Genomic DNA, 55,310 nt, shown 5'->3' on the forward strand with positions numbered 1-55,310 from the left:
CGCCGGCATGGCGGCCGGGGCGGGCAGCGCCGCCGCTGCCGCCTCCACGGCGTCCGAGCAACCGGCCTGGGCCGCGCGCATGAAGCGCGGCCAGACCATGAGCCACGGCGCGACCGCAGCCGCCCATGCCGTCCGCTCCGGCGATTCCGGCGGCGGCTCCATGAACGTCTCTCTCCAGCAGGACGACCGCAGATGAACCTCTTCAAACGACCGTCGGTGCGCTACGCGCGCACGCCCGAACCCGAAACGCCCTACCAGAAGGCGGCACAAGCATGGGACGAGCGGCTCGGCTCGGCGCGCGTGCAGGCGAAGAACTGGCGGCTGATGGCCTTCGGTTCGCTGCTGCTCGCCGGCGGCTTCGCCGCAGCACTTGTCTGGCAGTCGACGCGCGGGACCGTCGTGCCCTGGGTGGTGCAGATCGACCGCTTCGGCGAGGCGCAGGCCGTGGCCTCGGCCGTGGCCGACTATCGGCCGACCGATCCTCAGATCGCATGGCATCTCGGCCGTTTCATCGAGCAAGTCAGGAGCCTTCCGGCCGATCCGATCATCGTGCGGCAGAACTGGCTTCGCGCCTACGAATACACCACCGATCGCGGCGCCATCGCGCTGAACGATTACGCCCGCGCCAACGATCCGTTCACGCGCGTCGGCCGTCAGCAGGTTGCCGTGGAGATCTCGTCGGTCATCCGCGCCTCGCCGGACTCCTTCCGCATCGCCTGGACAGAGCGCCGCTACGAGAACGGCCAGCTCGCTGGAACCGAGCGTTGGACCGCGATCCTGACCACGGTGATCCAGCAGCCGCGCACCCCCGAACGCCTGCGGGCGAATCCGCTGGGGGTCTACGTCAACGCAATCAACTGGTCGAGGGAGATGGGATCATGAAGGGGGCCTACAGGAGAAGAAGTTCGCTGCCGCTGGTCGTGCTGGTGTCGGCGGCTGCGCTCGCCGGCTGTGCGAGGAAATACATCCCGCCCGAGATCAACTATGACGACGCAGCGCCCGCCGTTCTCACCGCTGATCCGGTCGGGCCTGTTCAGGTAGTCGAGCTGCCGAAGCCGCTGCCGCTTCCCGGCCAGCTCAAGCCGGTGGACGGCGCGGCCGCGAAGCCGGAGCCGGCCGATCCGCGCCAGCGCATCACGCAGGCGAACGAGGCGGCTCGCATGCAGCCCGTCCGAGACGGCTTCATCAACGCCGTTCAGGTCTATCCATACTCGGCGGGCGCGCTCTATCAGGTCTATGCCGCGCCCGGCCAGGTCACGGACATAGCCTTGCAGCCAGGCGAGCAACTCGTCGGCTCCGGCCCCGTCGCGGCCGGCGACACCGTGCGATGGATCATCGGGGACACCGAAAGCGGGGCCGGCGATCGCAGGCAGGTCCACATCCTCGTCAAGCCGACGCGGCCGGACCTCCAGACCAACCTCGTCATCAACACCGACCGCCGCACCTATCATATGGAGCTGCGCTCCACGCCCTCGACCTACATGGCCTCCGTGTCCTGGCAATATCCGCAGGACCAGCTCATCGCGCTGCGGCGGCAGAACGCGCGGGCGTCTGAGGCGCAGCCCGTCGCCTCCGGCGTCGACATCTCGAAGCTCAACTTCCGCTACCGCATCGAGGGCGACTCGGCGCCGTGGAAGCCGCTGCGCGCCTTCGACGACGGCTCCAAGGTCTATATCGAGTTCGCGACCGGCATCGCCCAGGGCGAGATGCCGCCGCTCTTCGTGATCGGCCCGTCCGGCAATTCCGAGCTGGTCAACTACCGCGCCCGCCAGAACTACTATGTCGTCGACCGGCTGTTCGCCGCCGCCGAACTGCGCCTGGGCGACAAGGACTCGCAGCGCCGCGTCCGCATCGTCCGCACGGACGGCAGGCCGGCCGCGCGGCGGCCCGCGATCTTCGCTGCGGGAGAAGCGCGATGACCGACGCTGCCAATCCGTCTCCCGGCGGCGATATTCGCGCCGAGCTGCGCCTGCGGCCGGAGCCGCCGCGCGTCACGCGGCTGTCCCGCAAGGTGCTGATCGGCCTCGGCGGCGTCAGCGCGATCGCGGTCATGGGCGCGTTGATCTGGGCGCTCGACTCGAATCGGCGCGGCGGCCAGCAGTCATCGGAACTCTACAGCACCGAGAACCGCTCGACGGCGGACGGCTTGCAGAGCCTGCCGCGCGACTATACCGGCCTGCCGCGTCCGGACGTGCCGGAGCTGGGGCCGGCGCTGCCCGGCGACCTCGGACGGCCGATCCGCCGCGCTCAGGAGCGCGGCCAGCCTGTCGCGCCGCCGACCATCCAGACTCCGCAGGCCGACCCCGAGGAGCAGCGCCGCCTCGCCGAGATCGAGGCCGCCCGCACCGCAAGGCTGTTCACCGACAGCCGCGGCGAGCGCATCACGGACGGCCTGGGCAGCGCGGCGAGGCCCGCGGCCGTCGATCCGCTGTCCGGCCTGACCATTCCGGCCGAGCCGCCGCCGCTCGATCCAGGCGCAGCCCAGAACATGCAGGACCGCAAGCTCGCCTTCGTCAATGCCGAGACCGACCGCCGCACCGTCAGCACCGACCGCGTGCAGGAGAAAGCCTCGCCCTATGTCGTGCAGGCCGGCGCCGTCATTCCGGCCGCCCTCATCACCGGCATCCGCTCCGACCTTCCGGGCCAGGTCACGGCGCAGATCACGGAACACGTCTATGACAGCCCGACAGGATCGCATCTGCTGATCCCGCAGGGCGCGCGCCTGATCGGCCAGTACGACAGCCAAGTCGCATTCGGCCAGCGCCGCGTGCTGCTGGTCTGGAACCGCATCGTCATGCCGGACGGCACGTCCATCGTACTGGAGCGCCTTCCCGGAACGGACCCGCAGGGATTCTCCGGCCTTGAGGATCAGGTGAACAATCATTGGGGCCAGCTCTTCCGCGCGGCCGCGCTCTCCACCCTTCTCGGCATCGGCACCCAGCTCGCGATCGACAATGAGAGCGAGATCGCCCGCGCCATCCGCGAGAGCGCCCAGGACAGCGCCTCCGACATCGGCCAGCAGATCGTGCGCCGCCAGCTCAACATCCAGCCGACGCTCACGGTGCGGCCGGGCTTGCCCGTCCGCGTGATCGTCCAGCGCGATCTTGTGATGCAGCCTTACGGCGCTGCGAGGGAGCCGTCATGACCAAGCTGAAGCTGTCCTCCATCCCCGACGACCGGCCGGTCAAGATGACCGTCGAGCTGCCGGCCGCCGTGCATCGCGATCTCGTCGCCTATGCCGAGATCCTCGCCAGGTCCAACGGCGAGAAGACGCCGCCCGATCCGGCCAAGCTGGTCGCGCCCATGCACCAGCGCTTCATGGCCACCGACAAGGTGTTCCGGAAGGCGCGCAATGATCCCGGCTTGACCGGCACGTCGCGGTAGGTCCGACCGATGCCGCAGGCCGAACAAGGCAATGACCCTCTGGCATGGACCGTGGCGATGCACTATATAGGTCGAAATTCGGGACCGGAATCGGTCCTAATTTCGGTGCCGTCAGTCGAGGACAAAGCCATGCAGCGCGTCGAAGCCGAGATTGCCGTGAGCGTCTCCGACCTTAAGAAGAATCCGAGCGCCATCGTCGACGGCGCGCGCGGCAACGCGATCGCGATCCTGAACCACAACCGGGTCATGGCCTATATGGTGCCGGCCGGCACCTATGAGGCGATGATGGACGCGCTCGACGACCAGGCGCTTGTCGAGATCGCGAAGGCGCGCGCTGGCGAGAAGGGCGTGCCGGTCAGCCTCGATGACCTATAGGCTGGAGTTCCTGCCGTCCGCGCGGAAGGAATGGGACAAGCTCGGCGCGACGCTGCGCCAGCAGTTCAAGAACAAGCTGGCCGAGCGTCTTGAACGCCCCCGCGTGCAGCCGGACGCGCTGCGCGGCCTGGCCGACCACTACAAGATCAAGCTGCGCTCGGCCGGCTACCGCCTCGTCTACCGCGTCGAGGAAGAAAGGATCACGGTGGTCGTGGTGGCGGTCGGCAAGCGCGAGCGCTCGGAAGTCTACGAAGCGGCGAGAAAGCGTTGACGGGCGACGCGCCCCAAGCCCGCCGGCCGCTTAGGCAGCCTCCTTCAACTCCTCCTCCGGCAGAACCAGCAGGGCGGCCACCTTCGCGTTGTGGAGCCAGCCGAGATCCGGTCCCTCGTCCCTGCCGTTGGCGCTGTCGATGATGACCTTCGAGATTCGCTCCTGCTGCTTGCGCAGATGGTCGCGCAGCAGGCTGTCGCGCGTGATGTAGCCCGCGTTCACGCCGGGCAGCGAGTGGTTCATCAGGAGATGGATGTCCAGCTCCGACACGCCGGCCGCCTGCGCCAGCGTGCGATAGCTCTGGCGAAGGTCGTTGCCCCACTTCGACAGAACGTCCCGCTCTTCCTTGTGCTCGATCAGGTGTCCGCTGTCGCTGTCGGCCGGGAACAGCCAGAACTCGGCCTGGTCGGGATAGAGGATGCGGCCAGCGCGCATCGCCCGCAGGATGCAGCGGATCATCGGCCGCGACAGGGGTATGTCGAACGCCTTCTTCACGCCGCCCTTCGGCTTCGGGATGTGCAGCAGCCGGCTGCGGAAGTCGATATGCTCGATCCGCACGTCGGCCGCGAGCCGCTCAGCAGCGTCATCAGGTGGAACTCGCGGCGGATCGGATTCGTGAGCGCCGTCAGCTCCGCGAACCACGATGCCATGTCGCCGGTGCCCATGCCGGTGTCGCGCCGCTGCTCGGTGTTCCAGTCGATCGCCGTCACCGGGTTGATCGGCGGAAGATCGAGATTGGTCTTCCGTGCATGGTTATAGACCGCCCGCAGGCTCCGCATCGCGCCATTGGCGATATAGGGGCCGTTCTCCCGGCTGATCTTGTCATGCCGCTCGGCGACGAGCTTCGGCTGCCGGCCGAGCCTGGCGAGCGGCTTGTCCAACCAATCCTCGAACAGCCGCTCCATGTGGTCGCGGTAGTTCTCGATCGTGCGCGCATCGCGGCCCTTGCGGACCATGTGCCCGTCCCGATACCGCTCCCAAGCCCTGCGCAGCGTCACGGCGCCCGGCTTGATCTTCTGGTCCTCTCCCGGCCGCTCGCCCCGCGCGATGGAGCCGATCTCCACCTTCGCCTTGCTGCGCGCCTCGCGCGTCGTCACGTCCCCGCACTCGCCGAGCTTCACCTGCGCGGCGAACTCCCGGACGCCATCGCGCCAGAACTCCCCCTGCGCCATGAAGGTCTTCTTCTTCTTTCCGACGAGCACGAAGAAGCCGGGAAGCTCGGTGTCGCGGACCTTGTATTGCTTGTCGGTGGCATAGGGCAGGCGTGCAATCGCCTTGTCGGTGAGAAGCTGCCGGTTGTCGGCCATTTCGGGCCTCCCAATTTTTAGTCTGGGTTTAGTCTGGGGAAGTGTCCGGCGGGAGTCATCACGGTGAAACTACGCCAAAGCACGACCATCTACGAAGAATAGTAGCAAAATCAATATCTTGTGTCAAGTCGAAAAGTGTGGTGACGTAGCGCGTCGGACATGCCAATATGGCAAAAAACATACTACGAATCTGGGGGTCAGAGGTTCGAATCCTTTCGGGCGCGCCATTCAACCGACTGAAATGCCTACGATATCAAAGCCCTTATCCATCCGATGAGATCCGCCCGTACCGTTGCTGTCACGGCAGGATTTCGGCCACGTTCACGGCACGGCGTTCCTTGACGGAGCGCAAGGCCGCTTCCGCAATTACGAGTGCGACAAGGCCGTCCCGGCCGGACGGCTGGGGCTGTGTTCCGTCGCGGATTGCGGCGATGAAGCCTGCGATCTCGGCGGCGTAGGCCTGCGTGTAGCGCGTCATGAAGAAATCGTGCAGTGGCGGCCGCGTGAAACCCCGCTCATCGGCGATCTCGATCGAGTTTTCAGCGGCGATCATGCCCTTCGTGCCCAGCGCCTCGATGCGCTGGTCGTAGCCGTAGGTGGCGCGCCTTGAATTGGAGATGACGCATTGACGGCCGCTCGCCGTCGTCAGGATGACGCTCGCGCTGTCGTAATCGCCGAGTTCGCCGATCGCCGGATCGACGAGGCAAGCGGCCGACGCGCTGACCCAGGCCGGCTCCTCGCCCAGAAGGAAGCGGGCCATGTCGAAATCGTGGATCGTCATGTCCTTGAAGATGCCGCCGGACGACAGAATGTAACTTGCGGGCGGGGCGCCGGGATCGCGCGAGGTGATCGTCACCATTTCGACCGCGCCGATCGCGCCTGCATCGATCTGCGCCCTCACCGCCTGGAAATGGGGATCGAAGCGGCGATTGAAGCCCACCATCAAGATGCCGCTCTCCGCTTCGACCACGGCAAGGCAGGCGCGCACGCGATCGACCGACAGGTCGACGGGCTTTTCGCAGAAGATGGCCTTGCCGGCGCGTGCGAAGCGCTCGATGAGATCGGCATGCGTGTCGGTGGGCGTGCAGATGACCACGGCATCGATATCGTCCGCCGCCAGGATTTCATCGACGGAACGAACCTCGGCACCCCAGAGCGCGGCGAGCGAATCCGCGGCCTGCGGCATGGCGTCGGCGACGGCCACCAGTCTCGCGTTCGGATCGCCGCTGACGGCCTTGGCGTGGACCTTGCCGATGCGCCCCGCGCCAAGCACGGCAAACCGAATGGACATGAAAATTCTCCTCAGACGAGATGGATGCGGGCGTCGCTGCGCGCCGCGTCGGCGATGGCATGGGTGACGCGCTCGAAGATGAGCGCTTCGTTGAAATCGGGTCCGGTGCGCGGTCCGCCTGCGATCTGCGCGAGGAAGGCGCCGGCCTCGATGGTCTTGAGATCGTTCATGCCGATCTGGTGGCCGGCGGCCGGCACGAATGCCCCGAACGGCGCGTGCTCCGGCCCCGTCAGGATCGTCGTGAAGCCCTGGAGTGCCTTGTCGCCGATATTCCGGTAGAGCATCAACTCGTTCATGCGTTCCTGATCGAAAACGATCATGCCCTTGGTGCCGTGGATTTCGAAGCCCAGCCTGTTCTTGCGACCCCAGGCGCTGCGGGAAATCGCCAGCGTGCCCGTCGCGCCGCTTGCAAAGCGCACGAGCGCGCTTGCCAGATCCTCGTTTTCGACCGCCGCTCGGCCGTCGGACTCAGTGAGCGGGCGCGTTTCGTGCACGGTCGCCATATCCGCGATCAGGCTGTCGATGGGTCCGGCAAGCCGGCAGACCATGCTGACCAGATGGCAACCCAGATCGCCGAGCGCACCGAGCCCGGCTTCGGCCATTGCCGCGCGCCACGTCCAGGGAAGGTCGGGATCGGCCTGATAATCCTCGTCGACCCATCCGCGCACATGCACGATGCGGCCGATCTCGCCGGCGTCGACGAGCCGTTTTGCATGGGTGAAGGCCGGATTGTGGATGTAATTGTAGCCGACCATGGTGCACACGCCGGCCTCTTGCGCCGCTCGCGCCATCTCCTCGGCCTGCGCAAGCGTCAGCGCCAGCGGCTTTTCGCAATGAACGTGCTTGCCCGCTGCGATCGCTGCCAGCGCCATTTCATGGTGCATCCGGTTCGGCGTGGTGATGCAGACGATATCGACCGCATCGTCGCGCACCAGAGCGCGCCAGTCGTCGGTGACGCGCGCAAAGCCGAACTGTTCGGCCATGCGGGCCGCCTTGTCCTGCGGTACGTCGCAGAGAAGTTCGAGGCGCACCGGCGGCAGCCCGCCAAGCACCGCATTTGCATTGCGATAGGCGAGCGCATGGCTCTTGCCCATGAACCCGGTCCCGATCAGGCCGATCCCCAGCGCGCGGGTCACGCCCGTCCTCCATCCATCTGCGCCATAGGCAACAGGCTCCTCCCGGCTTGCCAAGATCTCGACGGCGCGCCTCTCCGCGACTTGTCGAAATGGAATATTTGTTCCAAATATACATGTCCGCCCGACCGGCGGCTGTCAAGCGCATTGAGGACGACAGGCATGGATGCATCTTCCCCGCCGACCACGATCGAAGCCTTCCAGCTTCGCCTTAGCGAAGTCGCCGGCACGCTGCCCAAGCGCCTGCGGCAATGCGCGGATTTCGTGACGTCCAACCCGGAGCGCATTGCGGTCTCCACCGTCGCCGAATTGTCGTCGGCTGCCGGCGTGCCGCCATCGGCCTTCGTGCGGTTTTGCCAGATCATCGGCTTCAAGGGGTTTTCGGACATGCAGCGCCTGTTTCGCGACGCGCATGCGCCGCGCTGGCCGGACTATCCGACACGCATCAAGGCGCTGCACGAACAGGGACAGGACAGCCCATCCGCCCTCCTCGCCGAGTTCATCGAGGCAGGCCGGCACTCACTGGAAAACCTTGCCACGACGTTGGACAGCAAGGCTTTGGAGGCCGCCGTCGAGACGCTGGCCAAGGCTCGCACGATCCATCTCGTCGGCTTCCGGCGCGCATTTCCGGTCGCCTCCTACATGGCCTATGCGCTCGAGAAGATGGAGGTTCCGGCCATGTTGCACGGAGCGGTCGGCCATATCGATGCGCGCCATGCCCTTGCCACCGGCGACGCCATGGTCGCGATCACCTTCGCGCCCTACACGCCGGCGACCGTCGAACTGGCGACCTATGCCAGCGAACGCGGCATCCCCGTCGTCGCGATCACGGACACGCTGGCAAGCCCGCTGCGCCGTCTCGACGTCACCGCCCTCTCGGTCAGCGAGATCGATGTAGGCGCATTTCGTGCATTGTCGGCGACGCTTTCTCTGGCGACGGCCCTTGTCGTCGCGATCGGCGCGCGTCGGAGCTGATGGAAAAATCGACTTGCATTGACTCCGAAATGGATGGAATATTCCATTTACCGGCTTGACCATGGAGGTGTCTCGCGCGGCAGCACACATCTCAGGGAGAGAGAGAATGTCCAGGACAATGATTGCCGCGTTGGCGGTTGCAACGGGTCTCGGCACGATGTCGGTTCAGGCATTGGCTGCCGACGAACAGTTCGTTCTCATAAGCCACGCGCCCGATTCCGATAGCTGGTGGAACACGATCAAGAACGCCATTGCGGTCGCGGGCGAGCAGATGGAAGTGCGCGTCGACTACCGCAATCCGCCGACCGGCGATCTTGCCGACATGGCGCGCATCGTCCAGCAGGCGACCGCTGCCGGGCCCGATGGGATCATCGTCACCATCGCCGATTTCGACGTGCTGTCCGGCCCGATCAAGGATGCCGTCGATCAGGGCATTCCGGTCATCACCATCAATTCGGGCACGCAGGAACAGTCCACCGAACTCGGTGCCATGATGCATGTCGGCCAGCCGGAATTCGACGCCGGGCACGCCGCCGGACTGCGCGCCAAGGAAGCGGGCGCGACCTCGTTCCTGTGCGTCAATCACTACATCACCAACCCCGCCTCGGTCGAACGCTGCCAGGGTTTTGCTGATGCGCTGGGCGTCGAGCTGGGCAGCCAGATGATCGATTCCGGCCTCGATCCTTCCGAGGTTCAAAACAAGGTCGCCGCCTATCTGACCACCAATCCGGACACCTCCGCGATCCTGACGCTCGGGCCGAATTCCGCGCATCCGACGATCCGGGCGGTGCAGGATGCTGGTCTGGAGGGCGAGATCTTCTTCGCCACCTTCGATCTGTCAGCCGAGATTTCGCAGGCGATCAAGGACGACATCATCGACTTCGCGATCGACCAGCAACCCTTCCTGCAGGGCTATCTGCCGGTGGTTCTGCTGACGAATTATGCGCGCTACGGGGTGATGCCGGGCAACAACATCAATTCCGGCCCCGGCTTCATCACGAAAGACAATATCGAGCAGGTCGAGGCGTTGGCGGGCGAGTTCCGCTAGGCCGTCCCACCGATAGGGGCGGCCGATGCGCCGCCCCTTTTCTTCGCTGCACACCACCGGGGGACCCGCCATGACGGCCACCACCGACGAACGCGTCAAGTCCGTCTCGGGCTTCCGCCGCGCCATGATCCGCCCCGAACTCGGCGCTATCTGCGGCACGATCCTCGTCTTCGTCTTCTTCGTCCTCATCGCGGGCGATACGGGAATGTTCGCCGCGCAAGGCGTGATGAACTGGACGCTCGTCTCCGCGCAATTCGCCATCATCGCGGTCGGCGCGTGCCTCCTGATGATCGCGGGGGAGTTCGACCTTTCGGTCGGCTCCATGATCGGCTTTGCCGGAACCGTCATCGCCATCGTGTCGGTGCAATGGGGCTGGCCGGTTTGGATCGCGATCGTGTGTGCCTTCGCCGTCGCGCTTGCCATCGGCGCGCTGAATGGCTGGCTCGTCATTCGCACCGGGCTGCCGAGCTTCATCGTCACGCTCGCCTTTCTCTATATCCTTCGCGGGCTGACGATCTGGCTGTCGATCCTGACCACGCGCCAGACGATCATCGGAGGTGTCGGCGAAGCGGCACAGGGCGACTGGCTCGCCTGGCTTTTCGGCGGCAAGATTTTCGGCAGCCTGTTCGTCTGGCTGGCCGATGCGAACCTGATCGCCACCTATGATCGCGGCGCACGCAGCGGCCAGCCCATCATCGACGGCATCCCGATGCTGATCGTCTGGGCCATCGGGCTGATGATCTTTGCCCATGTGCTCCTGACCCGGACGCGCTTCGGCAACTGGATCTACGCGGCCGGCGGCGACGCGCAGGCCGCGCGCTATGTCGGCGTGCCCGTCGATCGGGTGAAAATCCTGATGTTCATGTTCACCGCTTTCTGCGCGACCGTCTTCGCGACCTGCCAGGTGATGGAGTTCGGATCGGCCGCCGCCGACCGTGGCCTGCTGAAGGAGTTCGAGGCGATCATCTGCGTCGTCATCGGCGGCGCGCTTTTGACCGGCGGCTATGGCTCGGTCGTCGGCGCGGCACTCGGCGCGCTCATCTTCGGCGTCGTCCAGCAGGGCCTGTTCTTTGCCGGGGCGGAAAGTTCGCTCTTCCGCGTCTTCCTCGGCACGATCCTGATCCTCGCCGTCATCATGAACACCTTCATCCGCCGCATGATCACGGGAGAACGGTGATGTCCCTGATCGAGATGCGTGACATCCAAAAGCATTTTGGCGCGGTGATCGCGCTGGGCGGTGTGTCCTTCGATGTGCAGGCTGGCGAATGCCACTGTCTGCTAGGTGACAATGGTGCCGGCAAGTCGACCTTCATCAAGACCATGTCGGGCGTGCACAAGCCGTCCGCCGGCACGATGCTGGTCGAGGGCAAGGAGGTCGTCTTCCAAAGCCCCCGCGACGCCATGGAAGCGGGCATCGCGACCGTGTACCAGGATCTGGCGATGATCCCGCTGATGTCGGTCACCCGCAATTTCTGGATGGGCCGGGAACCGGTCCGCAAATTCGGGCCGCTGAAGTTGATCGACTTCGAGACCGCGAACCGGGTCACGATGGAGGAAATGCGCCGGATGGGCATCAATCTGCGCGAGCCCGAACAGGCGGTGGGCACATTGTCGGGCGGTGAGCGCCAGACGGTCGCCATTGCGCGCGCGGTTCATTTCGGCGCCAAGGTCCTGATCCTCGACGAACCGACCTCCGCGCTCGGCGTGCGCCAGACTTCGAACGTGCTGGCGACGATCGACCGGGTGCGCAAGCAGGGCATCGGGGTCGTCTTCATCACCCACAATGTCCGCCACGCCATGGCGGTCGGCAATCGCTTCACCGTTCTCAATCGCGGCAAGACGCTCGGCACGGCCGCACGCGGCGAGATCAGCGCGGAGGATTTGCAGGACCTGATGGCAGGCGGGCAGGAAATGGCCGAACTTGAAGGCTCGCTCGGGGGAACCGTATGAGCCTCGACGTCATCACCATCGGGCGCTCATCGGTCGATCTTTACGGCGTGCAGGTCGGTGGGCGGCTGGAAGACATGCGCTCGCTGCGCAAATATATCGGAGGCTCACCCACCAACATGGCCTGCGGCACGGCACGGCTCGGGCTGAAATCGGCCGTCATCACGCGTGTCGGCAACGAGCATATGGGCCGCTTTATTCGCGAACAGCTCACCGCCGAAGGGGTCGATACGCGCGGCGTCGTCACCGACCCCGAGCGCCTCACCGCGCTCGTCATCCTCGGCATCCGCGACGAGGACAATTTTCCGCTGATCTTCTATCGCGAGAACTGCGCCGACATGGCCCTCGACGAAGGCGACATCGACCCGGCTTTCATCGCAGAGACGCGCGCGGTGGTCGCCACCGGAACGCACCTGTCCCATCCGCGCACCGAAGCCGCCGTCCTGATGGCGCTGCGCCTTGCCCGCGAAAACGGCGCGCGCACCGCTCTCGACATCGACTATCGGCCCAATCTGTGGGGGCTTGCAGGTCACGATGCCGGAGACAGCCGCTTCATCGCCTCGCAGGCGGTGACGGCCAAGCTTCAGTCGCATCTTCCTCTGTTCGACCTGATCGTCGGCACGGAGGAAGAGTTCCACATCGCCGGTGGCTCGACGGACACGATCGAAGCGCTCAGGGCCGTGCGCGCCGTCACCAGCGCGACGCTGATCACCAAGCGCGGGCCGATGGGCGCCGCCGCATTCACCGGCGCGATACCCGACACGCTCGACGAAGGCGAGGCCGGTCCCGCTTTCCGGATCGAAGTCTTCAACGTGCTGGGCGCCGGCGACGGCTTCATGTCCGGCCTCCTCAAGGGATGGCTCGACGACGCATCCTGGCCGGTCGCCCTCACCTATGCCAATGCCTGCGGCGCGCTCGCCGTCTCGCGCCATGGCTGCACGCCTGCCTATCCTTCGGCGCAGGAACTCGACTTCTTCCTCGAGCGCGGGATCGTGACCCCGGCGTTGCGCCACGACCGCGAGCTCGAGCAAATTCACTGGTCGACGAACCGGCGCGGCGATTGGCCGGACATGCGGGTCTTCGCCTTCGACCACCGCGCGCAACTGGAAGCGATGGACGGCGCCGACGCAAAGCGCATCGGCCAGTTCAAGCAATTGTGCCTGCAAGCGGCACTGCGGGTCGCCGACGGGCATCACGGCTACGGAATTCTCTGCGACGACCGACTTGGCCGCCATGCGCTTCATGCCGCCGCCGGCAGCGGTTTGTGGATCGGAAGGCCGGTCGAGCAACCCGGCTCGCGGCCGTTGCGGCTCGAACCCGAACTTGGCGCCGATTGGGGCGGGACGTTGGGCGAATGGCCCCGCGACCATGTCGTCAAGGCGTTGTGCTTCTGTCATCCCGACGACGACGACGCGATGTGGAGCGACCAACTCGGCACCATCGCCCGGCTGGCCGAATCCGCACGCCGCAACGATCTCGAATTCCTTCTGGAAGTCATCCCGTCGAGGGTCGGTCCGGTCGATGACATGACGACACCGCGCATCATCGAAAAGATCTACCAGAGCGCCATCTATCCCGACTGGTGGAAGCTCGAACCGATGACGAGTGAGCGGGCTTGGGCGAATGTGGTCACGGCCATCGAGGCGCACGATCCACACACGCGCGGCATCGTCGTTCTCGGTCTCGACGCGCCGCAGGCACAGCTTGCCGAAGCGTTCCGGCGCGCGGCCAGGTTCGATCTCGTCAAGGGCTTTGCCGTCGGCCGCAGCATCTTCGGAGACGCCGCGCGCGCGTGGTTCGCCGGCACGATGACGGATGCCGCCGCCGTCACCGACATGAGCGCGCGCTATCGCGCGCTTGCACAATCGTGGGACGACGCCCGCAACGCCAGGGACACTGCCGCATGACCACCATCCGACTGACCGCCGCGCAAGCCATGGTGCGCTACTGCACCAACCAGCTCAACGAGGGCGGCGTGCCGTTCCTGTCAGGCACATGGGCAATTTTCGGCCACGGCAATGTCGCCGGTCTCGGCGAGGCGCTGCATGGCGCGCGCGACACCTTCCCGACATGGCGCGGCCATAACGAGCAGAGCATGGCGCACGCGGCCATCGCCTATGCCAAGACGCTGAACCGTCGGCGGGCGATGATGGTGACGAGTTCCATCGGTCCCGGCGCGCTGAACATGGTGACGGCCGCTGCACTTGCTCATGTGAACCGGCTGCCGGTGCTGTTCGTGCCGGGCGATGTCTTCGCCAGTCGCGCACCCGACCCCGTCCTTCAGCAGATCGAGGATTTCGGCGACGGCACGGTCTCCGCCAATGACGCGTTCCGGCCGGTCAGCCGTTATTTCGACCGCATCTCGCGGCCCGAGCATCTGCTCACGGCCCTGCCCCGCGCTTTTCGCGTGATGACCGATCCGGCCGATTGCGGTCCGGTCACGCTGGCCTTTTGCCAGGACACGCAGGCCGAAGCGTTCGACTACCCCGAGAGCTTCTTTACGCCGCGCGTCTGGACCGTCCGCAGACCGCCGCCCGATCCGCGCGAACTTGACGCCGCCGTGGCTGCGATCAGCACCGCGCAGAAGCCGCTGATCATCGCCGGCGGCGGCGTTCACTATTCGCTGGCGACCGACGCCTTGCGCTTGTTTGCCGAGACCCATCGCATCCCCGTTGCCGAAACGCAGGCAGGCAAGTCCGCCCTGCCCTGGGATCATGCGCTCAATCTGGGCTCGCTCGGCGTCACCGGCAGTTCGGCTGCCAATGCGATTGCCGCCGACGCCGATCTCGTCATCGCGGTCGGCACCCGGCTGCAGGATTTCACCACCGGCTCGTGGGCGCTGTTCCGCAACCCGAAGTGCCGCCTCCTGACGATCAACGTCGCCCCCTATGATGCCGTCAAGCACACGGCGCTGACCGTCGTCGCCGATGCGCGCGTCGCTCTCGAAGCCCTCGGCACTGCCCTTGGCGACCACCACGCGCCGTCGCATGATGCCGGTCTGACTGCTGAGTGGACAGCGGCCGTCGATGCCGTCACGGCGATTGGCGACGAGACGCAGAACAGGCTTCCCTCCGACGCGCAGGTGATCGGCGCGGTGCAGCGCAGTGTCGATGACGACGCGATCCTCGTCTGCGCGGCGGGCGGGCTTCCGGGCGAATTGCACAAGCTTTGGCGTGCCCGCCGTCCCGGCGGCTACCATGTCGAATACGGCTTTTCGTGCATGGGCTACGAGATCGCCGGCGGGCTCGGCGTCAAGATGGCATGGCCGGACCGCGAAGTCGTCGTCATGGTCGGCGACGGCAGCTACATGATGATGAATTCCGAACTCGCCACCTCGGTCATGCTCGGCCAAAAGCTCATCATCGTGGTGCTCGACAATCGCGGCTATGGCTGCATCAACCGGCTGCAGGTCGCGTCGGGCGGGTCAAGCTTCAACAATCTGCTCGACACGGCCACACATGTCGTCCCATCCGCCATCGATTTCGCGGCGCACGCGGCCTCGATGGGCGCGATTGCCGAGAAGGTTGCCGATCTGGCGGGGCTCGAACAGGCGATGGCGCGCGCCCGCGCCTCCCCGCGCACCAGCGTGATCGTGATCGACACCGACCCGATGCAGACGACCGAGGCCGGCGGCGCCTGGTGGGACGTGGCGGTGCCACAGGTCTCGGAGCGTCGGCAGGTCCTCGACGCCCGCAAAGCCTATGACGACGCCCGAACACATCAGTGGATGGACTGACACGCATGATCCTCTATGGAACCAACCCGATCGCCTGGTCGAACGATGACGACCGTTCGCTCGGCGCCGCTATCTCGCTCGAAACATGCCTCAAGCAGGCGGCTGCGATCGGTTTCGACGGCATCGAGAAGGGGCACAAGATGCCCGATGAGGGCGACGCGCTGAAAGCGACGCTCGGCGCGCATGGCCTGCGCTTCGTCGGCGGCTGGTACTCCACCCATCTTCTGACACGCAGCGTGGAGGCCGAGATCGCCGCCGCCCGCGACCATCTCNAAAATCTTCATCGCGGCCGAAACATCGAATGCCATTCACGGCGCAAACGCCACACCCCTGGCCGAAAGTCCGGTCCTCGACGAGGACGACATGAAGCGTTTCGGCGAGAATATGGAGCAATTCGCCGCCTTTACCGCCAGCGAGGGCCTACCACTCGTCTATCACCACCATATGGGGACGGTCGTCGAGACCGGGCCGGAGATCGATGCCTTCATGAATGCGACGGGACCTGCGACCCGGCTCCTGCTCGACACGGGCCATGCCTATTTCGGCGGCGCCGATCCGGCGGACCTTGCGGTCCGATACATCCACCGCGTCGGCCACATTCACTGCAAGAATGTTCGGCCCGAGATCATGGAGAGAGTTCGCACCGAACGCCTCTCATTCCTCGACGGCGTGCGCGCGGGCGTCTTCACGGTTCCGGGCGATACGGAGAGCGGCGTCGATTTCACGCCGGTTCTGGAAACCGCAGCGCGCCACGATTATTCAGGCTGGCTGGTCATCGAGGCCGAGCAGGACCCGGACCAGCGCGATCCCGTCCATTATCAGTCGATGGGCCTCAAGGCGCTGCGGAAGATGGCGCGTGATGCCGGTCTCGACACGGCGGGAGGAGCGTGATGCCCAATCTCCTGCGAAAGCCAAGCGGCGATCACGGCCACGTCCATCGGCTCACGCCGCAGGATGCAGGTTGGTCCTATGTCGGCTTCGACCTGCACCGGCTGGAGGCGGGCGAGACCGTTCATGGCCTTCTGGAGGGACGAGAGGCGATCCTCGTCATCGTCGAGGGCAAGGCGCGGATCGAGGCCGCCGGCAAGGATTTCGGCGAGATGGGCGAGCGGCTGAGCGTCTTCGATAAGACGCCGCCGCATTGCCTCTACGTCCCTCCCGAAACGCCATGGACAGCCGTTGCGACCACGGCGCTCACCCTTGCCGTCTGTTCGGCGCCATCGAATGGCGGCAGGCCGGCACGGATCATCGGCCCGGCCGGCATCGACAAGGTCACGCGCGGCAAGGACGCCAATACGCGCTTCATCCACCCGATCGCGATGGAAGAGCGCGACGTGGCGGACAGGCTGCTCGTCACCGAAGTCTTCACGCCCGCCGGCAACTGGTCGTCCTATCCGCCGCATAGGCATGACGAGGACGATTTCCCACGCATGACCTATCTGGAGGAGACATACTATCACCGCCTAGACCCGCCACAGGGCTTCGGCTTCCAGCGCGTCTTCACCGAAGACCGCTCGCTGGACGAAACCATGACGGTGGAAGACGGCGATCTCGTTCTGGTGCCGAAGGGCCACCACCCCTGCGGCGCGCCGTACGGCTATGAGATGTACTATCTCAACGTCATGGCCGGGCCGTTGCGCAAATGGCGGTTCGAAAACCACCCCGACCATGACTGGATCGCGCAACGCGACACCCCGTCCACGTGACCGCGGCCGACAATCACTGGTCGGTCATTTGCCTATCCGCCTTCCGGAACGAGAACGACCGCACCGCCGGCCAGGCGCGATTCCAGTCGGCGGTGCGCGTCCGCGGCGTGGCTGAGCGGGAAGGTCTCGCAGTCGGGCGCCGACAGGATTCCTGCCTCGAGCGCGGTGAAGAGATCGACGGCCATGGCGTTGCGGCGGGCGGGATCGGCGAGATAGTGGAAGATGATCGGCCGCGTCAGCGAATTCGAGCGGGCGGCAAGCCGGCTCACCTCGAAGGGCGGAACCGGGCCGGAGGCCTGGCCGAAATTGACCAGGTGACCTAGCGGGCCGAGGACAGCGAGCGAACCATCGAATGTGTCCTTGCCGACTGAATCATAGGCGACGTCGACGCCTGCGCCTGCGGTCAGTTCCATGACGGCGGGAACGAAATCGGTGTCCCTATAGAGAACCGTGTGGTGGCATCCGGCGGCTTCAGCGATGCGTGCCTTCTCGTCGCCGCCGACCGTGCCGATGACCGTTGCGCCCAGGCGCGACGCCCACTGGCACAGGAGCCGTCCGACGCCTCCGGCAGCGGCATGGACGAGGATCGTCTCGCCGGCGCGTATGCGATGAACCTGCCGCAAGAGCATTTGCGCCGTCATGCCTTTCAGCAGAAGCGAAGCAGCCTGGCGATCGTCGAAGGCTGCGGGTATCGGGATGGCGAGGTCGGCCGGCAGGACACGCATCCCGGCATATGCCCCATAGGTGCCCGTGACGTATCCGACGCGATCTCCGACTGCGTGGCCGACGACGCCCGCCCCGACCTCTTCGATGACCCCGACGGCCTCGATGCCCGGGATGCCCGGCAAGGGCAGCGTCCGGTAGCTGCCATTGCGCACGTAGACGTCGTGAAAATTGACGCCGATCGCCGTCTGCCTGATGCGGATTTCACCTGGACCCGCATGCGGAACGTCGATCGTCTCGACCGCAAGCCTATCCGCATCGCCATGCGCACGCAGAACGATTGCCTGCGCCGTCATGAAAATGGCCGCCCGGAGCGGGCCATGAAAGTCGCCTCAAAGATAGCGCGGCAGCCAGGTGATGATGGCCGGAAAGGCCCAGAGGATCGCCATCCCGAACAGGAAGATGACCACGACCGGCCCGGATGCCGCAAAGACCTGCTTGAGGGACAGTTCATCGGATGCGCCTTTCAGTGCAAACAGCGTGTAGCCGAAAGGCGGCGTGACGCTGCCGATCGTCAGATTGATCAGGAACATCGTCCAGAACCATGTCGGATCGAAGCCGTAGGCCTTGACGATGGGAACATAGAGCGGGATCGCCAACAGCATGAATGCGATCTGATCGATAAACATGCACAGAACGAGCGGCAGCACCATCAGCAGCAGGAATATCTGCCAGGGCGGCAGGTCGAGGCCTGTGACGAGTGCGACCAGCCCGCCCGTTGCGCCCATGAACGCCAGAAGCTGGCTGAACAGCTTCGAAGAAGCCAGAATGATGAGGATCATCGCGCTCAGATTGGCCGTCGACAAAAGCGATTCGGTGATGACGCGCCACGAAAGCTGACGGTACATCGCTGCGGTGATGATCGCGCCGACGACCCCGGTCGCAGCCGCTTCCGTGGGGGTCGCGACGCCGAGCAGAATCAGGCCCAGAACCGAAAGGATGATGATCCCGAACGGCAGCATCTGGACGATCGCCATCAAAGCCTCGAGCAGCGTCGCGCGCGGCAGGTCCGGCTCGCTCAGCGGCGCCAGGTGGCGCCGCCGCGCGATCGAAACCGCCAGATAGAGCGAGATCAGCATGGCGAGCAGCAGGCCGGGACCGATGCCCGCGATCAGAAGGCCGGCTATCGACACGTCGAACACCAGCGAGCCGATGACGATGACGAAGAGGCTGGGCGGGATGATCGGCGCGAGACTGGCGCCGGCCATGATCACCATCGCCGAAAGCTTCGGGTCGTAGTTCCTGCGCAGCATGTCGGGCAGAACTGAGCGACCCAGCATCGCCGCCACGGCGACCGCCGATCCGGAAAGCGCGCCGAACAGCGTCGACAGTGCCACCACCAGAAAATAGAGGCGACCCGGCATCCGGCCGACCAGCCTGTCCACGCTGCGGAAAAGCACCTGCACGCTGCCGGAGCGAAACAGGATTTCGCCCAGGAGGATGAAAAGGGGGATCGTGATCAGGCTGTGAGCCGTCGCGGTCTCGAACACGCTGTTTGCAAACAGGCCGAAACCCGCCGGCCCCAGAAGATATAAGACGCCGACGAGGTTCACGACCATGAAGGCAACGAAGACCGGCACCCCCAAAGCCAGCAAGGCGAGCAGAGAGGCCAGGAAGACCGCCAGTGGAATTTCCCAGCCGCTCATCGGATGTCACCCGATGTCGGCACCGGCGCTGCCGGCCCGGCGAAAGCCTGGCGCAGGAACTGCAGCCCCGTCAGCGCGAACCCGGCCACGATGAACGCGGAAATCCACCATTTGGGCACGGTGAACGTGCCGACCGTATAGATGCCGTTGGCAAACTGGCGCAGCGTCTCCATGCCGGTGATCCATGCCGCCACGAGACAGGCAGCCGACGCCGCGATCGCGATCCCGGCATTGAGCACTCTGTTGGCCCCAACGGACAGGTACTCGCTCAGGATCGTGATCGCGACGTGGCCCTGCCTGCGCGCGAGCTCCGGGATCGCAAGGAAGATCGCCGCGCACAGGAAGAACCCCACCGAGTCGGATACCCACTCGGTGGGACGATTTGCAAAGTAGCGCAGCACGACATCGGAGCAGGTCGAGACCACGATGATGGCGAGCAATGCCGCCGCCGCGCAAAGCCCTGCCGTCGACACCATGTCCAGGCCGCGGCAAAGAACGCGGAGCCACGCCGGCGCGTCGCTTTGTAAGTGCCTGGTCGCGCCCGGTCGCACCTACTCCGCGAGCCCCGCCTTGGCGGCAAGCGCGCGCAGTTCCGCGACGGGTTCCGCCGCCTGCGCGGAAGCCGCCTCCCAGACGCTTTCGGCCCAGTACTTGTCCAGCGCCGCGCCCTCGGCTTCAGAAAAGTCCGCCTTTTCCATGCCAAGCTTCTGAAGTTCCGCCAGTTCGTCGGCGCCCAGCCGGTCGAACACAGTGACGGACTGCAATTCGATCGCCTTGGCTGCTGCGGTGATCGCGGTGCGCTGATCGTCGTCGAGGCTGGCCCAGGTCGCGCCGTTGAAGAAGATCAGTGCACCGACCTGTCCAAAGGCTGGTTCCGAATAGTAGTCCGCCACTTCGTTGAGCTTGAATTCGACGACGCCGGTCGTGGTCCAGATGGCGCCGTCGATGACCCCGCGCTGGAGGCTGGTGTAGACTTCGCCGCCGGGCATGTTGACCGGCGATCCGGACGAGCGACTGGTGCGAGGCGGTGCCGCGAATCTTCCTGCCGTCGAGCCCGGTTCGCCTTCGATCGGCGATTTGAGGAAGATACGGAAGCCGTCCGAGCCGATCGGGGGTGCACCGACGAGTTCAACCTGGAGATTGGTCCTATAGTGGTCCGCGATGAAGTCGAACACGCCCGCCTCGCGCCGGCCTGCCGGGTCCGCCGCGGTCGCGTCGATGCTCATACCCAGTGTCGTCGTGCCGGCGTGGTAGGAGGGATGCGTGAACAGAACGTCGAATACGCCCGCCTGCATCGGCTGGAACTGCTCGAAGGTAGCGACCGTGTCCGGCCCGCTGAGAACGAAGGTGATCTCGCCATTCGTGGCTTTTTCGACCTCCGCCATGAACGGCTTCAAGATGTGCTCCGTGAAGGCGTAATTGGTCGCCCAACCCGAGACGACCCGCAACTCGCGCGCGTCCGCGTTCGAGGATGCAACAGTCGCAAGCGATAGGCACGCAAAGGACCCGGCCGCACGGAGCAGCCTCGATACGTCTCGCATGATGGTCTCCCAAGGTTTCGGTCTTGCCAAAAACTGACGTTAGGTTAAGTTCAATATGGAACCATGTAAAGTCCAATTTTGAACCGTTTTCATTGTTAATTCGCACGAATTTCGGCAAGGAGCGCACAACCGATGACACCACCGAACGACCCGGCAGAAGGCGGCGCCGGATTCGCATGAAACGACGCTGCGCGAGAGGATGCTGCATGAGCACGTGATCACGACGGCGTGGCGGCTGAATTCGCTCGCGAACTTCTATTCGGTTCCCTTCTTCCGGGCTCTCGAGCAGGCCACCGGGGTCAGCCGGGCGCAGTACAACATCCTGCTGTGTCTGGCGCATTTCCCGGGCATCACCGCTCAGGACATCGTGGCGATCAGCAGCCGGCCGAAGAACAGCATCAGCGTGGCGGTGGGCCAGTTGGAGGAAAGCGGCCTGATCGTGCGCCGTCAGAGCCGGACCGACTCGCGGCTGATCGAACTCCACCTGACGGAATTCGGACGGGAGGCCTACGCGGAACTGACGCCGCTTCTGGAGCAGCGACAAAGCCGGATGCTCGACGTCCTCACGCCCTCGGAGCGCAACCGCCTCGACCAGCTCCTGCTGAAGGTCGGGCTCAACATTCCTGCCTGGGAAGAGCCCGAATTGCCGCCATCGCTGAAGCGGTTTCGCAGCAAGGGCGGTCGCCAGACAGCGAACTGACCACAGTCGCGCAGCAGCAATTTCCAGAAAAGGTCCGGGTCGATGAAACTCCTGAGCGCCACCCCAAGCCCCTATGCCAGAAAAGTTCGGATCGCTTTGATCGAGAAGGGCTTGCCCTTCGACCTCGTTACCGAGGTGCCTTGGGACGCCTCCACCTCGACGCCGCGCTACAATCCCCTGGAGAAATTGCCGGTGCTGATCCTGGATGACGGCACCAGCATCTATGAATCCAGCCTGATCCTGCAATATCTCGAACTGACGCATCCCCGACCGCGCCTTCTTCCGACCGGCGTCGGCGGCATCATTGCGGCACGGCGGGTCGAAGTTCTTTGCGACGGGATTTGCGACGCGATCATTCTCCTCTTCTGGGAACTCAAACGGCCGGAAGCCTTTAGAAGCCACCCTTGGCTCGCGCGCCAGCGTCGCAAGGTGGATGGCGGGCTGAACGAGGTCGCGCGTCTTGTTGGCACGCGCGAATGGGCCGTCGGGAACGCGTTCGGCCTCGCCGACATTGCGGCAGGAACGCTGCTGCGGTTTCTCGACATCCGTTTTCCGGAACTGGGCTGGCGCGAAAAGTACCCGCACCTTGTCGGCTACAGCGACCGGATGGAGACCCGCCCGTCCTTTCGCCAAACCACGCCGCGCGCCCAGCACTTTTCCGATCCCGTCGTCTGATCGAGCGAGCGCCGCGCCGTCTGCAAGCTCGATCCTGCCGGAATGCCGAGCGCCGCTTTTCATCGCCTACCCCATCTGCCCCGGCAGCCAGGTCACGATTTCGGGGAAACAGAAGATCAAAACGATCACGATGATTTCGAGGGGCAGGAACCACATGACGCCGGCGAAGGCGCGTTCGACGGGAATGCCCGAAACGCCCGAGACGACGAAGGCGTTAAGGCCGAAGGGCGGGGTGATCAGGCCGACCTCGACCATTTTCACGACCAGGATTCCGAACCAGAGTGGATTGTAGCCGAGGCCGATGACGACCGGGAATGCCAGCGGGACGCCGATGAGAAGCATTGAAATCGGATCGAGGAACATGCCCAGCGGCACGAAGGCGAGAAGCAGGAGCGCGACCACCATCCACGGCGCCACGTCGAAGGAAAGCATCCAGGCGGTGAAGTCCGCCGGTACGCCTGCCGAAACGAGGAAATAGGTGAAGACGGCCGAGCCGATCAGCAACATGAACGTCATCGATGTCAGCGAGACCGATTCCATGACCGATGCGGCGGTATCGGAAACGGCCTGCCTGACCCCGCCCGCTCGAAGGCTGTCGTGCAACATCATCGAAAGCGCGACAACCGCGCCGATCGCCCCTGCCTCTGTGGCGGTGACGATGCCCGAATAAATGCCGCCCATGACGACGCCGAACAGAAAGCCAACGCGCAGGATGCTCGACCAGGCATTGCTCGCGACGGCTTGCGGTGCCGGCACAGGCTCCGGCAGGACCGCCGCTGCGCCGAGCGATCGCGGAGCCTGGCCGTCGCGCGCGCCCCTTCCCGCCAGCCGCGGGTCGTAGAGGCAGGCGGCGACGACGCCGAGCGCATAGACGAGCGCGGTGAGAATGCCGGGAATGATGCCCGCGATCAGTAGCGGACCGATCGAGGTATTGGTGATGATCCCATAGAGGACGATTGCGATGGATGGCGGAATGAGAACGCCCAACGTGCCTGAAGCACCCACCACGCCGGCGGCCAACGTCGAGTTGTAGCCGTGACGCTGCATCTCGCGCATGGCCGTCGGACCCAGGGCGGCGATGGTCGCGACGCTCGATCCCGAGACGGCCGCGAAGAGCGCGCAGGATGCGACCGTCGCGATGGCGAGCCCTCCCGGGACGGCACGCAACCCACGACTGGCCAGATTGTAGGCGTCAAGGGCGAGGCGTCCGTTCTTGGCGAAGATGCCCATGGCGACGAAGAACGGAATGACGATCAGGACGTACCGCGCCGGCGATTCATAAGGAAGCCGCGCAAGCGTGCTGTCCGCAGGACCGGGGCCGTCGAAGAGACAGATGCCCGCCGTTCCGGCCGCAAGCAGCGCGAAGGCCACGGGAACCCGCGCGGCAAGAAGACCGAACAGCGTGGCGAGGGCGACGACCAATGCCGCAGTTGAGTCCACGATCACCGTCCTCCTGGTCGCTTCAAAATGTCCAGCAGCCCGATAGCGAGTTGGAGGACAAGCGCGCATAGTCCGAGCGCCACGGCAAAGCGCGCGGGCCAGACCGGGACCTCCGAAAGCCCGATGCGATACTCGCCCGTCGTCCATGATTCACCGGCAGCCTCGATGCTGGCGACCGTCATCCAGGCCAGCACGACGAGTGCGACGGCAACTCCGAGGCCACGCACGATGCGATCGATGCGGGCAGGCAAAGCTCGTGTGACGAGGTCGATCGACACATGCGCGTCGGCCTTCTGCGTCCAGGCAAGGCTCAGGAAGACGATCGCGACGAGGATGACTTCGGAATATTCGTAAACGCCGGGGATCGAATGACCGCCAAGATTGCGCCAAGCCACATCGGCCACGGTCAGCGCAATCAGCCCCATGATCAGTGCGCCCGCGACGAGCGCACCAATCTTCGAAAGCACGTCGATCATGCGTCTCACGTCGCGTCCTCCGTGCCAGTTTCGCCGATTGATGGCGTATTCAGTCGCTTCGCGCCGCGCATTTCGCGACGCCGAGCTCGTATTTCGAGTCCGCCTCGTATTTCGCGAGCGTCGCCGTGTAGTCGGCATAGAAAGCGTCCACGACTTCCGCCGCCACGCCCCGCTCGAGGACGGTCGCTCGCCAGGCATCCTTGATCGTGTCGCCCACCTCGGCCTTCCACGCTTCGACCTCGGTATCCGGCGCGAGCGTGACGGTCGCCTTGGCGTCGAGCAGCTTGGTGCAGGCCTCATCTTCATAGGCCATGAGCGCCGCAGGCTCGCGCTCGAACATGTATTCTTCGGCGACCTCGGTCATGATGTTCTGAAGATCCTCGGGAATCCCGTTCCAAAGCTCGAGACTGATGCCGACGCCGACCGAGGAATACATTCCGATGCCGGTGTAATAGAGGCTCGGTGCTACCTCATGCAGCTTGAAATACGGGATCGCATCGAAGACGAGGCTGCCGAAACCGTCGAGGGCTCCGCGCTGTATGGCCTCATATTGCTGGCCGGGATCGATCGAGACCGGCTGGACGCCGATCGTCTGGAAGGCTCTCGCGACATAGCCGAGCACGCGAAGGCGCTTGCCGTCGAGATCCTTCAGCGCCGTCACCGGCTCGCGCACCCCGGATACTGCCGGCGTGACCGGCACCATGAACATGAGCTTGATGCCCGCCGCCTCCAATTCCTTGCGCATGCTCTCGTTGTTCTTCGACAGATCGTAGAACGTCAGCATCATCGCATGGGGATCGTCGGTCACGAACGGAATGGAATCGACCGACCAGAGCGGCAGATCGGCGGGCCAATATCCGGGCGACATGTAGCCTCCGCCGACGCGACCGTCCCGCGTCGCCGGCAATGTCTCGAGCGCGCCCATCAGCGACCCGGCATAGAAGGTCTGGAACTTGACGCGATCTTCCGAGCGCTTGGCGACTTCGTCCGCCCACCACTGGATGGCCTCGACATGGGCCGGGCCGCGCGGCACGGGACTTGTCAGCCGGATGGTCACGCTCTCCTGCGAAACCGCAAGCGTGGGCATGCCGAGCAGGGTCGCGGCGGCGAGCGCCGAGGCTGCAAGGAAAAGGCGGGCAGTCGATCGGGAGTCATGAAATGCGGCCATCATTCTGTTCCCTTGGTTGTTGAGCCCTTCGGGCTTTTTTCTGGATCGGGCAGCGCCCCGCTGCCAGAATTCACGAACGCACAGTCTGCGAGATTTCGCCGGGAGGCAGCAGCCTGAATTCCTCCGACGCAAGCATCGCCGCCTCCGGGCCGGCGGGCGAATAGACGGCCAGGATTCTGACCGGCTCCCATCCAACGTTGAAGGTCGAATGGAAGGCACCCTTGGGTATGACGACGAGTTCGCCGGCGCCGATCAAGCGCGTGCGCGGCTTCCCCTCTTCATATTCGATCGTCATCTCCGCCTTGCCGGCGACCATGAATATCAGTTGCTCGGACGCTTCGTGCCGGTGCCGCGCATGGCCCTGCCCCGGCAGGAAATAGAGCGTCACGGCCGACATCGTCTCGCTCGTTCCGTTGTCCGGCGACGCGAGCAGTTTCAGCGTCGCCCATTCACACACGAGCGTTTCGACCTCCTCCGGATCGATGGCGACGGGTTCCTTTGCAATTTGCCTGAGTGCCTTGACCGTCACCTGCTCCCCCAACCTCCACTGCCGACGAATTCGAAAGGCAGCTTGCCAAAGCCATATTTTCGGTATATCGAATAAGTATTCTTGTAGCAGAAAATTTGCGCCTTTGCAATCTGTGCTTACGCAAAGGAAAGGATCGCGCCGATGGCTGACAAAGACCCCATGAAGGGCGCCGCAAGGGTCCTCGACCTGATGGAAGCTTTCGGCGGCCGGTGCATCCCCATGTCGCTGACCGAGATCGCGCAGGAGATCGCGGTTCCGATCTCGAGTTGCCACTCACTCGTGAAGACGTTGCATCAGCGCGGGTACATCTATCGTCTCGACAGCCCGAAGCGCTTTTATCCGACACGGCGCCTGACCGAACTGGCCGAGCGCATCGCACGCGGCGATCAGCCGCTTCGCCGGATCGTGGCCGTCGCGGAGGAATTGAGCGCTGCGACCGGCGAGACGGCGATCATCGGCAAGCTCCAGGACGACAGTGCACTTTATCTCGACGTGGTCGACGGTACGCACACTATCCGCTACGCCGCATCTCCCGGAGACCAGCGGCCGGCCCATACCAGCGCGATCGGCAAGGCTGTTCTGTCCTTGCTCGGGCGCAAGGAGTTCGAAGCGGCGCTTGACCGGATGACCCTCGTCGCCGTCACCCCCTCGACGATCACCGATCGCCCGAGCCTAGAGGCCGACATCGCGGAAGGCAGGGAGCGCGGCTATTTCCTGTCGCGCGGGGAAACGGTCGAAGATGTCATGGGCATTGCCGTGGCCGTGAAGTTCGGCGGAGAGGCCTACGCGATCGGGATCGCCGGTCCCCTCCTGCGCCTGGATGCGATGCGCGAGACCTACGTCCAGAGCCTCGACGACCTGCGTGACAAGCTCGCGGAAATCAACGCCACCATGTAGGCGATCCTCCAACTCGAGCGGACGATTGCCGACACGCAGAGAGAGACCCTAGCGGCCGACGGAGTTGTGGCCAGCAATATAGCCGAGCGCGATGGCCGTGAGCAGGCCGTTGCCCGAAAGGTATCCCGACACATCGGGTCCCGAAACGCCGCATGCCGCTCCGCCGCCGGCGAAGAGGTTGGGAAACGCCCGGCCCGAGTTGGACAGGACATGCGCCTCGCCATCGACCATCAGCCCGCCCTGCGTATGAAAAAGCGCGCCGGTGACCTTCACGGCATGAAGGGGCGCTTTGAGCGCCGGCGTTGCGGTGAAATCGCGACCGAATTCGTCCACGCCCTCCCCGGCCTGAAGCGCCGCCGTCGCGCGCAGCGTGTCGGAGAGCGCGCGCGGGTCGACGTCAATCTGCCGCGCAAGCTCGTCCAGGCTGTCAGCACGGCGGATCGCGCCGGCCTCCATCGCATCGCGATAGTCGGGAAAGGCCTGAGCAAATTCGTGGATTCGCTGGTCATACACGTTCCAGGCGAAGCGCGACGGCTGAGCGAGAACCTTGACCGCCTGCTCGGAATATCCCGCATGCTCGTTCGAGAACCGCTGTCCGGCAGCGTTCACCTGGATACCGCCTTCCATCATCAGCGCCCACGAAATCAGGATCTGGTGCGGATGGGCGAGCGAGCCGTGGCCCTGGTAGCCGGAAAGGTCGCGGATGTCCGCGCCCAGCGCCTGCCCCCACAGCACGGCATCGCCCTGGTTTCCGGCATGGCCGTAGTAGTGGGCGCCGTCGAGTTCGGGGATGTGCCGGGCGACGAGATCGGCATTGCCGCCATAGCCGTTGCAGGCGAGGATCAGCGACTTGCAGGCAAGGTGTTCTTCGCTGCCATCGGTGCGTGTAATCCGCACGCCGCGAATGCGTTCTTCGTCGGTGAACAATCCGGTGACATGCGCACCCGTCGCCACCATGACGCCGGCAGCCTCGGCCGCCGTCGCGAGCCTTTGAAGCAGCGCCGCGCCGGTCTTTTCAGGCACCGCGTGCATGCGATGGCAGGAATGGCCGGGATAGAGGAAATCGTCGAGCACGATCCATTCGAGACCGTGGCTGTCAGCCAGCCATTCGAGCGCGGGGCCGATCGCCTCCGACACGCTCGCGACGAGGCCGGGATCGGCCCGGTTCTTCGTCTTCGCCTGAATGTCGGCGGCAAAGCGCGCGGGCGTGTCGTCCTCGGTGCCGATCGCGCGCTGGAAACGCGTCGCCGACGCGGGAATGAAGCCGGACGACATCGACGTCGAGCCCGTCGGCTTAACGTCTCGTTCCAGCACCAGCACGTCCGCGCCCGCCTCGACCGCGCGCAGGGCGGCAACGAGCCCGCACGCGCCCGCGCCGATGATCGCGACGTCGACCTCGGCGTCGGCCTGCATCGCAGATGCGGGCAGGACGGCGCTCATGCGCCCTCGACCATCGCGATCGCCTCTGCGACGGTGATCGCCTTCGTCACGGTCGACAGGTCACGGATCGCGTTGTCGTGCGTTTCTTGCGAGAATGCGCCGCAGCCATCGGACAGGACGAAGGTGCGGAAGTCGCGCACATGCGCGTCACGCACGGTGGAGGCGACGCCGCCATTGGTGACGATCCCGCAGACGAACAGCGTTTCGATGCCCGCCTTCTTCAGCACGAATTCCATGCGCGACTGAAAGAAGGCCGAATAGGCGACCTTCTCGACCACGAAATCGGCCGGCTGGAGCCTGTCGACGAGTTGATGTCCCCAGGCGCCCGGCTGAAAGTCGCCCTTCTTCAGGAACGGGCGCAATTCCTTCAGATGCGGCGAGATCATCGGCTCGCCGCCGCGCCCCGGCACCAGCGTGAACTGCGTGGAGAGGATGAAGCCGCCCTTCGCGCGCAACGCATCGGCAAACGGCTTCAGTCGCGCGGGCAGTTCGGCGATCATTTCCGCCGACTGGCCGGCTCGGCCATAGGCGCCCTCGGGATCGAGAAAATCGTTCTGCAGATCGACGATCAGCAGCGCGGTCTTCGTGGCGTCGATCGGTCCCGCCGCCATTATGTTTGCGCCCGCGAAATGACGACGTTACCGAAGCCGTCCACGACGCCCTCGAGGCCCGGGTCGACGAAGATCGTCGTGTCGGCCTGCTCCAGGATCGCAGGGCCGGCAATCTTGGCGCCGACCGGCAGAGCGAGCCGGTCATAGAGCGGCGTGTCGTGCCAGGCGCCTTCGGCATAGACCTTGCGGCTGCCGGTCCGGCACTGTTCTGCCGTTTTGTCGGTGACCGGCGCAAAGGCACCCATGTCGAAGGCAGGACGGCGCCCGACGACCGCGACGCGGTAGTTCATGACGCGCATCGGGATGCCGGCGAGCAGACGACCGAAGGCCGATCGGTAAGCCGCCTCGAACGCATCGCGGATCGCATCGACCGTCAGATCGCCCGCGGGCATGGCGAGCGGGACGGAAACGGTGTGCGTCTGGCCGAGATAGAGCATGTCGAGTTCGAAGATGCGGTCGACGCGCTCGAAGGAGACGCCGGCTGCCTTCAAAAGTTCGGCGGTTTCGTCGCTGACCTTCTTCATCTCCGCGCCGAGCGATGCGGCGTCCAGCCCGTCGAGCAGGCGATTGACGGTCTGAACGCGGTCATGGCGCATATCCGCGACGACGCAGCCGAGCGCAGATGTGACACCCGGAAAGCGCGGTACGAGCGCTGACTTCAAGCCCACTTCCTTGATCAGTGCGCCGGTGTGCAGCGCCCCGCCGCCGCCGAACGGCATGGCGGCGAAGTCGGCGGGATCATGTCCGCGCTCGATCGAGACGAGCCGGATCGCGCCCGCCATCTTGGCATTGGCGATCTTGAGAATCGCCTCGGCCGCTTCCTCGACGGAGAGGCCGAGCGGGCCTGCGACATGGGTCTCGATCGCACGCCGTGCGGCATCCACGTCGAGCCGCGCCAGCTTGCCGCCGATCGGGCGGTCGGCATTGATGCGGCCGAGCACGACATTGGCGTCGGTGACCGTCGGGCGGTCGTTGCCGAGCCCGTAGCAGACGGGACCCGGATCGGAGCCCGCCGATTCCGGGCCGACCTGCAGGATGCCGCCATTGTCGATGCCGGCGATCGAACCGCCGCCGGCACCGATGGTAGAAATCTCGATCATCGGCGTGCGGACGACGAGGCCGAAATCGATCGCGGTCTGCGCGGCAAGCGCGCTCTCGCCGTCCGCGACCAGCGAAACGTCGAAGGACGTGCCGCCCATGTCGCAGGTGATCACGTTCGGAAAGCCTGCGGCTTTTGCAATCGCCTGAGCGGCCATGACACCCGCCGCCGGGCCCGACAATGCCGTGCGGACAGGAAAGCGCTTGGCGGTGTCGATCGCCATCACGCCGCCATTCGACTGGACGATCAGGATGTCACCGGCAAAGCCACGCTCTTTCAGCGTCTTTTCCAGACGGTCGAGATAGGACGAGACGACCGGCTGGAGATAGGCATTGAGCGCCGCGGTCGACAGCCGCTCGAATTCGCGGATTTCCGGCACGATCTCGGTTGCCGCCGTCACATAGCCGTTCGGCCAGATTGCGCGCACGGCCTCGACGGCTTGCCGCTCATTGGCGTCGTTCGCATAGCCATTGACGAAGAAGACGCAGACCGCATCGCAGCCTGCCGCCTTCAGCATCTCGGCCTGCGCGCGAACCTCGTCGTCGTTGACGGCCTCGCGCACCGTGCCGTCGGCGAGCACGCGCTCGCTCACTTCGAGGCGATGCTCGCGGCTGATGACCGGCGTGTACTGCCCCCACAGGCCCCAGGTCGAAGGCCGGTCGCGCCGGCGCATCTCGAGCACGTCGCGAAAGCCGCGCGTGGTGATGATGCCGGTCTTCGCGCCCTTGCGCTCCAGAAGCGCGTTGGTGCCGACCGTGGTACCATGGACGACGGTCGCGATCTCGGAGAAATCGGCGACGATGCGGCCGATCCCTTCGGCGAAACCCTTCGACTGGTCGCCGCGCGTCGACGGGATCTTGGTCGTCTGGACGGTATGGTCGATCTGGTCGTAGACGAAGATGTCGGTAAAGGTCCCGCCGACATCGACGCCGATCACATAGCGTTTCTCGCTCATGCCGCGGCATCCTTCTTCAAGCCATGGCCGTAGTCACGTTCGGCGGCATCGGCCGAGACATATCCAAGTGCGATGTCGCGCTCGATCCGGGCCGGGTCGCGCTCGGAAGCCGGGCCGTACCCTCCGCCGCCGGGCGTCTCCAGCCGTACCTTCTGGCCGCGCTTCAGTTTAATGCCGACCATCTTGGACGCCATGGGCGGGTGGTGGTCGCCGTCGGCCTGCCCATAGGAAAAGCTGTTCAGAACGGAATCGCCGCCACCCGCAACACCCTTCGGCGCAAAGCGCCCGCGCTCGCCGAACAGGAAGACATCGGCGCTCTCTTCCAGAAGTTCGAGTTCGTAAACCGCGCCGAGACCACCGCGGCTCTTCCCCGCCCCGCCTGAATCCAGCCGCAGCGCCCATTGCGTGAACATCACCGGATAGGCGGCTTCGAGGATTTCGAGCGGCGGGATGGTCGCGGTCGAGATCGGCGCGTTGCCGTGGTTCAGCCCATCGCCTTCCGGATGGCCGCCATGGCCGCCGCCGAAGAAGGAGAACATCACCCAGCGCTTTTTATCGGCGCCGCGATAGCCGGCGAGCGACAACGCATTGATCGTGCCATAGGCGCAGCCGTTGGAGCGTTCCGGCGCGATCTTCGCGATCGCCTGGAAGACCACGTCGATGAGACGCAGGATCGTCTCCGTGTAGCCGCCGACGGGCTTGGGTGCGACGACGGACAACAGACTGTCCTCGGGGATGACGAAATCGACGGGCTCCAGCACGCCGGCATTGGCCGGCACGTCGCCGAAGACATGTTTCAGCGCGACGTAGCAGGCAGCGATCGTCGTTGCGCGCGAGATGTTGACCGGCCCGGCGCAGGCGAGCGACGAGCGGGAGAAATCCATCACCATGCGGCCATTCTCGATGGTCAGATCGAGCGCGATCGTCAGCGGCTCGTCGACGATGCCGTCATTGTCGAGATAGTCCTCGGCCGACACCGAGCCCTGCGGCAGCTTGTCGATCTCGGCGCGCATCAGTTTTGCCGCGCGGGCCTTCAATTCGCCGAGCGCGCCCGACACCGTCTCGTCGCCATAGTCGGAGAGGAGTTCGGTCATCCGCTTGACGCCGAGGTCGAGCGCGTTGATCTGGCCGTTCAGATCGCCGAAGAGCGAGTTCGGCAGGCGGGAGTTGGACGACAGGATGTCGATCACGTCCTGACGCAATTCACCCCGATCGAAGAGCTTGACCGGCGGAATGAGCATGCCTTCCTGGAAGCTTTCGGTCGCGACCGGATTGTAATTGCCCGGCACATTGCCCCCGACATCATGCCAGTGACCGACCGAAGCGAGGTAGCAGAAGACCTCGCCATTGCGGAACAGCGGACGCACGAGACGGAAGTCCGACAAATGCGTACCGCCAGCATAGGGATCGTTGAATATCCACACGTCGCCGTCCTGCGGGCCGCCGCTCTTGGCCGCCTTCTCGATGACGGCCTTCACCGCAAACGCCATGACGCCGACGAAGATCGGCAGGCCGGACTTGCCCTGCACCAGCGTGTCGCCGGTCTTCGCATCGTAGATGCCGTGCGAGGCGTCATGCGCCTCGGCGATGATCGGGTTGAACGCGGAGCGAAACAGGGTCGCGTCCATCTCGTCGGCGATCTGCTCCAACCGGCCCTTCAGGATTGCCAGGAGGACGGGATCAATCATGGGTGAACCTCTTTTCGTCATAGGCATTGCCGGCTTCGAGCAGGTCGTCGGTGCCGACGACATCGTTGATGCCGGCAAAATCGTACATCTGGTCGCGGAACGGCGCGTTGGAGCCCGATTTGAGCAGGCTGTCGAAATAGGCGCGGCTGATCTTCGCCACCGCGCGCGTCAGGCCGCCGGGGAAGATGACCAGCGAGAAGCCGAGCGCCTCGAGATCCGTCGCCGTCATCGGCGGCGTCTTGCCGCCTTCGACCATGTTCGCCATCAACGGCACGCGCTCGCCAAGGCTCGCGACGATCTGCTTCATCTCGTCAAGCGAGCGCGGCGCCTCGACGAACACCATGTCCGCGCCGGCCTCGGCATAGGCAGCGGCCCGGTCGAGAGCAGCCTCGAACCCTTCGACGCCGATGGCATCGGTACGGGCGACGACGACGAAGTCATCGGCCGCGCGAGCGTCGGTCGCGGCCTTGATCTTGCCCATCATCTCGCCGGTGGAGATCAGCGACTTGCCGTTCAAATGCCCGCAACGCTTGGGCATCGTCTGGTCTTCGAGCTGGATTGCCGCAGCGCCCATGCGCTCGAACATGCGCACCGTGCGCTGCACGTTGAGCGCATTACCGAAGCCGGTGTCGCCATCGACGATCAGCGGCAGTGCGACGCGATCGCAGATGACGGCGACCGCATCCGCGACCTCGCTCATCGAGACGAGGCCGATATCGGGACGGCCAAAGCGGGTATAAGCAAGCGATGCGCCGGACAGGTAGATCGCTTCCGCGCCGGCCTGCTCTGCGATCAGCGCCGAAAGGCCGTCATAGACACCGGGTGCGACGATTATGCCTTCGTCGCCGAGGCGCGCTTTCAGGCGCTTCATTGTTGTTCTCCTCGGTTCATGCGCTCGCGCGCGAAGCGTTTTTCGAGATGCGGCACCAATCCGCCATCGGCGATCATCTCGATCAGAAAATCAGGCAAAGGCTCCAGCTCGATCGTCCCGCTTAAGGTCGTTAGCCGGCTGTTGCGAACGTCCAGTTCTACGTCGTCGCCAGCCTCTATGCCGCCGATCTGATCGCCGCCGACGAAAACCGGCAGGCCGAGATTGATCGCATTGCGCTGGAAGATGCCGGCAAAGGATCGCGCGACGATGCCGGCGACGCCCAGATGCTTGAGCGCCTGCGCGGCCTGCTCGCGCGACGAGCCCATACCGAAATTTTTGCCTGCAACGATGACGTCGCCCGGCTTCACCGACGATGCGAAGTCGGGATCGACGGCTTCGAGGCAGTGCTGCGCCAGCACCTCGATTCCGCCGCCCATATATTGGCCGGGGGCGAGCGCGTCGGTGTCGATGTCGTTGCAGAAGACGAAGGCCCGGTTCATGCCGCGTCCCCGAATTCGCGCGGGTCCGCGATGCGCCCAGTGATGGCGGAGGCTGCGACCGTGTATGGCGAGCCGAGATAGACCATCGAGGACTTCGCGCCCATGCGGCCCTTGAAGTTGCGCGCAGTGGTGGAGATGCAGGTTACGTCCTCGCCGAGCCGCGCCGAGCCATAGCCGGCGCAGATGCCGCAGGCGTTCGGCAGCACCCTGGCGCCGGCATCCTCCAGCACCTTCATGATGCCGTCTCGCTCCGCGCGCTCCTGGTCGCGCTTTGACGAGGGCGCGACGAGGAGTTCGACGCCTTTGGCCAATGTGTGGCCGCGGATGATGTCGGCGGCGGCTTTCAGGTCGACATATTTCGCGCCGGTGCACGCGCCAATATAGGCGACGTCGATGCCGGTCGGCTCGTAGTCGGAAATGCCTGCGGAATTCGCTGGCGAATGCGGCGCGGCGACCTGCGGTTCCAGTGCCGAGGCGTCGAAGCGATGCGTTTCGGCAACCGTCGCGCCTTCGTCGCTCTGCCAGTCTGCCGCCTCCGGCAAATCGGTCGCGCCATGCTCGGCAAGCCAGCGCGTCGTCGTCTCGTCGGGCGCGATCAGGCCGGCCTGGGCGCCGAGTTCGGCCGCCATGTTCGACATGGTCATGCGCTCCTGCATCTCCAGCACGCGGACCGTTTCGCCGGCATATTCGATCGCCTGGTAACGCCCGCCATCCATGCCGAGCTTGCCGCACATGGCGAGGATCATGTCCTTGGCCATCAGGCGCGGGCCGAGCGTGCCGGACCATTCGATCCGGATCGTCTCCGGCACTTTCAGCCAGATTTCGCCGGTCGCGAGCACGCCCGCCATCTCGGTCGCGCCGACGCCGAACATGTAGGCACCAAAGGCGCCGCCAGTGGGCGAATGGCTGTCGCCGCCGACGACCAGCATTCCCGGCTTCAAATGTCCCCGCTCCGGCAGGACGACATGACAGATGCCCTCGCCGTCATAAAAGGAAACGCCCTTTTCCTGCGCCCATGCCCGCGTCAGGGCGAGGATGGCCGCGCCCTCCTCCGTGTCGCCGGGCACGTAGTGATCGGAGATCAGCACGACCTTCTTCGTGTCGAACAGCCCGACACCGAGCCGCTTCAGGATCGGCTCGACCCGGCGCGGCCCACCCGAATCGTGGATCATCGCGAGGTCGACCTTCGTCGTCACGACCTCGCCCGGCGTAACGCTCGCACGTCCGGCGGCGCGGGCGATGATCTTTTCGGCAAGGGTCGTCGGGCGGGACATGGTCATATCCCCAGATAGGAGCGCTGGAGGTTCGGATCATCCATCAGCGTCGCGGCAGGGCCGGAGAGACTGATCGCGCCGTTTTCCAGCACGTAGCCGGTGGTCGCGATTTCCAGCGACTGCGCGACGTTCTGCTCGACGAGCAGGATCGTCAGCCCTTCCTCGTTCAGCCGGCGGATGAGATTGAACATCTCCTCGACCAGAAGCGGCGAAAGGCCGAGCGACGGTTCGTCGAGAATCAGCAGTTCCGGCTCGGCCATCATACCCCGCCCGATCGCCAGCATCTGCTGTTCGCCGCCCGACAGCGTACCCGCCTTCTGCTCGAACCGCTCCTTCAGGCGCGGGAAGATGGCGACGATCTTATCGATATTGGCATCGCGATTGCCCCGCGCACGGCGATAGGAGCCGAGGATCAGGTTTTCCTTCACCGTCATGTTCGGGAAGATCAGCCGGCCTTCGGGCACTAGGCTCATGCCGGCGTCGACGACGCTCGCCGCTCCGATGCCGGTGATGTCGCTGCCCTTGAAGGCGACCTTGCCCGCCCATGGCCGGATGAGGCCGGACAGCACCGCGTTGAACGTCGTCTTGCCGACGCCGTTCGAGCCGAGCAGCGCGACGATGTCGCCGCGCCGGATGGTGAGATCGACGCCGCGCAGGACCTCGACGGCGCCATAACCGGCGCGCAGGCCGGAGACTTCGAGAATGGGCTCGCCGCTCATGCCGGCACCTCCGCCGCCTGCCGCTTCAGCCGTGCGGCCATCCCCGGCCCCAGATACGCTTCGACGACGGTCTGGTTGGCCGCGACCGCGCGCGGCTCTCCCTCGGCGATCAAGCGGCCCTGGTTGAGCACGAAGGTGTACTCCGACAAGCTCATGACGGCCTGCATGACATGCTCGATCAGAAGGATCGTCACCCCCGAATCCCGCACGGCGCGGATGACCGGAATGACGTCGCGGATTTCACTCGGGTTCAGCCCGGCCAGCACCTCGTCGAAGAGGACAAGCTTGGGATCGGTCGCGAGCGCCCGAGCGACTTCGAGTCGTTTGCGGCCGGCGACCGTCAGATCGGCAGCATCCTGGTCGAGCCGGTCGCCGAGGCCCACTTTCTCGGCCACCTCCCGCGCCCGGTCGAGCGCGTCGCGGCGCGAGGTATGGCGCAGATGCGCGCCGACGGCGATGTTTTCGCGCACCGTCTGGCCGGCGAAGGGCTGCACAATCTGGAAGGTGCGCACCATTCCTGCGCGGGCGATGTCACTCGGCTTGACGCCCAGAATGTCGCTTCCGGCGAGCGTCACCGTTCCGCTGTCCGGCTTGTGGAAGCCGGTGACGAGCGCGAAGAACGTCGTCTTGCCCGCGCCGTTCGGCCCGATCAAGGAGACGAGACTGCCTTCGGCGATCTTCATCGACACGTTGTCGACCGCCTTCAGCCCGCCGAAGGATTTGGAGATGCCATTGACCTCAAGCATTGGCCGGCCTCCGCTTCGAAAATGCCCGCTTTGCAACGGAGAAGATGCTGATCAGGCCGCGCGGCAGGAACATGACGATCACGATCAGGAGCACGCCGTAGATCGCCAGCGCGACGCCCGGCACGTCGCCGATATTGTGGCGCGTGACTTCGGACAGCGTGTGGATGACGGCGGCGCCGATCAGCGGGCCGAACAATGTGCCCATGCCGCCGATGATCGGCACCAGAAGCGATTCGATCGAGATCGCCGAGCCGTAAGCGATCAGCGGGTCAAGATAGAGGTAGAACTGGGCGTAGAAGACGCCAGCAAGCCCGGAGAAAAAGCCGGAGAGCGCAACTGCGCCCATCTTGGTCTTGAACACGTCGACGCCCAATGCGCGAGCCGCATCCTCATTGTCGCGCACGGCCATCAGCCAGGCGCCGAAGCGCGAGCGGCCGAGCCACCAGACAGTGAGGAAGCAGGCGAGGCAGAGCGTCCAGATCAGCCAGAAATAACCGCGATTGTCGGCGAACTGCATGTTGGCGATGTCGCGCTCGAGCGGGATCAGGATGCCGACGCCACCGCCGGTAAAGCCGACCGAGTTCGACAGGATGCGCAGCACTTCTGCGAAGGCGAGCGTCACCAGCGCGAAATAGGAGCCGCGCAGGCCGTAGCGGAACGAGGCGAAGCCGACGAAGAGCGCGACGCCCATGGCGAGAAGCCCGCCGGCGACCATGCCCAGCCACGGATTGATGCCGAACTGGATTTGAAGCACCGCCACCGTATAGGCGCCGGTGCCGAAGAAGGCCGCATGGCCGAAGGAGAACTGGCCGCCATAGCCGCCGAGAATGTTCCACGCCTGGCCGAGCAGCGCGATGTAGAGGATCGCGATCACCGTGTTCAGCGTCGAGGGCGAGACGATCCAGAATGGACAGGTGGCGATCAGGCCGAAAATGACGAGAAGAGCGACGAGTTGCTTGGTGTTGATCATCCGCCCGCCTCAGACCTTGTGACCCAGAAGTCCCGTCGGGCGGAACATCAGGATCAGGATGAAGATGGCGAAGATGCCGAACTGGCCGAGGCTGTCCCCCAGGAACAACCCGCCCATGGCTTCCACCACGCCGATCACCAGCCCGCCGATCATGGCGCCGACGAAGGAGCCCATGCCGCCGAGGACGACCGTGGTGAAGGCGATCAGCACGAAGCCGTAGCCGACCTGCGGATTGACGTAGTAGCTCGGCATCAAGAGGCAGGCCGCAACGCCAAGGCAGGCGACGCCGATGCCGAAGCTCATGGCGAAGACGTGGTCGACATTGATGCCGACGAGCCGCGCGCCCTTGCGTTCCTTGGCGAGCGCGCGGATGGCGCGACCGAGATCGGTCTTCGACATGAAGGCCCAAAGCAGCGCGGCCGTCACCAGCGCGCCGAAAAAGGCGACGACCTTGGCGACGGGAACGAATGCACCGGCAAACTCGACCACCTCGAAGGAATAGGGCGTCTCGATGGTTCGCGTGTCGGAGCGGAAGAAATAGAGCGCCATGTTCTCGATGATGATCGAGAGGCCCAGCGTGACGAGCAGGATATTCTCGTCGCGGCCATGGCTGGCCCGGCCGATGATGCCGCGTTGGAGCGCGTAGCCGATCGCGAACATGGCCGGCGGCACGATCAGAAGCGCCACATAGGGATCGATGCCGAACAGGCGGTTCAGGAAGAAGACGCCGTAAAGCGCCATCATCAGCATCGCGCCATGGGCGAAGTTGATGATGTGCAGGACACCGTAGATCAGCGTCAGGCCGAGCGCGACGAGCGCGTAGAGCGCGCCCGTCGTCAGCCCGTTGATCAGCGATGGTATCAGGATGACCGGATCGATCATGTCACAACCTGTGATGCGGCGCGGAGCCATGCCCCGCGCCCGTTTCGTTCAGGCGGAAGGTCAGGCCGGGACCGGGAAGATCACCTCGGCGGAGGCGAATTCTTCCGGCAGGACCACCTGGATCTCGCCGCCCTGAACCTGCGTATTGACCGCCTGCGCCCCAGTGTTCTGGCCGTTCTCGATCTTGGTCGGCCCGTAGGGCATGCCGTGATTGTCCCAGGTCGAGGAGTTGAGCGCCTCGATGATGGCCTCGTTCTCGGTCGATCCCGCGCGTTCGATCGCATCGGCGAGGAAGGCGACGGCGTTGTAGGCAAGGAAGATCTCGTAAGTGTAGAACAGGCCCTTCTCCTCGGCGGCGGCGCGACGCTGCACCGCGACTTCGGAATTCGGGTCGTACCAGTGGTTGCAGTCCATGATGTTCTCGGCCGCTTCCGGGAATTCCTGGACGAATTGCAGATTCGAGGCCGCGCCACCGAGCACCGAGTAGATGCCCTTGGCCGCGATGCGCTGCTGGCGCAGCGTGCGGGCGAGGAGCACGTATTCGTTGTAGTAGTTGGCGGGAATGATGAGGTCCGGCTGCAGCGAGCGGAGCTGAAGCGCGATGTTGGTGAAGTCGCGCGTCGGATTGGCGTGGCGGATGACCTCCAGAACTTCGATGCCGATATTCGGCAGCTCCTTGGCAAGGAGTTCGGCCGTGCCGGTGCCGAACAGCGACTCCTCGTGGATGATGACGGCCGTCTTGGCCTCGCCGCTGGCGTTGATCGCCTTCAGGGCTTCCACGGCAGAATTCGCCACGGAGCCGAAGCCGGGCGCGAAGCGGAACGTGTTTTCGAGATTGCGTTCCATGATGTTGTCGGCAACGCCGACATCGACGATGTGGGGCGTCATCGTCTTGGCCGCTTCCTGCGAGGTCGCGAGCGAGATTGCCGACGAATAGCCCGCGATGATGCCGGTCGCGCCGGCCTCGATCAGGCGAGCAGTCTCGGACGCTCCGAGTTCCGGACGGCCCTGGCTGTCGGCGAGCATCGCTTCGAGCTTGGCGCCGTTCATCGACTGGATGCCGCCGGCGGCGTTGATATCGGCGATAGCCATCTCCGCGCCGACACGGCACTGCGTGCCGGAAAACGAGACGAAGCCGGTCACCGGGTGAACCAGGCCGAGACGGATCGCGTCGGGCTCCTGCGCACGCAGGACAGCCGGAAAGCCCGTCACGAGGGCTGCGGTTCCGGCTCCGGCCAGAAACTGCCGGCGTTTGATGGGCGTATGGATAAGCGTCTTCATGTCAGTTCCTCTCTTTTCTTATGATTGGATCACTTGTCGTTCGAACGGCCGGACGGGTCCTGGCCGAGCGACTGCCACTGCATTCCCTCGCGGCGGCGGACGCGCTTCAAGTTCATCTCGAACTGGTACTTGTCGGGCCGGTAGAGCACGCGGATGAACTCGACCGGCCGGTCGTCGACATCGCGAACGATGCGCCTGACATCGATGAGCGGCGAGCCGGCATGGATCGACAGCGCGCGGGCGATCTCCGGTTCGGCCAGCGTCGCCGAGACGCTCTGACGCGCATCGGCTACCTTGACGCCGTGGCGCTCCATCAGCGTCAGGAGCGGAAAGCTTCCCATCTCGTCACGATCGAAGGACCGCCCGATGTCCTCCGGGACGTAGGTCACCAGATGCGACATCGGTTCGCCGTCCAGCGAACGCACGCGCACCGTCCGCTGGACGATCGTGCCCTGCTTGACAAGCAAGGCCTCAGCCACTTCGGCCAGGGCCGGGACGTAGTCGAACTCGAGCACTTCGACATCGGTCGCCACGCCCATCAGCGAGATGTTTTCCAGCCAGCCCTCGACCGAAGTCTTGATCGTCGGCGCGGGCGGCGTATCGGAAACGCGCGTCCCGCGACCACGCTCGCGCACCGCAAGCCCGGCATCGGCAAGCTCGTTCAGCGCACGTTTGGCCGTGATGCGCGATACGGCGAAACGCTCGGCCAGTTCCTGTTCGCCCGGCAGAGCCGCGCCAGGACGCAGTTCGCCCGAAAATATTTGGTTGCGCAGGATGATCAGGATCTGGTGGTAGAGCGGCACGCGCGACGTCGGGTCGATCAGCGCTCGGCGCGGCACGGCCGTGCCCGACGACTGCGACTTCTGCTCCCGACCCATATCGCCCATGAATTCGCCCATGCCCTCTCCCGCTCGACCGAGCTACGCGCCGGCATTGCCGCTGCGTCATTGACTAATGATATAACAATATACCATTATAGCAAGCAACTAAATTTGCCGAAACGGAGCCCGACCATGCCGATCATTCGCGGAACGCTGATCCGGGGCTATGCGGCCGACGTCCGCAGGCGCCTTGCCGAGCGGCTGACGGATGCCGTCGCGGCGACGCTCCAAGCACCGCTGGACGCAATCACCGTGGTGTTCGAGGAAGTCGATGCGGACAGCTATATGCGCGGGCGCGCGCCACGATCGCCCGGCGCCGCCTTGCGTCCGGCGAGCGAGATCGTGCTCGACTTTCTGCGCCTGATGGAAGCGCGCGACCTCGACGGGGCGCGCAGGCATTTGAGCCCGGACTTCGAGATGGTGTTTCCCGGCCCGACTAACGGTACGCGGATGACCCGACTGGAGGACCTGGTCGCCTTTTCCGCGCCGCGCTACCGCTTTGTGCGCAAGACGGTCGACAGCGTGAACGAAAGCCATGCTGGCACCACGACCACGGTCTTCGTTTCTGGCACGCTTCACGGCGAACAGCCGGACGGGACGCCGTTCGCGAACGTCCGGTTCATTGACCGGTTCGAGGTGGAAGACGGAAAGATCCGGCGGCAGGAGGTCTGGAACGACCTAGCGACGGCGCTTCGACCGGCCTCTGACTAGCGCTGGCCCAGAGCGGCTAATCGGCTGGCGCAGCGACGCAATTGCCCGCAAATCGGTGGGCCGGCGCCAATGATGGCGAGAATGAGGCTTGCACTCCCACGTACGAGCGGAAACATTGCGGCCCTGGGAACATCCGGGAGCGTCTCAGCCAATGAGGAGAGAACCATGAGCCTTTCATTCAACGGGCTGGCGAAAGCCGCAGCCATCCTTTCGATCGCGGGCGGCCTTGCCACGCTTCCGGCCACTGCGCAGGACATCCAGTTCTTCCGCATCGCGACCGGCGGCACGGCCGGCACTTATTTTCCGATCGGCGGCCTGTTGTCCAACGCCATCTCCAACCCGCCAGGCTCCCGCGCCTGCGAGGAAGGCGGAAGCTGCGGCGCGCCCGGCGTGATCGCGACTGCGCTCGCCTCCAACGGCTCGGTCGCCAACATCAACGGCATTGCCAGCGGCCAGATCGAATCCGGCTTCTCGCAGTCCGACGTCGCCTACTGGGCGCACACGGGCACCGGCGTCTTCGAGGGCAAGGGCGCACTCGAAAACGTGCGCGCCATCGCCAATCTTTATCCCGAAAGCATCCATCTGGTCGCACGCGCGGATGCCGGCATCGCCTCGGTCGCCGATCTTGCCGGCAAGAAGGTTTCGCTCGACGAGCCGGGTTCGGGAACGCTCGTCGATGCCCGCATCATCCTCGAGGCCTACGGCCTTTCCGAAGACGATGTCGAGGCCGAGTTCCTCAAGCCGAACCAGGCTGCGGACCTCATGCGCGACAACAACATGGACGCCTTCTTCTTCGTCGGCGGCTTCCCGGCCGGTGCGATCACCGAACTGGCAACCAGTCAGGACATCGTCCTCGTTCCGATCGAGGGACCTGAAGCAGACGCGCTGCTCGAGGAATACGGCTTCTTCGCCGAGCATACCATCCCCGGCGGCACCTATGAGGGCGTGCCGGACGACGTCCAGAGCATCAGCGTCGGCGCCCAGTGGGTGACCAGCGCGGAGCAGCCCGACGATCTCATCTACGAGATCACCAAGGCGCTTTGGAACGACAATTCGCGCGCCCTGCTCGACAATGGGCACGCCAAGGGCGCGTCGATCGTGAAGGAAACCGCGCTCGAAGGCGTCGGCATCCCGCTCCACGCCGGCGCCGAGCGCTTCTACAAGGAAGCCGGCCTGCTTCAGGAATAGCCGGCGCGCCATCGTTGCCGACGACCGCAATGCCCTGCCATTCGCCGAGCTTCGGCGAATGGCATCTTCTTTTCCATGAACCGACGAAACGACGCCGATGACCCAGTCCGCAAGCCAGACCGACCAGCCCGACCTTGCGGAACTGGAGGAGAAGTTCGACCCGGAGGTGCGGTTCCGCCCGCTGGGCCCGGCAGTCGGCTGGCTGGTGGCCGGCCTCCTCTTCACCCTTTCGGTTTTCCACTACTACACGGCCGGCTTTGGCCTCTTGCGCGAGGTCACGCATCGCGGCGTCCACATGGCGTTCGTGATCGGGCTGATCTTTCTCGTCTTCGCAGCGACCCCGACCGGCCAGAAGTCGCTCTACCGATCGTCATTGCTGCGACCAGGAGGCATTCCGCTCATCGACTGGGCATTCGCGCTCGCCGGTGCGGTATCCGTCATGTACGTGCCCTGGATTTTCAACGATCTTGCCTTTCGCGTCGGCAATCCCCTGCCGATCGACGTCGTAATGGGCACCATCCTGATTGTCGTCCTGCTCGAGGCGACACGCCGCTCGATGGGCTGGCCGCTGCCCGTCATCGCCTGCCTTTTCATGGCCTATGCGCTGTTCGGGCGCAGCGCGCCCGGCATTCTGGTCCATCCGGGCACGAGCTGGTCCGGGCTGGTGAACCACCTCTATCTGACCAGCCAGGGCATCTTCGGCCTGCCGGTCGGCGTCGTCGCCACCTATGTCTTCCATTTCGTGCTGTTCGGCGTGCTCGCGACGCGGATGGGCCTCGGTAAGCTGTTCATCGATCTCGCATCAGCCGTCGCCGGGCGCTTTTCAGGCGGGCCGGCCAAGGTTTCCGTCCTGTCGTCCGCACTTCTCGGTTCGATCTCTGGCTCCTCGATCGCCAATACGGTGACGACGGGATCGCTGACGATCCCGGCGATGATCCGCGTCGGCTATCCGCGCCACTTCGCTGCCGCCGTCGAGGCCGCGGCCAGCACCGGCGGCCAGATCACGCCGCCCGTCATGGGCGCCGCGGCGTTCCTGATGGTCGAGTTCCTCGGCATTCCCTATACCGACATTCTCATCGCCGCCCTCGTGCCCGCCTTCATGCACTTCTTCGGTGTGTTGATGCAGGTCCATTTCGAGGCCAAGCGGCTCGGCCTGCGCGGCCTGACTGCCGACGAACTGCCCCGCGTGTGGCAGGTGCTGCGGCACGATTGGCCGACGGTGATCCCGCTCTTCGTCCTGATCGGCGTTCTGATGAACGGCTATACGCCCTATCTCGCCGCCTTCTGGGGCATCACAGCGTGCATGGTCATCGGCATCGCGAACCCGAAGAACCGCATCACCATTCGCGACATCTTCGACAGCTTCGTCCTCGGCGCGAAATTCGCGCTCGCGGTCGGCGCCGCGGCCGCGACGGTCGGCATGGTGATCGGCGTCGTCACGTTGACGGGCGTCAGCTTCAAGGTGTCCTTCATCGTCACCTCGACGGCGGCGACCTGGGCCAGCGCCCTCCAGCCCTTCATCCCGTTCGAACTGCTCCAGCCGCAGACACTGACGCTCATCATCACGCTCGTTCTGACGGGCGTCGTGTGCGTTCTCATGGGCTGCGGCATCCCGACGACAGCCAACTACCTGATCATGGTGACCGTCGCCGCGCCGATCCTGGGCATGCTCGGCGTCGAGCCGCTCGTGGCGCATTTCTTCGTCTTCTACTACGGCGTCCTTGCCGACATCACGCCTCCCGTCGCGCTTGCCGCCTACGCCGCCGCGGGCATCGCCAACGCCAACCCGTTCCGGGCCGGCAACACGGCCTTCAGGCTCAGCATCGGCAAGGTGCTCATTCCGTTCGTCTTCGTCTTCTCGCCGTCCCTGCTGATCGTCGTCGAAGGCTTTTCGCTCGACGCATTCCTTTTGGCCTTCACGGGCGCAGCACTGGGCATCACCGCCCTGTCGGCGGCGTTTTCGGGCTATCTGATCCAGCCGCTGCGCGCCTTCGAGAGGCCGCTGCTCGCGGTCGCGGCGATCCTGATGGTCGCGCCCGAACTGACGACGACGCTGATCGGAGCGGCCGTTCTCTTCGCCATCGCGCTGATGCAGATCGTCCAGATGCGCATGGCGAAAGCCAGCGCGGGAGCGCGCTGAACGAGGCCGTTCAGCCTTCGCGGACGGCCTCGACGAAACGACGGACGCCATCGCGCCAATGCGGCAGTTCATGCTCGAACGTCGCGTTGAAGCGACGGTTATCGAGACGCGAATTTGCCGGCCGCTTCGCGGGGGTCGGATATTGCGCGGTGGCGATCGGCTCGACCGCGGCACAGGCTCCGCCCGCTTCCCGCGACCGCGCGAACACCTCCTCGGCAAAGCCTGCCCAACTCGTGCAGCCGCCATTCGTCATGTGGAAGACGCCGTGCCAGTCGGCTTGCAAGGGCCGCTCGGCGACAGCACCGCAGACTGCGAGAATGCCGGCCGCGATGTCGGGCGCGTAGCTCGGCGCCCCCCACTGGTCGGCGACGACGCGCACCACATCCCGATCCCCGGCCAGACGCAGCATTGTCCGGGCGAAATTGTTGCCCCAGGGGGCATAGACCCAGGACGTGCGCAGGATCACATGCCGGTCGTTGGCGCGTGCGACCGCGGCCTCTCCGGCCAGCTTCGAGCCGCCGTAGACGCCGACCGGACCGGTCGCGTCCGTCTCGACATAGGGCGCGCTCCCTTCGCCGGAAAAGACATAATCCGTCGAGAGATGGATGATCGCCAGTCCCGCCTCAGCCGCCTCCTTCGCAACGTTGCCCGCTCCATCGCGGTTCACCGCGAAGGCGATATCCGGCTCGCTCTCGGCCTTGTCGACCGCAGTATAGGCGGCAGGGTTGATGACGATGTCGGGGCGATGGCGCGCGATCGCGGCGCGGACCGAGGCGGCATCGGTGACGTCGAGTTCGGGCCGGCCGGCGCAGACGATTTCGACTTCGCCCGACGCAGCCCGGGCAAGCGCCTTCGCGATCTGCCCATCCTTGCCCGTCACGAGAAGCCGCAGCGCCATGTCAGGCGACCCTGCCGAGCCTTTCCCCGGCATAGGAGCGCTCCCGGATCGGCTGCCACCATGACCTGTTGTCCAGATACCAGTCGATGGTCCTCGCGATGCCGGTCTCGAACGATTCCTGCGCCCGCCATCCGAGTTCGCGCTCGATCTTGGAGGGGTCGATGGCATAGCGGCGGTCGTGGCCCGGGCGATCGGCGACGAACCGGATCAGGTCGCGATAGCTCCTCGCACCGCCCCGCGGCCGGCGCTGGTCGAGAAGATCGCAGATCGTCTCGACGACCTGAAGATTGGTGCGCTCCGCACGTCCGCCGACATTGTAGCTTTCGCCCGGCCGGCCTTTCGTCGCCACGAGTTCCAGCGCGCGCGCATGGTCTTCGACATAAAGCCAGTCGCGCACGTTGCTGCCCTGCCCGTAAACGGGAATTTCGCACTCGTGCAGCGCGTTCAAAATGACGAGCGGTATGAGCTTTTCGGGAAAGTGGCAGGGGCCGTAATTGTTGGAGCAGTTCGAAAGGACGACCGGAAGACCATAGGTCGCATGCCAGGCGCGGACCAGATGATCGGACGCGGCCTTGGAGGCCGAATAGGGCGATGACGGATCGTAGGGCGTGTCTTCCGTGAAGACGCCGCTGTCGAACGGCAGGTCGCCGAAAACCTCGTCGGTGGAGACGTGATGGAAGCGGAACGCATCGCGCCGCTCGCCGGGCAGTTCGCGCCAAAAAGCCAAGGCCGCATTCAACACCTTGAACGTGCCGACGATGTTGGTCTGGATGAAGTCACCCGGCCCGTCGATCGAGCGGTCGACATGGCTTTCGGCAGCCAGGTGCATGACATGCGTGATCTCTTCGGCCCTCAGGATTTCGAGCACCGCAGCATCGTTGCAAATGTCCGCCTGGTGAAAGCGATAGTGCAGCGACGACGCTGCCGCGCCGAGCGAGGCGAGATTGCCGGCATAGGTCAGCTTGTCCAGATTGACGATCCTGACACCCTGCCGTCCGGCCAGGTGGCGGATGACGGCAGAGCCGATGAAGCCCGCACCGCCCGTGACGAGAATGTTCATGCCGTCCCCTCCTGCTCGCGTTCGCGAAGACCGGGCGTCGCTGCCCGGCCGAAAAGCTCGGCAGCCTTGAACGAAGGCGCGGCCTCGTCCTTGGCGGAAAGCTGGAGATCGGCCGCATCGACCGGCCACGCGATCCCGATCTGCGGATCGTCGAAACGAATGCTCCGGTCGCAGGCCGGGACATAGAGGTCCGTGACCTTGTAGACGACCTCCGTGTCCGGCTCGAGCGTGACGAAGCCGTGAGCGAAGCCGCGCGGGATGAGGATCTGGTTCCATCTGGCGGCCGAAACCTCGAGGCCCACCCAGCGGCCGAAGGTCGGCGATGCTGCGCGGATATCGACCGCCACGTCGAAGATGGCGCCCCTGACGACGCGCACCAGCTTGTCCTGCGCATGGGGCGGCAACTGATAGTGCAGCCCGCGCAAAACACCCCTGGCGGCAGAATAGGAATGATTGTCCTGGACGAAGACGAGATCGATCCCCGCTTCCTGCAGGTGCCGCGAATTGTAGGTTTCAGAAAAGAAGCCGCGCGCATCGCCGAACTTGCGCGGCACGATCTCCAGCACTTCGGGAATGGCGAGCGGGCGCACCTCAAGCACGGACGATATCCTTCAGTCGCCGCAGATAGGCCGCGTATTCGGTCTTGCCGAGCGCATCGGCCCGCTTCATGAGTTGCTCGTCGGTCAGGTAGCCGAGCCCGAAGCCGATCTCCTCGGGACACATCACCTTGATGCCCTGTCGCTTCTCGATCGTCCGCACGAAGGCGGTGGCTTCGTGCAGGCTGTCATGCGTTCCGGTGTCGAGCCACGCATAGCCGCGGCCGAGCCGCGCGACGTTGAGGTCGCCGCGTGCAAGATAGGCGTTGTTGACGTCGGTGATTTCCAGTTCGCCGCGCGCCGATGGCTTGATGCCGGCCGCGATGTCGAGCACGTCGTTGTCGTAGAAATAGAGCCCGGTCACGGCCCAGTTCGACTTCGGGACGGCGGGCTTTTCCTCGATCGTCTCGGCCATCCCGGATTGGGGATCGAACGAGACGACGCCGTAACGCTCCGGATCGTCCACCCAATAGGCGAAGACCGTCGCACCTGACGGCCTCGCCCGCGCGTCGCGGCAAAGCTCCGAAAGCCCCGCGCCGTGGAAGATGTTGTCACCGAGCACGAGGGCGACGGAGTCGGTACCGACGAAATCCCGCCCGATGATGAAGGCCTCGGCAAGGCCGTTGGGGCTTGGCTGTTCCGCATAGGAGATGTCGACGCCGAACATCGATCCGTCGCCCAGCAACATCTCGAACGCCGGCCTGTCCCGCGGCGTGCTGATGATGAGAATTTCACGAATTCCCGCAAGCATCAGAACGCCGATGGGATAGTATATCATCGGCTTGTCGTAGACCGGCAAAAGCTGTTTCGACACGGAAATGGTCAGCGGAAACAGCCGCGTGCCGGTGCCACCCGCGAGGACGATACCCTTCAAGACCCCACCCCGAACCCTAGTATTCATTGATCGAATTACATCAATAATACTTCAGGATTGAGGCCGCAATTATAGATATATATAGACCGAATTACCTATATAAGATCAGATCGAGGCCGGCGGGGGTCAACCGAGCACTTCGCCCACCGCCTCCGCGGTCTTCTGCACGATCTCGTCGGCTTCCGCGCGCGTCAGGCAAAGCGGCGGGGCGAAGCCGAGGATATCGCCCTGCGGCATCGCCCGGGCGATGACCCCGCGCTTGAGGAGAGCGGCCGCGACCGACGGCCCGATCTTTCTCGCCGGATCGAAGAACGAGCGCTTGTCGCGATCCTCGACGAACTCGACCGCGCAAAGCATCCCCTCGCCGCGAACGTCACCGACATGGGCGTGGTCGCCCACCGCCTTGCGCATTTCGGCGTTCAGATACGCCCCCGTCTCGCCGGCATTCTTCACCAGCCCGAGGCTGTCGATCAGCTTCAAGTTGGCAACACCCGCCGCCGCCCCGATCGGATGCGCCGAATAGGTCCAGCCATGACCGATCGGTCCGTTCTCATCCGTCCCGCGCGCCAGCACTTCCCAGACCTTCTGCGAGATGATCGAGCCCGAAAGCGGCGCATAGGCCGAGGTCAATCCCTTGGCGATCGTGATCATGTCGGCCTCGATGCCGTAATGGTCCGAGCCGAACATGGTGCCGAGGCGACCGAAACCGGTCACGACCTCGTCGGCGATCAGCAGGATGTCGTGCTTGCGCAGCACCGCCTGGATCGCCTCCCAGTAGCCCGCCGGCGGCGGCACAATGCCGCCCGTGCCCAGCACCGGCTCGCCGATGAAGGCGGCGATCGTGTCGGCGCCTTCGCGGGCGATCAGCTTTTCCAGTTCGCCTGCGCAATGCGCGACGAAATCGGCCTCGCTCATCGCCGCATCGGGCCGGCGGAAATAGTAGGGCGCCTCGGTGTGAAGGATGCGCTCCAGCGGCAGGTCGAACTTGTCGTGGAAGAGCTTCAGCCCGGTCAGCGAGCCCGTCACGAGCCCCGAGCCGTGATAGCCGCGCCAGCGCGAGATGATCTTCTTCTTTTCAGGCCGGCCAAGAATGTTGTTGTAGTACCAGACGAGCTTGACGTTGGTCTCGTTCGCATCCGAGCCGCCAAGCCCGAAATAGACTTTCGACATGTTCTTGGGCGCCCGCTCCAGCACCATCTGCGCCAGCGTGATCGACGCTTCCGTGCCGTGGCCGACATAGGCGTGATAGTAGGCGAGCTCCTTCGCCTGGGCAGCGATCGCCTCGGCGATCTCAGGCCGCCCATAGCCGACATTGACGCAATAGAGCCCGGCGAAGGCGTCGAGCAGGCGGTTGCCGTCGCGATCCTCGATATGGACGCCCTTGCCCCCGGTCACGATCCGGTTCGGCGTCTCGCCCCGCTCGTGCTGGGCGAGATGGGTCGACGGGTGGAAGAAATGCGCACGGTCCCACTGGTCGAGCATGTCGTTCTTCAGCATCGCTTGGGCTCCTTGAGTTGAGGTCGCTCCGGTTATGGATCAGCGGCGGGGGATAAGAAAACCCTTGTGCCAATGATCCGTCACCGATGGTCGCAACTGCCGCTTTTCATCGCGGCTGCGGTTCGGATAGCGTGCAGCGTCACTTCCTCCTTGCGAGACCTGCGATGCCAGCGATCGACCTGCCCTTCTCCCGCCCCGAATATGACCGCCGCCTCGCCAAGGTGCGAAAGGCGATGGCCGACAAGGAGATCGACGTCCTTTTCGTCGAGGACCCGTCCAACATGTCGTGGATCACCGGCTATGATGGCTGGTCCTTCTACGTCCACCAGGGCGTGATCGTCTTCCATGATCGCGACCCGATCTGGTGGGGCCGTGCGCAGGACGGCAATGGTGCGCTGCGCACCGTCTGGATGTCGCCCGACGATGTGCAGCCCTATGGCGAGCAATATGTGCAGTCGACCGTGCGCCATCCGATGCAGGATCTGGCAGAGATTCTTACGCGGCACGGCTATGCCGGCAAACGCATCGGCCTAGAACTCGAAAATTACTATTTCTCCGCCAAGGCGTATCTGACGCTCGAAAAGGCGCTCCCCAACGCGACCTTCGTCGACGCCACGGCGCTGGTGAACTGGCAGCGCACCGTCAAGTCCGACGAGGAAATCGTCTTCATGCGCCGTGCCGCGCGCATCGCCGAGGTGGTCGTCGACGGCATCGCCGAGCGCATGGAGCCGGGGCTGAAGAAGAACGAGCTCGTCGCCGAAATCTATCGCGATGCGATCCGCGGCGCGGACGGCCACTGGGGAGACTACGCCGCCATCGTGCCGCTTCTCCCCTCGGGCACCGACGCCGCAGCGCCGCATCTTTCCTGGGACGGGCGCGAGTTCAAACGCGGCGAGGCGACGTTCTTCGAGATCGCCGGGTGCTATCGCCGCTACCACACCCCGTTCTGCCGCACCGTCTTCCTCGGCAAGCCGCCGCAATATCTCGTCGACGCGGAAAAGGCGCTCGTCGAAGGGCTGGAGGCCGGCCTCGAGGCCGCGCGGCCCGGCAATCGCGCCTGCGACGTCGCCAACGCCCTTCACGCCTCGCTGCTCAAGGCCGGTATCAAGCGCGACGCGCGCTGCGGCTATCCGATCGGCATCTCCTATCCGCCGGACTGGGGCGAGCGCACCATCTCCTTCCGCAAGGAAGACGAGACCGTACTGGAAGCGGGCATGACGTTCCATTTCATGCCGGGCCTTTGGATGGACGATTGGGGGCTCGAGATCACCGAAAGCATTCTGATCCGCGACGACGGCGCGGCCGAATGCTTCTGCGACCGCCCGCGCAAGCTCATCGTCAAGGAATAGGCCGTTGAGCGACCTTGCCCGGACCCGCGCGATCCTCGCCGATCTCGTCGCCTTCCCGACTGTGTCGGCCGACAGCAATCTGCAACTGATCACCTATGCGAGCGATCTTCTGTCGAGCGCTGGCGCGCGGCTTTCTGTATCGCTCGATCCGTCCGGCACCAAGGCCAACCTCTTCGCCACGATCGGCCCGGAAGGCGATGGCGGCATCGTGCTTTCCGGCCATTCGGACGTCGTCCCGGTCGAGGGCCAGGACTGGTCGAGCGACCCGTTCACCCTCACCGAGCGCGACGGAAAACTCTACGGGCGCGGCACCTGCGACATGAAGGGCTTCATCGCGGCATCGCTCGCGATGGCGCCGCGCTTCGCCGCCGCGAGGCTGGCGCGCCCGCTCCACTTCGCCTTCACCTATGACGAGGAGGTCGGCTGCCTCGGCGGCCAGGCGCTCGTCGCCGAACTCGCCAAGGCCGGCATCAAGCCGTCGGTCGCCATTGTCGGCGAGCCGACCCTGATGGGCGTCATCGAGGGTCACAAGGGCTGCTACGAATACACGACCGAATTCACCGGCATGGACGGCCACGGCTCGCAGCCGGACAAGGGCGTCAACGCCGTCGAATACGCCGTGCGATACGTCATGCGCCTCCTCGAACTCGGCGAGGAACTGAAGACACGCGCACCTGCCGGCAGCCGGTTCTCGCCGCCCTGGACGACTGTGCAGGTCGGCAGGATGGCCGGCGGCAATGCCCGCAACACCATCGCCGGCCAATGCTCGGTCGAATGGGAAATGCGGCCGGTCCACACCGACGATTCCGACCATGTGAAGGCCGAACTCGCCGCCTATATCGACGATGTTCTGCGCCCCGCCATGCGCAACGTCTGCGCCCATGCCGACATCGTTACCCATGTCGTCGGCGAGGTGCAGGGCCTTTTGCCGGTTTCGCAGTCCGAAGCCCGCGACATCGTCTTCGAACTGACCGGCGCGCACGAAGCCGAACTCGTTTCTTTCGGCACCGAAGCCGGCCTCTTCCAGAGCATGGGCATGTCGGCCGTCATCTGCGGCCCCGGATCGATCGCGCAGGCGCACAAGCCGGACGAATTCGTCGAAATCGCCCAACTCGACGCCTGCCTCGGCATGCTGGAAAGACTGCAACAGCAGCTCAGCGCGAAAGACTGACGATCGAGCCCTCGCCTGCCGAGTCTGCGGCAACTCGCTGGTGTCTTTCGTGTTGCCCGGTGGCGGATTTTCACGGTAGGTGTACGCAACGGCGAGGGAACCACACGGTATGATGCGCGGAATTACACTAGCTGCGATCCTGATCGCCTTGTCAGGATGCACGGTACAACCTCTCTACCAGGGCGATGGATCGGTCGTGGCGAGAACGGTCTCGAACGCCGGCGTCGTCGATCTGTCCAGGATTTCGATTTCCCCGGCTAGGGACCGCACGACGCAGGACGTTCGCAATCATCTGATATTCCTTTTCAGCGGCGGCGCGGGCGAGCCGGCGCAGGCGGATTATGACCTGGCGATTTCGGCGCGGACCTCACGAACCTCTGCAGCTGCCATCCAGCGCAGCCGAGAGCAGGAGCCGACCTCGGCCGTATCGACGGTCACGGTGCAGTACAGCCTGCGCAATCGCGATGGTCGCGTCGTTGCCGAAGGGCGCACGTCTTCCCGCGCTGCCTTCGACGTCAGCCGGCAACAATTCGCCGCAAGGAGAGCCCAACAGGACGCACAGGACCGGGCAGCACGAGAGGCTGCCGAAGCCGTTCGTCTTTCCCTGATACGGGACCTCAACAGGACGGGTAGCTGAGCCTTTTGCGTGTATTGCGTTGCAGGTCTCAACCTGCTTCGATTGTGTGAACGCGCGGCGCTATTTTCGTCAAGGTGTGCAATGTCCATTGGGGAGATCGGGGCACGACGCGCCAGTGCAATCGCCGCAGCTCTCCTGCCGCGGTTCGGTGCGGTCGAATTGACCCGCGCAATTCGCACGGACGCATCCAACAGCGCCCATGGGAAGCAAAACCGCCGTTCATTCTGGAAAATTGACGGTCGGACGGGCGATTCCCCGCTGACTTTCCATGTCCGCATCTGCACGTTGAAGCGCTCCGTCGAGACGAGCCGCATTCTATCCGGTCGAGGCCTTCCAGTTCCAGAATTGCTGGCATCAATCCAGCTCGGCGACGAGCAGATCGATGTGTGGAGCCATGAAGACGGGGACACTTATTCCAGTTTCAACACCATGCCGTCCGAAGCTGTAGTCAGCACCGTAAGGTCGATCGCACGCGTTACGGCAGCACTGCATGCCGCACCGGAGACGATGAAGCTGCCATCGCGCGCCTGGTGGGTTGCCCCTTGCCACCGACGTGTCAGTTGGAAGCTGACGCATCAGCAGCGTCGAGAGTTCGGCCGGCACCTGCAGGTCTTGAAGTCGATCGAGGACCTCGCCTGCTTCGAACTGACCGAGGCTGACAGCGTCCTGACCCACAACGACCTGAAAGGCCCCAATGTCCTGATCAACGGAGACAAGGCGACCATTGTCGACTGGGAAAACGTATCCATGGGCCCTCACGGCGCCAGTCTGCGACGCTTTTCGAGCGGAAAAGGCAAATTCGAGCGCCTTGCGGCGGAAACATATGTGGAGGAGATGGGGCGGCAGGGCGTTTCGGTCTGCCCGAAGCGGCTGTTGCGGGTCATGCGATTTCAAGAAATCTTCTGGCTCCTGAACGGCAACACCATTCACAAAGAGCGCATTCCGATGGGGCTGAAATTGCTGGTCTCAGCATTGGCGCGCCCCGTCGCCTATTGTGCGTTCTGCTTTTTCGGGATGGACATTTTCCTGCTCGAGTACGAGGCCATCGCGGCCCATCGCAATCGGTAATCCTGTGTCAAGTTGATCGGCTTCGAATAAGCTGGTCTATGCAGTCCGGTCGCCCTGCCCCTTGCCAATAAGGGTCTGCGCCAGGATGCCCAGATCGCCCGCCATCGTCATCGTTTCGACGTAGCGCGCGTCGAGCTCGACGAGCCGCGCGGGGTCAGACATGTCGATGCCTCTCACCTGCGCAAGGCCGGTGATCCCCGGGCGGACGAGAAACACGCCGCGTCGGCGGCGGGCGACGATCAACTCGTCCTGTGAGGGGAGGCAGGGGCGTGGACCCACCAGGCTCATCTCGCCCTTGAGAACGTTCCAAAGCTGGGGAAGCTCGTCGAGCTTGGTTCGCCGCAGGAAACCGCCGATGCGCGTCACCTGATCGGCCGACGTCAGATGCGTGGCGCGATCGCCCGTATCCGCCCGCATGGTCCTCAGCTTCAGGCAAGTGAACGCACGCTCGTCCCGCCCGACGCGCATCTGCCGGAACAGCCCCGGCCCCGTCGAATCGAGCCTGATCGCCAGGACGAGGACGGTGAGGACCGGCGAAGCGACGAGCAGGAGCGGCAGCGCGATCGCGATATCGAGCAGGCGCTTGCCGCCGGGGGCCGGGTCGCGAGAGGCGGCGGTCATGCCATGTCCTGTGTGAAGCTTCGCATCAAGGTGCTATCACGAGCGGAGCACCCGTTTGTCAACCTCGCCGTTCTTCGCTCCAAGGCCGATCTCATGCCCCTCGTCAGCGTCGTCATGCCCGCCTTCAATGCCGAAGCGACGATCGCGCAATCCATAGAATCCGTCCTGTCGCAGACCGTTCAGGACTTCGAACTGATCGTCGTCGACGACATGTCGAGCGACGGCACGGTCGATGTCGTCGGGCGCCATGCCGAGCGCGACCCGCGTATCCGCCTCCTGTCGACCGGCAGCAACAGCGGTGGCCCGGCCGTGCCGCGCAATCTGGCGCTGGCCGAGGCGAGTTCGCGCTATGTCGCCTTTCTCGACGCCGACGATCTGTGGTCGCCGCGCAAGACCGAGCTCCAGTTGAGCGCAATGGATAAGGCAGGCGCGGCGATCTCGTGTACGGGCTTCGACGTCGTCGATACCGGCGGCGATAAGATCGGCGCCTTCATGCCGCCCGCTTCCGCCGACTATGCGAGCCTCCTCAAAGGCAACAGCATCGGCTGCCTGACGGCCATCTACGACGCGGAAAAGTTGGGCCGTCCGCCCTTTCCGATCTGCGGCCATGAAGAC

55 protein-coding genes and 2 pseudogenes (1 of these 57 running past the window's edge) are annotated in these 55,310 nt (G+C 64.8%); 26 read left to right on the top strand and 31 right to left on the bottom strand.

Annotation, left to right across the window (positions count from 1 at the left end):
- The 7 genes and pseudogenes from ALII_RS21095 to ALII_RS0106785 all read left to right on the top strand — a co-directional run.
- Positions 1-196, top strand: a pseudogene (locus ALII_RS21095) (P-type conjugative transfer protein TrbL); the annotation flags it as partial.
- Positions 193-882, top strand: a complete 690-nt coding sequence (trbF, locus tag ALII_RS0106760; protein WP_024586563.1) for a conjugal transfer protein TrbF — start codon at positions 193-195, stop codon at positions 880-882. The pseudogene ALII_RS21095 and the gene trbF, both read left to right, overlap by 4 nt.
- On the top strand, positions 879-1,919 hold the full coding sequence (trbG, locus tag ALII_RS0106765; protein WP_024586564.1) for a P-type conjugative transfer protein TrbG: 1,041 nt from the start codon (positions 879-881) through the stop codon (positions 1,917-1,919). Before trbF ends, trbG begins: the two co-directional genes overlap by 4 nt.
- Entirely contained in the window at positions 1,916-3,145 is a 1,230-nt protein-coding gene (locus ALII_RS0106770) for a TrbI/VirB10 family protein (protein WP_024586565.1), read from the top strand. The genes trbG and ALII_RS0106770 overlap by 4 nt, the downstream gene beginning before the upstream one ends.
- Positions 3,142-3,384, top strand: coding sequence for a DUF2274 domain-containing protein (locus tag ALII_RS0106775; RefSeq protein WP_024586566.1), 243 nt, complete (start codon positions 3,142-3,144; stop codon positions 3,382-3,384). Before ALII_RS0106770 ends, ALII_RS0106775 begins: the two co-directional genes overlap by 4 nt.
- A 129-nt stretch (positions 3,385-3,513) precedes the next feature.
- The gene (locus tag ALII_RS0106780; RefSeq protein ID WP_024586567.1) at positions 3,514-3,759 is read left to right on the top strand and encodes a type II toxin-antitoxin system Phd/YefM family antitoxin; all 246 of its coding nucleotides are present in this window, start codon (positions 3,514-3,516) and stop codon (positions 3,757-3,759) included.
- Positions 3,749-4,030, top strand: coding sequence for a type II toxin-antitoxin system RelE/ParE family toxin (locus tag ALII_RS0106785; protein ID WP_024586568.1), 282 nt, complete (start codon positions 3,749-3,751; stop codon positions 4,028-4,030). The genes ALII_RS0106780 and ALII_RS0106785 overlap by 11 nt, the downstream gene beginning before the upstream one ends.
- A gap of 30 nt (positions 4,031-4,060) precedes the next feature.
- Here the strand turns inward: ALII_RS0106785 and ALII_RS23075 are convergent, their stop codons facing one another.
- From ALII_RS23075 to ALII_RS0106800, 4 genes are all read right to left on the bottom strand, one after another.
- Positions 4,061-4,525, bottom strand: a complete 465-nt coding sequence (locus ALII_RS23075) for a hypothetical protein (RefSeq protein ID WP_244437356.1) — start codon at positions 4,523-4,525, stop codon at positions 4,061-4,063.
- Positions 4,522-5,337 carry an integrase arm-type DNA-binding domain-containing protein gene (locus ALII_RS23080; RefSeq protein WP_244437357.1) on the bottom strand — a complete coding sequence of 272 codons (816 nt, stop codon included), beginning with the start codon at positions 5,335-5,337 and terminating at the stop codon, positions 4,522-4,524. Before ALII_RS23080 ends, ALII_RS23075 begins: the two co-directional genes overlap by 4 nt.
- Positions 5,338-5,635: 298 nt before the next feature.
- Positions 5,636-6,628 carry an inositol 2-dehydrogenase gene (gene iolG / locus ALII_RS0106795; protein ID WP_024586569.1) on the bottom strand — a complete coding sequence of 331 codons (993 nt, stop codon included), beginning with the start codon at positions 6,626-6,628 and terminating at the stop codon, positions 5,636-5,638.
- A gap of 11 nt (positions 6,629-6,639) precedes the next feature.
- Positions 6,640-7,764 (bottom strand): Gfo/Idh/MocA family oxidoreductase, encoded by a 1,125-nt coding sequence (locus tag ALII_RS0106800; RefSeq protein ID WP_029660280.1) that lies wholly within the window; start codon positions 7,762-7,764, stop codon positions 6,640-6,642.
- Between the two features lie 159 nt (positions 7,765-7,923).
- On the opposite strand from ALII_RS0106800, the gene ALII_RS0106805 reads away from it, so the two are divergent.
- The 8 genes and pseudogenes from ALII_RS0106805 to iolB all read left to right on the top strand — a co-directional run bounded on the left by ALII_RS0106805 (position 7,924) and on the right by iolB (position 17,173).
- On the top strand, positions 7,924-8,736 hold the full coding sequence (locus ALII_RS0106805; RefSeq protein WP_024586571.1) for a MurR/RpiR family transcriptional regulator: 813 nt from the start codon (positions 7,924-7,926) through the stop codon (positions 8,734-8,736).
- Positions 8,737-8,842: 106 nt separating this feature from the next.
- Positions 8,843-9,784, top strand: coding sequence for a sugar ABC transporter substrate-binding protein (locus ALII_RS0106810; RefSeq protein WP_024586572.1), 942 nt, complete (start codon positions 8,843-8,845; stop codon positions 9,782-9,784).
- 70 nt (positions 9,785-9,854) lie between these two features.
- Positions 9,855-10,961, top strand: a complete 1,107-nt coding sequence (locus ALII_RS0106815; protein ID WP_024586573.1) for an ABC transporter permease — start codon at positions 9,855-9,857, stop codon at positions 10,959-10,961.
- Positions 10,961-11,734, top strand: coding sequence for an ATP-binding cassette domain-containing protein (locus tag ALII_RS0106820; protein ID WP_024586574.1), 774 nt, complete (start codon positions 10,961-10,963; stop codon positions 11,732-11,734). The genes ALII_RS0106815 and ALII_RS0106820 overlap by 1 nt, the downstream gene beginning before the upstream one ends.
- Positions 11,731-13,638: a 5-dehydro-2-deoxygluconokinase gene (iolC, locus tag ALII_RS0106825; protein WP_024586575.1), complete on the top strand. Its 1,908-nt coding sequence runs from the start codon at positions 11,731-11,733 to the stop codon at positions 13,636-13,638. Before ALII_RS0106820 ends, iolC begins: the two co-directional genes overlap by 4 nt.
- On the top strand, positions 13,635-15,467 hold the full coding sequence (gene iolD / locus ALII_RS0106830) for a 3D-(3,5/4)-trihydroxycyclohexane-1,2-dione acylhydrolase (decyclizing) (protein WP_024586576.1): 1,833 nt from the start codon (positions 13,635-13,637) through the stop codon (positions 15,465-15,467). The genes iolC and iolD overlap by 4 nt, the downstream gene beginning before the upstream one ends.
- A 5-nt stretch (positions 15,468-15,472) precedes the next feature.
- Positions 15,473-16,358 (top strand): annotated as a pseudogene (gene iolE, locus ALII_RS21105) (myo-inosose-2 dehydratase).
- Positions 16,358-17,173, top strand: coding sequence for a 5-deoxy-glucuronate isomerase (gene iolB / locus ALII_RS0106840; RefSeq protein WP_024586577.1), 816 nt, complete (start codon positions 16,358-16,360; stop codon positions 17,171-17,173). The pseudogene iolE and the gene iolB overlap by 1 nt, the downstream one beginning before the upstream one ends.
- Positions 17,174-17,205: 32 nt before the next feature.
- On the opposite strand, the gene ALII_RS0106845 is transcribed toward iolB, so the two are convergent.
- The 4 genes from ALII_RS0106845 to dctP (ALII_RS0106860) form a co-directional block, all read right to left on the bottom strand.
- Complete coding sequence (locus ALII_RS0106845; protein WP_024586578.1) at positions 17,206-18,192, bottom strand: quinone oxidoreductase; 987 nt, start codon at positions 18,190-18,192, stop codon at positions 17,206-17,208.
- A gap of 36 nt (positions 18,193-18,228) precedes the next feature.
- Positions 18,229-19,542, bottom strand: coding sequence for a TRAP transporter large permease (locus tag ALII_RS0106850; protein ID WP_024586579.1), 1,314 nt, complete (start codon positions 19,540-19,542; stop codon positions 18,229-18,231).
- The gene (locus ALII_RS0106855; protein WP_161632247.1) at positions 19,539-19,982 is read right to left on the bottom strand and encodes a TRAP transporter small permease; all 444 of its coding nucleotides are present in this window, start codon (positions 19,980-19,982) and stop codon (positions 19,539-19,541) included. Before ALII_RS0106855 ends, ALII_RS0106850 begins: the two co-directional genes overlap by 4 nt.
- A gap of 111 nt (positions 19,983-20,093) precedes the next feature.
- On the bottom strand, positions 20,094-21,083 hold the full coding sequence (gene dctP, locus ALII_RS0106860; protein ID WP_081718917.1) for a TRAP transporter substrate-binding protein DctP: 990 nt from the start codon (positions 21,081-21,083) through the stop codon (positions 20,094-20,096).
- A 199-nt stretch (positions 21,084-21,282) separates the two neighbouring features.
- Between dctP (ALII_RS0106860) and ALII_RS0106865 the strand changes: the two genes are divergently transcribed.
- Positions 21,283-21,783, top strand: coding sequence for a MarR family transcriptional regulator (locus ALII_RS0106865; RefSeq protein WP_024586582.1), 501 nt, complete (start codon positions 21,283-21,285; stop codon positions 21,781-21,783).
- 42 nt (positions 21,784-21,825) lie between these two features.
- Complete coding sequence (locus ALII_RS0106870; RefSeq protein WP_024586583.1) at positions 21,826-22,458, top strand: glutathione S-transferase N-terminal domain-containing protein; 633 nt, start codon at positions 21,826-21,828, stop codon at positions 22,456-22,458.
- A gap of 66 nt (positions 22,459-22,524) precedes the next feature.
- Here the strand turns inward: ALII_RS0106870 and ALII_RS0106875 are convergent, their stop codons facing one another.
- The 4 genes from ALII_RS0106875 to ALII_RS0106890 form a co-directional block, all read right to left on the bottom strand.
- Entirely contained in the window at positions 22,525-23,898 is a 1,374-nt protein-coding gene (locus ALII_RS0106875) for a TRAP transporter large permease (protein ID WP_024586584.1), read from the bottom strand.
- A gap of 2 nt (positions 23,899-23,900) precedes the next feature.
- Complete coding sequence (locus ALII_RS22665; protein WP_024586585.1) at positions 23,901-24,374, bottom strand: TRAP transporter small permease; 474 nt, start codon at positions 24,372-24,374, stop codon at positions 23,901-23,903.
- Between the two features lie 49 nt (positions 24,375-24,423).
- On the bottom strand, positions 24,424-25,542 hold the full coding sequence (gene dctP / locus ALII_RS0106885; protein ID WP_035449459.1) for a TRAP transporter substrate-binding protein DctP: 1,119 nt from the start codon (positions 25,540-25,542) through the stop codon (positions 24,424-24,426).
- A gap of 70 nt (positions 25,543-25,612) precedes the next feature.
- The gene (locus ALII_RS0106890; RefSeq protein WP_152529557.1) at positions 25,613-26,071 is read right to left on the bottom strand and encodes a cupin domain-containing protein; all 459 of its coding nucleotides are present in this window, start codon (positions 26,069-26,071) and stop codon (positions 25,613-25,615) included.
- Positions 26,072-26,212: 141 nt separating this feature from the next.
- Between ALII_RS0106890 and ALII_RS0106895 the strand changes: the two genes are divergently transcribed.
- Positions 26,213-26,968 carry an IclR family transcriptional regulator gene (locus ALII_RS0106895; protein ID WP_051375793.1) on the top strand — a complete coding sequence of 252 codons (756 nt, stop codon included), beginning with the start codon at positions 26,213-26,215 and terminating at the stop codon, positions 26,966-26,968.
- A gap of 48 nt (positions 26,969-27,016) precedes the next feature.
- Here ALII_RS0106895 and ALII_RS0106900 read toward each other — a convergent pair whose 3' ends face one another.
- The 13 genes from ALII_RS0106900 to ALII_RS0106960 are packed head-to-tail and all read right to left on the bottom strand — an operon-like array spanning position 27,017 to position 40,903.
- A complete protein-coding gene (locus tag ALII_RS0106900) occupies positions 27,017-28,408 on the bottom strand; it encodes an FAD-dependent oxidoreductase (protein ID WP_024586589.1) in 1,392 nt (463 codons plus the stop codon).
- Complete coding sequence (locus tag ALII_RS0106905; RefSeq protein ID WP_024586590.1) at positions 28,405-29,019, bottom strand: cysteine hydrolase; 615 nt, start codon at positions 29,017-29,019, stop codon at positions 28,405-28,407. Before ALII_RS0106905 ends, ALII_RS0106900 begins: the two co-directional genes overlap by 4 nt.
- Positions 29,019-31,073: a hydantoinase/oxoprolinase family protein gene (locus tag ALII_RS0106910; protein WP_024586591.1), complete on the bottom strand. Its 2,055-nt coding sequence runs from the start codon at positions 31,071-31,073 to the stop codon at positions 29,019-29,021. The genes ALII_RS0106905 and ALII_RS0106910 overlap by 1 nt, the downstream gene beginning before the upstream one ends.
- A complete protein-coding gene (locus ALII_RS0106915; protein WP_024586592.1) occupies positions 31,070-32,761 on the bottom strand; it encodes a hydantoinase B/oxoprolinase family protein in 1,692 nt (563 codons plus the stop codon). Before ALII_RS0106915 ends, ALII_RS0106910 begins: the two co-directional genes overlap by 4 nt.
- Positions 32,754-33,632: an isocitrate lyase/phosphoenolpyruvate mutase family protein gene (locus ALII_RS0106920; RefSeq protein WP_029660283.1), complete on the bottom strand. Its 879-nt coding sequence runs from the start codon at positions 33,630-33,632 to the stop codon at positions 32,754-32,756. The genes ALII_RS0106915 and ALII_RS0106920 overlap by 8 nt, the downstream gene beginning before the upstream one ends.
- Positions 33,629-34,132: a 3-isopropylmalate dehydratase gene (locus ALII_RS0106925; RefSeq protein ID WP_024586594.1), complete on the bottom strand. Its 504-nt coding sequence runs from the start codon at positions 34,130-34,132 to the stop codon at positions 33,629-33,631. The genes ALII_RS0106920 and ALII_RS0106925 overlap by 4 nt, the downstream gene beginning before the upstream one ends.
- Positions 34,129-35,406, bottom strand: a complete 1,278-nt coding sequence (locus ALII_RS0106930) for a 3-isopropylmalate dehydratase large subunit (RefSeq protein WP_201767710.1) — start codon at positions 35,404-35,406, stop codon at positions 34,129-34,131. Before ALII_RS0106930 ends, ALII_RS0106925 begins: the two co-directional genes overlap by 4 nt.
- Positions 35,407-35,408: 2 nt before the next feature.
- Positions 35,409-36,110, bottom strand: a complete 702-nt coding sequence (locus tag ALII_RS0106935; protein ID WP_024586596.1) for an ABC transporter ATP-binding protein — start codon at positions 36,108-36,110, stop codon at positions 35,409-35,411.
- Between the two features lie 11 nt (positions 36,111-36,121).
- Positions 36,122-36,871 carry an ABC transporter ATP-binding protein gene (locus ALII_RS0106940; protein ID WP_024586597.1) on the bottom strand — a complete coding sequence of 250 codons (750 nt, stop codon included), beginning with the start codon at positions 36,869-36,871 and terminating at the stop codon, positions 36,122-36,124.
- Positions 36,864-37,841 (bottom strand): branched-chain amino acid ABC transporter permease, encoded by a 978-nt coding sequence (locus ALII_RS0106945; protein WP_024586598.1) that lies wholly within the window; start codon positions 37,839-37,841, stop codon positions 36,864-36,866. The genes ALII_RS0106940 and ALII_RS0106945 overlap by 8 nt, the downstream gene beginning before the upstream one ends.
- A gap of 9 nt (positions 37,842-37,850) precedes the next feature.
- Positions 37,851-38,723 carry a branched-chain amino acid ABC transporter permease gene (locus ALII_RS0106950; RefSeq protein ID WP_024586599.1) on the bottom strand — a complete coding sequence of 291 codons (873 nt, stop codon included), beginning with the start codon at positions 38,721-38,723 and terminating at the stop codon, positions 37,851-37,853.
- A gap of 60 nt (positions 38,724-38,783) precedes the next feature.
- Complete coding sequence (locus ALII_RS0106955; RefSeq protein ID WP_024586600.1) at positions 38,784-40,004, bottom strand: ABC transporter substrate-binding protein; 1,221 nt, start codon at positions 40,002-40,004, stop codon at positions 38,784-38,786.
- Positions 40,005-40,033: 29 nt separating this feature from the next.
- On the bottom strand, positions 40,034-40,903 hold the full coding sequence (locus ALII_RS0106960; RefSeq protein WP_024586601.1) for a GntR family transcriptional regulator: 870 nt from the start codon (positions 40,901-40,903) through the stop codon (positions 40,034-40,036).
- A gap of 114 nt (positions 40,904-41,017) precedes the next feature.
- Here ALII_RS0106960 and ALII_RS0106965 point away from each other — a divergent pair, with 114 nt between their 5' ends.
- The 3 genes from ALII_RS0106965 to ALII_RS0106975 all read left to right on the top strand — a co-directional run bounded on the left by ALII_RS0106965 (position 41,018) and on the right by ALII_RS0106975 (position 44,924).
- Positions 41,018-41,596 (top strand): nuclear transport factor 2 family protein, encoded by a 579-nt coding sequence (locus ALII_RS0106965; RefSeq protein WP_024586602.1) that lies wholly within the window; start codon positions 41,018-41,020, stop codon positions 41,594-41,596.
- A 165-nt stretch (positions 41,597-41,761) separates the two neighbouring features.
- Positions 41,762-42,784, top strand: coding sequence for a TAXI family TRAP transporter solute-binding subunit (locus ALII_RS0106970; RefSeq protein WP_024586603.1), 1,023 nt, complete (start codon positions 41,762-41,764; stop codon positions 42,782-42,784).
- A 97-nt stretch (positions 42,785-42,881) separates the two neighbouring features.
- Positions 42,882-44,924, top strand: a complete 2,043-nt coding sequence (locus ALII_RS0106975; RefSeq protein ID WP_024586604.1) for a TRAP transporter permease — start codon at positions 42,882-42,884, stop codon at positions 44,922-44,924.
- A gap of 10 nt (positions 44,925-44,934) precedes the next feature.
- On the opposite strand, the gene rfbD is transcribed toward ALII_RS0106975, so the two are convergent.
- From rfbD to ALII_RS0107000, 5 genes are all read right to left on the bottom strand, one after another.
- Positions 44,935-45,822, bottom strand: coding sequence for a dTDP-4-dehydrorhamnose reductase (rfbD, locus tag ALII_RS0106980; protein WP_244437360.1), 888 nt, complete (start codon positions 45,820-45,822; stop codon positions 44,935-44,937).
- A gap of 1 nt (position 45,823) precedes the next feature.
- Positions 45,824-46,882: a dTDP-glucose 4,6-dehydratase gene (gene rfbB, locus ALII_RS0106985; RefSeq protein ID WP_024586606.1), complete on the bottom strand. Its 1,059-nt coding sequence runs from the start codon at positions 46,880-46,882 to the stop codon at positions 45,824-45,826.
- Positions 46,879-47,481 (bottom strand): dTDP-4-dehydrorhamnose 3,5-epimerase, encoded by a 603-nt coding sequence (gene rfbC / locus ALII_RS0106990; RefSeq protein ID WP_024586607.1) that lies wholly within the window; start codon positions 47,479-47,481, stop codon positions 46,879-46,881. Before rfbC ends, rfbB begins: the two co-directional genes overlap by 4 nt.
- Positions 47,474-48,352 carry a glucose-1-phosphate thymidylyltransferase RfbA gene (gene rfbA, locus ALII_RS0106995; protein WP_024586608.1) on the bottom strand — a complete coding sequence of 293 codons (879 nt, stop codon included), beginning with the start codon at positions 48,350-48,352 and terminating at the stop codon, positions 47,474-47,476. Before rfbA ends, rfbC begins: the two co-directional genes overlap by 8 nt.
- A 126-nt stretch (positions 48,353-48,478) precedes the next feature.
- Entirely contained in the window at positions 48,479-49,849 is a 1,371-nt protein-coding gene (locus tag ALII_RS0107000; protein WP_024586609.1) for an aspartate aminotransferase family protein, read from the bottom strand.
- Positions 49,850-50,013: 164 nt separating this feature from the next.
- On the opposite strand from ALII_RS0107000, the gene doeA reads away from it, so the two are divergent.
- The 4 genes from doeA to ALII_RS0107020 all read left to right on the top strand — a co-directional run bounded on the left by doeA (position 50,014) and on the right by ALII_RS0107020 (position 54,074).
- Positions 50,014-51,198, top strand: a complete 1,185-nt coding sequence (gene doeA / locus ALII_RS0107005; protein WP_024586610.1) for an ectoine hydrolase DoeA — start codon at positions 50,014-50,016, stop codon at positions 51,196-51,198.
- Positions 51,199-51,202: 4 nt separating this feature from the next.
- Positions 51,203-52,369 (top strand): acetylornithine deacetylase, encoded by a 1,167-nt coding sequence (argE, locus tag ALII_RS0107010; protein WP_024586611.1) that lies wholly within the window; start codon positions 51,203-51,205, stop codon positions 52,367-52,369.
- 109 nt (positions 52,370-52,478) lie between these two features.
- Positions 52,479-53,006 (top strand): LPS assembly lipoprotein LptE, encoded by a 528-nt coding sequence (gene lptE / locus ALII_RS0107015; protein WP_024586612.1) that lies wholly within the window; start codon positions 52,479-52,481, stop codon positions 53,004-53,006.
- An 81-nt stretch (positions 53,007-53,087) separates the two neighbouring features.
- Complete coding sequence (locus ALII_RS0107020) at positions 53,088-54,074, top strand: aminoglycoside phosphotransferase family protein (protein WP_024586613.1); 987 nt, start codon at positions 53,088-53,090, stop codon at positions 54,072-54,074.
- Positions 54,075-54,110: 36 nt separating this feature from the next.
- On the opposite strand, the gene ALII_RS0107025 is transcribed toward ALII_RS0107020, so the two are convergent.
- Positions 54,111-54,695 carry a sugar transferase gene (locus tag ALII_RS0107025; protein ID WP_024586614.1) on the bottom strand — a complete coding sequence of 195 codons (585 nt, stop codon included), beginning with the start codon at positions 54,693-54,695 and terminating at the stop codon, positions 54,111-54,113.
- A gap of 93 nt (positions 54,696-54,788) precedes the next feature.
- Between ALII_RS0107025 and ALII_RS0107030 the strand changes: the two genes are divergently transcribed.
- Positions 54,789-55,310, top strand: partial view of a glycosyltransferase family 2 protein gene (locus tag ALII_RS0107030; protein ID WP_024586615.1) — the 5' portion only. Its footprint extends 243 nt past the window's final position; the window shows 522 of its 765 coding nt (coding positions 1-522); the start codon lies at positions 54,789-54,791; its stop codon lies off the right edge, out of view.

It is taken from the genome of Aliihoeflea sp. 2WW, from assembly GCF_000497755.1.
Lineage (GTDB): Bacteria > Pseudomonadota > Alphaproteobacteria > Rhizobiales > Rhizobiaceae > Aliihoeflea.

What these genes read in the sequence shown, in the direction of transcription:
- ALII_RS0106960 (WP_024586601.1), bottom strand. Translation starts at nt 40,903, where the DNA reads ATGGGCGAATTCATGGGCGATATGGGTCGGGAGCAGAAGTCGCAGTCG.
- trbG (WP_024586564.1), top strand. Translation starts at nt 879, where the DNA reads ATGAAGGGGGCCTACAGGAGAAGAAGTTCGCTGCCGCTGGTCGTGCTG.
- ALII_RS22665 (WP_024586585.1), bottom strand. Translation starts at nt 24,374, where the DNA reads ATGATCGACGTGCTTTCGAAGATTGGTGCGCTCGTCGCGGGCGCACTG.
- ALII_RS0107020 (WP_024586613.1), top strand. Translation starts at nt 53,088, where the DNA reads ATGTCCATTGGGGAGATCGGGGCACGACGCGCCAGTGCAATCGCCGCA.
- ALII_RS0106870 (WP_024586583.1), top strand. Translation starts at nt 21,826, where the DNA reads ATGAAACTCCTGAGCGCCACCCCAAGCCCCTATGCCAGAAAAGTTCGG.
- ALII_RS0106930 (WP_201767710.1), bottom strand. Translation starts at nt 35,406, where the DNA reads ATGTCCCGCCCGACGACCCTTGCCGAAAAGATCATCGCCCGCGCCGCC.
- rfbD (WP_244437360.1), bottom strand. Translation starts at nt 45,822, where the DNA reads ATGGCGCTGCGGCTTCTCGTGACGGGCAAGGATGGGCAGATCGCGAAG.
- rfbB (WP_024586606.1), bottom strand. Translation starts at nt 46,882, where the DNA reads ATGAACATTCTCGTCACGGGCGGTGCGGGCTTCATCGGCTCTGCCGTC.
- dctP (WP_035449459.1), bottom strand. Translation starts at nt 25,542, where the DNA reads ATGGCCGCATTTCATGACTCCCGATCGACTGCCCGCCTTTTCCTTGCA.
- ALII_RS0106865 (WP_024586582.1), top strand. Translation starts at nt 21,283, where the DNA reads ATGCTGCATGAGCACGTGATCACGACGGCGTGGCGGCTGAATTCGCTC.
- ALII_RS0106810 (WP_024586572.1), top strand. Translation starts at nt 8,843, where the DNA reads ATGTCCAGGACAATGATTGCCGCGTTGGCGGTTGCAACGGGTCTCGGC.
- ALII_RS0106770 (WP_024586565.1), top strand. Translation starts at nt 1,916, where the DNA reads ATGACCGACGCTGCCAATCCGTCTCCCGGCGGCGATATTCGCGCCGAG.
- ALII_RS0106895 (WP_051375793.1), top strand. Translation starts at nt 26,213, where the DNA reads ATGGCTGACAAAGACCCCATGAAGGGCGCCGCAAGGGTCCTCGACCTG.
- lptE (WP_024586612.1), top strand. Translation starts at nt 52,479, where the DNA reads ATGATGCGCGGAATTACACTAGCTGCGATCCTGATCGCCTTGTCAGGA.
- ALII_RS0106965 (WP_024586602.1), top strand. Translation starts at nt 41,018, where the DNA reads ATGCCGATCATTCGCGGAACGCTGATCCGGGGCTATGCGGCCGACGTC.
- ALII_RS0106805 (WP_024586571.1), top strand. Translation starts at nt 7,924, where the DNA reads ATGGATGCATCTTCCCCGCCGACCACGATCGAAGCCTTCCAGCTTCGC.
- ALII_RS0106910 (WP_024586591.1), bottom strand. Translation starts at nt 31,073, where the DNA reads ATGAGCGAGAAACGCTATGTGATCGGCGTCGATGTCGGCGGGACCTTT.
- iolD (WP_024586576.1), top strand. Translation starts at nt 13,635, where the DNA reads ATGACCACCATCCGACTGACCGCCGCGCAAGCCATGGTGCGCTACTGC.
- ALII_RS0106900 (WP_024586589.1), bottom strand. Translation starts at nt 28,408, where the DNA reads ATGAGCGCCGTCCTGCCCGCATCTGCGATGCAGGCCGACGCCGAGGTC.
- iolG (WP_024586569.1), bottom strand. Translation starts at nt 6,628, where the DNA reads ATGTCCATTCGGTTTGCCGTGCTTGGCGCGGGGCGCATCGGCAAGGTC.
- ALII_RS0106785 (WP_024586568.1), top strand. Translation starts at nt 3,749, where the DNA reads ATGACCTATAGGCTGGAGTTCCTGCCGTCCGCGCGGAAGGAATGGGAC.
- ALII_RS0106815 (WP_024586573.1), top strand. Translation starts at nt 9,855, where the DNA reads ATGACGGCCACCACCGACGAACGCGTCAAGTCCGTCTCGGGCTTCCGC.
- ALII_RS0106845 (WP_024586578.1), bottom strand. Translation starts at nt 18,192, where the DNA reads ATGACGGCGCAGGCAATCGTTCTGCGTGCGCATGGCGATGCGGATAGG.
- ALII_RS0106955 (WP_024586600.1), bottom strand. Translation starts at nt 40,004, where the DNA reads ATGAAGACGCTTATCCATACGCCCATCAAACGCCGGCAGTTTCTGGCC.
- ALII_RS0106780 (WP_024586567.1), top strand. Translation starts at nt 3,514, where the DNA reads ATGCAGCGCGTCGAAGCCGAGATTGCCGTGAGCGTCTCCGACCTTAAG.
- ALII_RS0106925 (WP_024586594.1), bottom strand. Translation starts at nt 34,132, where the DNA reads ATGAACCGGGCCTTCGTCTTCTGCAACGACATCGACACCGACGCGCTC.
- iolC (WP_024586575.1), top strand. Translation starts at nt 11,731, where the DNA reads ATGAGCCTCGACGTCATCACCATCGGGCGCTCATCGGTCGATCTTTAC.
- ALII_RS0106975 (WP_024586604.1), top strand. Translation starts at nt 42,882, where the DNA reads ATGACCCAGTCCGCAAGCCAGACCGACCAGCCCGACCTTGCGGAACTG.
- doeA (WP_024586610.1), top strand. Translation starts at nt 50,014, where the DNA reads ATGCCAGCGATCGACCTGCCCTTCTCCCGCCCCGAATATGACCGCCGC.
- ALII_RS0106905 (WP_024586590.1), bottom strand. Translation starts at nt 29,019, where the DNA reads ATGGCGGCGGGACCGATCGACGCCACGAAGACCGCGCTGCTGATCGTC.
- ALII_RS0106850 (WP_024586579.1), bottom strand. Translation starts at nt 19,542, where the DNA reads ATGAGCGGCTGGGAAATTCCACTGGCGGTCTTCCTGGCCTCTCTGCTC.
- iolB (WP_024586577.1), top strand. Translation starts at nt 16,358, where the DNA reads ATGCCCAATCTCCTGCGAAAGCCAAGCGGCGATCACGGCCACGTCCAT.
- ALII_RS0106775 (WP_024586566.1), top strand. Translation starts at nt 3,142, where the DNA reads ATGACCAAGCTGAAGCTGTCCTCCATCCCCGACGACCGGCCGGTCAAG.
- ALII_RS0106820 (WP_024586574.1), top strand. Translation starts at nt 10,961, where the DNA reads ATGTCCCTGATCGAGATGCGTGACATCCAAAAGCATTTTGGCGCGGTG.
- ALII_RS0106920 (WP_029660283.1), bottom strand. Translation starts at nt 33,632, where the DNA reads ATGAAGCGCCTGAAAGCGCGCCTCGGCGACGAAGGCATAATCGTCGCA.
- trbF (WP_024586563.1), top strand. Translation starts at nt 193, where the DNA reads ATGAACCTCTTCAAACGACCGTCGGTGCGCTACGCGCGCACGCCCGAA.
- dctP (WP_081718917.1), bottom strand. Translation starts at nt 21,083, where the DNA reads ATGCGAGACGTATCGAGGCTGCTCCGTGCGGCCGGGTCCTTTGCGTGC.
- ALII_RS0107000 (WP_024586609.1), bottom strand. Translation starts at nt 49,849, where the DNA reads ATGCTGAAGAACGACATGCTCGACCAGTGGGACCGTGCGCATTTCTTC.
- ALII_RS0106915 (WP_024586592.1), bottom strand. Translation starts at nt 32,761, where the DNA reads ATGATTGATCCCGTCCTCCTGGCAATCCTGAAGGGCCGGTTGGAGCAG.
- ALII_RS0107025 (WP_024586614.1), bottom strand. Translation starts at nt 54,695, where the DNA reads ATGACCGCCGCCTCTCGCGACCCGGCCCCCGGCGGCAAGCGCCTGCTC.
- ALII_RS0106950 (WP_024586599.1), bottom strand. Translation starts at nt 38,723, where the DNA reads ATGATCGATCCGGTCATCCTGATACCATCGCTGATCAACGGGCTGACG.
- ALII_RS0106945 (WP_024586598.1), bottom strand. Translation starts at nt 37,841, where the DNA reads ATGATCAACACCAAGCAACTCGTCGCTCTTCTCGTCATTTTCGGCCTG.
- ALII_RS0106940 (WP_024586597.1), bottom strand. Translation starts at nt 36,871, where the DNA reads ATGCTTGAGGTCAATGGCATCTCCAAATCCTTCGGCGGGCTGAAGGCG.
- ALII_RS0106970 (WP_024586603.1), top strand. Translation starts at nt 41,762, where the DNA reads ATGAGCCTTTCATTCAACGGGCTGGCGAAAGCCGCAGCCATCCTTTCG.
- ALII_RS23080 (WP_244437357.1), bottom strand. Translation starts at nt 5,337, where the DNA reads ATGGCCGACAACCGGCAGCTTCTCACCGACAAGGCGATTGCACGCCTG.